53 protein-coding genes and 1 tRNA gene are annotated in these 54,887 nt (G+C 67.4%); 32 read left to right on the top strand and 22 right to left on the bottom strand.

Translation table 11 applies throughout. From position 1 onward, the window contains the following. Window positions 1-142: 142 nt before the first annotated feature. Entirely contained in the window at window positions 143-814 is a 672-nt protein-coding gene (locus tag MMB92_RS01500; protein ID WP_034202698.1) for an O-methyltransferase, read from the top strand. A gap of 36 nt (window positions 815-850) precedes the next feature. On the opposite strand, the gene MMB92_RS01495 is transcribed toward MMB92_RS01500, so the two are convergent. The 6 genes from MMB92_RS01495 to MMB92_RS01470 all read right to left on the bottom strand — a co-directional run bounded on the left by MMB92_RS01495 (window position 851) and on the right by MMB92_RS01470 (window position 7,246). Then, entirely contained in the window at window positions 851-2,146 is a 1,296-nt protein-coding gene (locus MMB92_RS01495; RefSeq protein ID WP_226245101.1) for a nitrite reductase, read from the bottom strand. Window positions 2,147-2,208: 62 nt separating this feature from the next. Then, window positions 2,209-3,357 carry a DUF1176 domain-containing protein gene (locus tag MMB92_RS01490; RefSeq protein ID WP_171984159.1) on the bottom strand — a complete coding sequence of 383 codons (1,149 nt, stop codon included), beginning with the start codon at window positions 3,355-3,357 and terminating at the stop codon, window positions 2,209-2,211. 258 nt (window positions 3,358-3,615) lie between these two features. After that, entirely contained in the window at window positions 3,616-4,431 is an 816-nt protein-coding gene (locus MMB92_RS01485) for a nucleotidyltransferase domain-containing protein (RefSeq protein WP_069353013.1), read from the bottom strand. Between the two features lie 55 nt (window positions 4,432-4,486). Beyond that, window positions 4,487-5,716: an RtcB family protein gene (locus MMB92_RS01480; RefSeq protein WP_034203389.1), complete on the bottom strand. Its 1,230-nt coding sequence runs from the start codon at window positions 5,714-5,716 to the stop codon at window positions 4,487-4,489. A 61-nt stretch (window positions 5,717-5,777) separates the two neighbouring features. Beyond that, a complete protein-coding gene (locus MMB92_RS01475) occupies window positions 5,778-6,917 on the bottom strand; it encodes a slipin family protein (protein WP_006496077.1) in 1,140 nt (379 codons plus the stop codon). 256 nt (window positions 6,918-7,173) lie between these two features. Next, window positions 7,174-7,246, bottom strand: a tRNA-Phe gene (locus MMB92_RS01470). A 338-nt stretch (window positions 7,247-7,584) separates the two neighbouring features. Between MMB92_RS01470 and rtcR the strand changes: the two genes are divergently transcribed. Continuing rightward, window positions 7,585-9,201 (top strand): RNA repair transcriptional activator RtcR, encoded by a 1,617-nt coding sequence (rtcR, locus tag MMB92_RS01465; RefSeq protein WP_277562472.1) that lies wholly within the window; start codon window positions 7,585-7,587, stop codon window positions 9,199-9,201. Next, window positions 9,198-9,818 carry an SUKH-3 domain-containing protein gene (locus tag MMB92_RS01460; RefSeq protein ID WP_226245104.1) on the top strand — a complete coding sequence of 207 codons (621 nt, stop codon included), beginning with the start codon at window positions 9,198-9,200 and terminating at the stop codon, window positions 9,816-9,818. The genes rtcR and MMB92_RS01460 overlap by 4 nt, the downstream gene beginning before the upstream one ends. A 12-nt stretch (window positions 9,819-9,830) precedes the next feature. Here MMB92_RS01460 and MMB92_RS01455 read toward each other — a convergent pair whose 3' ends face one another. Then, window positions 9,831-10,427, bottom strand: coding sequence for a nuclear transport factor 2 family protein (locus tag MMB92_RS01455; RefSeq protein WP_226245105.1), 597 nt, complete (start codon window positions 10,425-10,427; stop codon window positions 9,831-9,833). A 128-nt stretch (window positions 10,428-10,555) separates the two neighbouring features. Between MMB92_RS01455 and MMB92_RS01450 the strand changes: the two genes are divergently transcribed. Further along, window positions 10,556-11,098: a MarR family winged helix-turn-helix transcriptional regulator gene (locus tag MMB92_RS01450; RefSeq protein ID WP_006490479.1), complete on the top strand. Its 543-nt coding sequence runs from the start codon at window positions 10,556-10,558 to the stop codon at window positions 11,096-11,098. Between the two features lie 19 nt (window positions 11,099-11,117). Here MMB92_RS01450 and MMB92_RS01445 read toward each other — a convergent pair whose 3' ends face one another. Beyond that, entirely contained in the window at window positions 11,118-12,329 is a 1,212-nt protein-coding gene (locus MMB92_RS01445; protein ID WP_212249496.1) for an IscS subfamily cysteine desulfurase, read from the bottom strand. A 254-nt stretch (window positions 12,330-12,583) separates the two neighbouring features. On the opposite strand from MMB92_RS01445, the gene MMB92_RS01440 reads away from it, so the two are divergent. From MMB92_RS01440 to MMB92_RS01425, 4 genes are all read left to right on the top strand, one after another. Further along, on the top strand, window positions 12,584-13,135 hold the full coding sequence (locus MMB92_RS01440; RefSeq protein WP_226245106.1) for a flavin reductase family protein: 552 nt from the start codon (window positions 12,584-12,586) through the stop codon (window positions 13,133-13,135). 36 nt (window positions 13,136-13,171) lie between these two features. After that, on the top strand, window positions 13,172-14,650 hold the full coding sequence (locus MMB92_RS01435; RefSeq protein ID WP_226245107.1) for a 4-hydroxyphenylacetate 3-hydroxylase N-terminal domain-containing protein: 1,479 nt from the start codon (window positions 13,172-13,174) through the stop codon (window positions 14,648-14,650). A 50-nt stretch (window positions 14,651-14,700) separates the two neighbouring features. Next, window positions 14,701-15,087: a hypothetical protein gene (locus MMB92_RS01430; protein WP_006490483.1), complete on the top strand. Its 387-nt coding sequence runs from the start codon at window positions 14,701-14,703 to the stop codon at window positions 15,085-15,087. A 65-nt stretch (window positions 15,088-15,152) separates the two neighbouring features. Further along, window positions 15,153-15,842: a DUF2848 domain-containing protein gene (locus tag MMB92_RS01425; protein ID WP_062910018.1), complete on the top strand. Its 690-nt coding sequence runs from the start codon at window positions 15,153-15,155 to the stop codon at window positions 15,840-15,842. Between the two features lie 24 nt (window positions 15,843-15,866). Here the strand turns inward: MMB92_RS01425 and MMB92_RS01420 are convergent, their stop codons facing one another. Beyond that, a complete protein-coding gene (locus MMB92_RS01420; RefSeq protein ID WP_226245108.1) occupies window positions 15,867-16,619 on the bottom strand; it encodes a class I SAM-dependent methyltransferase in 753 nt (250 codons plus the stop codon). Between the two features lie 13 nt (window positions 16,620-16,632). Then, window positions 16,633-17,259: a LysE family translocator gene (locus MMB92_RS01415; protein WP_226245109.1), complete on the bottom strand. Its 627-nt coding sequence runs from the start codon at window positions 17,257-17,259 to the stop codon at window positions 16,633-16,635. Window positions 17,260-17,425: 166 nt separating this feature from the next. On the opposite strand from MMB92_RS01415, the gene MMB92_RS01410 reads away from it, so the two are divergent. From MMB92_RS01410 to MMB92_RS01400, 3 genes are all read left to right on the top strand, one after another. Continuing rightward, a complete protein-coding gene (locus MMB92_RS01410) occupies window positions 17,426-18,226 on the top strand; it encodes a helix-turn-helix transcriptional regulator (RefSeq protein WP_006490459.1) in 801 nt (266 codons plus the stop codon). A gap of 120 nt (window positions 18,227-18,346) precedes the next feature. Further along, the gene (locus MMB92_RS01405) at window positions 18,347-18,766 is read left to right on the top strand and encodes an ATP--cob(I)alamin adenosyltransferase (RefSeq protein WP_048988933.1); all 420 of its coding nucleotides are present in this window, start codon (window positions 18,347-18,349) and stop codon (window positions 18,764-18,766) included. Window positions 18,767-18,866: 100 nt separating this feature from the next. Then, the gene (locus MMB92_RS01400; protein ID WP_058902808.1) at window positions 18,867-19,868 is read left to right on the top strand and encodes a LysR family transcriptional regulator; all 1,002 of its coding nucleotides are present in this window, start codon (window positions 18,867-18,869) and stop codon (window positions 19,866-19,868) included. 201 nt (window positions 19,869-20,069) lie between these two features. Here the strand turns inward: MMB92_RS01400 and MMB92_RS01395 are convergent, their stop codons facing one another. After that, window positions 20,070-20,990 (bottom strand): LysR substrate-binding domain-containing protein, encoded by a 921-nt coding sequence (locus tag MMB92_RS01395; RefSeq protein ID WP_069357765.1) that lies wholly within the window; start codon window positions 20,988-20,990, stop codon window positions 20,070-20,072. A gap of 108 nt (window positions 20,991-21,098) precedes the next feature. Between MMB92_RS01395 and MMB92_RS01390 the strand changes: the two genes are divergently transcribed. After that, window positions 21,099-22,181 carry a tartrate dehydrogenase gene (locus tag MMB92_RS01390; RefSeq protein ID WP_226245110.1) on the top strand — a complete coding sequence of 361 codons (1,083 nt, stop codon included), beginning with the start codon at window positions 21,099-21,101 and terminating at the stop codon, window positions 22,179-22,181. A gap of 176 nt (window positions 22,182-22,357) precedes the next feature. Then, window positions 22,358-23,668, top strand: a complete 1,311-nt coding sequence (locus MMB92_RS01385; protein ID WP_226245111.1) for an MFS transporter — start codon at window positions 22,358-22,360, stop codon at window positions 23,666-23,668. Between the two features lie 149 nt (window positions 23,669-23,817). On the opposite strand, the gene MMB92_RS01380 is transcribed toward MMB92_RS01385, so the two are convergent. The 4 genes from MMB92_RS01380 to MMB92_RS01365 all read right to left on the bottom strand — a co-directional run bounded on the left by MMB92_RS01380 (window position 23,818) and on the right by MMB92_RS01365 (window position 28,955). Then, complete coding sequence (locus tag MMB92_RS01380; RefSeq protein ID WP_226245112.1) at window positions 23,818-24,315, bottom strand: AAA family ATPase; 498 nt, start codon at window positions 24,313-24,315, stop codon at window positions 23,818-23,820. 217 nt (window positions 24,316-24,532) lie between these two features. Continuing rightward, on the bottom strand, window positions 24,533-25,870 hold the full coding sequence (gene argG / locus MMB92_RS01375; RefSeq protein ID WP_006496064.1) for an argininosuccinate synthase: 1,338 nt from the start codon (window positions 25,868-25,870) through the stop codon (window positions 24,533-24,535). 319 nt (window positions 25,871-26,189) lie between these two features. Then, a complete protein-coding gene (locus tag MMB92_RS01370) occupies window positions 26,190-27,260 on the bottom strand; it encodes an FUSC family protein (RefSeq protein ID WP_012493157.1) in 1,071 nt (356 codons plus the stop codon). A gap of 162 nt (window positions 27,261-27,422) precedes the next feature. After that, window positions 27,423-28,955, bottom strand: a complete 1,533-nt coding sequence (locus MMB92_RS01365; protein WP_062885350.1) for a sensor domain-containing diguanylate cyclase — start codon at window positions 28,953-28,955, stop codon at window positions 27,423-27,425. On the opposite strand from MMB92_RS01365, the gene MMB92_RS01360 reads away from it, so the two are divergent. From MMB92_RS01360 to MMB92_RS01340, 5 genes are all read left to right on the top strand, one after another. Next, window positions 28,946-29,134 (top strand): hypothetical protein, encoded by a 189-nt coding sequence (locus MMB92_RS01360; protein WP_185716426.1) that lies wholly within the window; start codon window positions 28,946-28,948, stop codon window positions 29,132-29,134. The genes MMB92_RS01365 and MMB92_RS01360 overlap by 10 nt on opposite strands. A 405-nt stretch (window positions 29,135-29,539) precedes the next feature. Beyond that, on the top strand, window positions 29,540-31,075 hold the full coding sequence (locus tag MMB92_RS01355; RefSeq protein ID WP_006496062.1) for an amino acid permease: 1,536 nt from the start codon (window positions 29,540-29,542) through the stop codon (window positions 31,073-31,075). 262 nt (window positions 31,076-31,337) lie between these two features. After that, window positions 31,338-31,583 carry a DUF3717 domain-containing protein gene (locus MMB92_RS01350; protein WP_006482527.1) on the top strand — a complete coding sequence of 82 codons (246 nt, stop codon included), beginning with the start codon at window positions 31,338-31,340 and terminating at the stop codon, window positions 31,581-31,583. A 264-nt stretch (window positions 31,584-31,847) separates the two neighbouring features. After that, entirely contained in the window at window positions 31,848-32,765 is a 918-nt protein-coding gene (locus tag MMB92_RS01345) for a LysR family transcriptional regulator (protein ID WP_006482538.1), read from the top strand. 109 nt (window positions 32,766-32,874) lie between these two features. Next, window positions 32,875-33,684, top strand: a complete 810-nt coding sequence (locus MMB92_RS01340) for an alpha/beta hydrolase (protein ID WP_226245113.1) — start codon at window positions 32,875-32,877, stop codon at window positions 33,682-33,684. 40 nt (window positions 33,685-33,724) lie between these two features. On the opposite strand, the gene MMB92_RS01335 is transcribed toward MMB92_RS01340, so the two are convergent. Together MMB92_RS01335 and MMB92_RS01330 are read right to left on the bottom strand one after the other, a co-directional pair. Then, window positions 33,725-34,078 (bottom strand): hypothetical protein, encoded by a 354-nt coding sequence (locus MMB92_RS01335; RefSeq protein WP_006482519.1) that lies wholly within the window; start codon window positions 34,076-34,078, stop codon window positions 33,725-33,727. Window positions 34,079-34,262: 184 nt separating this feature from the next. Next, window positions 34,263-34,883 carry a TetR/AcrR family transcriptional regulator gene (locus tag MMB92_RS01330; protein WP_226245114.1) on the bottom strand — a complete coding sequence of 207 codons (621 nt, stop codon included), beginning with the start codon at window positions 34,881-34,883 and terminating at the stop codon, window positions 34,263-34,265. Window positions 34,884-34,977: 94 nt separating this feature from the next. Between MMB92_RS01330 and MMB92_RS01325 the strand changes: the two genes are divergently transcribed. After that, the gene (locus MMB92_RS01325) at window positions 34,978-36,219 is read left to right on the top strand and encodes a glycosyltransferase (protein ID WP_226245115.1); all 1,242 of its coding nucleotides are present in this window, start codon (window positions 34,978-34,980) and stop codon (window positions 36,217-36,219) included. A gap of 15 nt (window positions 36,220-36,234) precedes the next feature. Here the strand turns inward: MMB92_RS01325 and hutC are convergent, their stop codons facing one another. The 3 genes from hutC to MMB92_RS01310 all read right to left on the bottom strand — a co-directional run bounded on the left by hutC (window position 36,235) and on the right by MMB92_RS01310 (window position 38,691). Then, window positions 36,235-36,930 carry a histidine utilization repressor gene (hutC, locus tag MMB92_RS01320; protein ID WP_006482530.1) on the bottom strand — a complete coding sequence of 232 codons (696 nt, stop codon included), beginning with the start codon at window positions 36,928-36,930 and terminating at the stop codon, window positions 36,235-36,237. Window positions 36,931-37,112: 182 nt separating this feature from the next. After that, window positions 37,113-38,240 (bottom strand): porin, encoded by a 1,128-nt coding sequence (locus MMB92_RS01315; protein WP_163125956.1) that lies wholly within the window; start codon window positions 38,238-38,240, stop codon window positions 37,113-37,115. Window positions 38,241-38,376: 136 nt separating this feature from the next. Then, entirely contained in the window at window positions 38,377-38,691 is a 315-nt protein-coding gene (locus MMB92_RS01310; RefSeq protein WP_006496057.1) for a hypothetical protein, read from the bottom strand. Between the two features lie 525 nt (window positions 38,692-39,216). Between MMB92_RS01310 and MMB92_RS01305 the strand changes: the two genes are divergently transcribed. The 4 genes from MMB92_RS01305 (at window position 39,217) to MMB92_RS01290 (ending at window position 42,364) form a co-directional block, all read left to right on the top strand. Beyond that, a complete protein-coding gene (locus MMB92_RS01305; protein WP_006482536.1) occupies window positions 39,217-39,990 on the top strand; it encodes an ABC transporter substrate-binding protein in 774 nt (257 codons plus the stop codon). Window positions 39,991-40,163: 173 nt separating this feature from the next. Further along, a complete protein-coding gene (locus MMB92_RS01300; protein ID WP_006482533.1) occupies window positions 40,164-40,853 on the top strand; it encodes an ABC transporter permease in 690 nt (229 codons plus the stop codon). Next, window positions 40,850-41,563 carry an ABC transporter permease gene (locus MMB92_RS01295; protein ID WP_006482521.1) on the top strand — a complete coding sequence of 238 codons (714 nt, stop codon included), beginning with the start codon at window positions 40,850-40,852 and terminating at the stop codon, window positions 41,561-41,563. The genes MMB92_RS01300 and MMB92_RS01295 overlap by 4 nt, the downstream gene beginning before the upstream one ends. Before the next feature lie 33 nt (window positions 41,564-41,596). After that, the gene (locus MMB92_RS01290; protein WP_006482526.1) at window positions 41,597-42,364 is read left to right on the top strand and encodes an ATP-binding cassette domain-containing protein; all 768 of its coding nucleotides are present in this window, start codon (window positions 41,597-41,599) and stop codon (window positions 42,362-42,364) included. 77 nt (window positions 42,365-42,441) lie between these two features. On the opposite strand, the gene MMB92_RS01285 is transcribed toward MMB92_RS01290, so the two are convergent. Both MMB92_RS01285 and MMB92_RS01280 read right to left on the bottom strand, forming a co-directional pair. Then, a complete protein-coding gene (locus tag MMB92_RS01285; protein ID WP_226245116.1) occupies window positions 42,442-44,760 on the bottom strand; it encodes a PA14 domain-containing protein in 2,319 nt (772 codons plus the stop codon). 379 nt (window positions 44,761-45,139) lie between these two features. After that, window positions 45,140-46,180 carry a LacI family DNA-binding transcriptional regulator gene (locus tag MMB92_RS01280; RefSeq protein ID WP_006496055.1) on the bottom strand — a complete coding sequence of 347 codons (1,041 nt, stop codon included), beginning with the start codon at window positions 46,178-46,180 and terminating at the stop codon, window positions 45,140-45,142. Window positions 46,181-46,493: 313 nt separating this feature from the next. On the opposite strand from MMB92_RS01280, the gene MMB92_RS01275 reads away from it, so the two are divergent. The 9 genes from MMB92_RS01275 to MMB92_RS01235 form a co-directional block, all read left to right on the top strand. Then, window positions 46,494-47,411, top strand: coding sequence for an aldose 1-epimerase (locus MMB92_RS01275; RefSeq protein WP_059722512.1), 918 nt, complete (start codon window positions 46,494-46,496; stop codon window positions 47,409-47,411). Between the two features lie 133 nt (window positions 47,412-47,544). Next, a complete protein-coding gene (locus MMB92_RS01270; RefSeq protein ID WP_080465556.1) occupies window positions 47,545-48,573 on the top strand; it encodes an ABC transporter substrate-binding protein in 1,029 nt (342 codons plus the stop codon). A gap of 80 nt (window positions 48,574-48,653) precedes the next feature. Continuing rightward, complete coding sequence (locus MMB92_RS01265; RefSeq protein ID WP_006493773.1) at window positions 48,654-50,210, top strand: sugar ABC transporter ATP-binding protein; 1,557 nt, start codon at window positions 48,654-48,656, stop codon at window positions 50,208-50,210. 33 nt (window positions 50,211-50,243) lie between these two features. After that, window positions 50,244-51,221 carry an ABC transporter permease gene (locus MMB92_RS01260; protein WP_006488625.1) on the top strand — a complete coding sequence of 326 codons (978 nt, stop codon included), beginning with the start codon at window positions 50,244-50,246 and terminating at the stop codon, window positions 51,219-51,221. A 16-nt stretch (window positions 51,222-51,237) separates the two neighbouring features. Continuing rightward, the gene (locus tag MMB92_RS01255) at window positions 51,238-52,218 is read left to right on the top strand and encodes an ABC transporter permease (RefSeq protein WP_226245117.1); all 981 of its coding nucleotides are present in this window, start codon (window positions 51,238-51,240) and stop codon (window positions 52,216-52,218) included. 79 nt (window positions 52,219-52,297) lie between these two features. Beyond that, window positions 52,298-52,732 carry a cupin domain-containing protein gene (locus tag MMB92_RS01250; protein WP_006488629.1) on the top strand — a complete coding sequence of 145 codons (435 nt, stop codon included), beginning with the start codon at window positions 52,298-52,300 and terminating at the stop codon, window positions 52,730-52,732. Window positions 52,733-52,852: 120 nt separating this feature from the next. Then, on the top strand, window positions 52,853-53,878 hold the full coding sequence (locus MMB92_RS01245; RefSeq protein WP_226245118.1) for an IS110-like element ISBcen1 family transposase: 1,026 nt from the start codon (window positions 52,853-52,855) through the stop codon (window positions 53,876-53,878). Between the two features lie 505 nt (window positions 53,879-54,383). Continuing rightward, complete coding sequence (locus MMB92_RS01240) at window positions 54,384-54,521, top strand: HHHH-motif protein (protein WP_166677911.1); 138 nt, start codon at window positions 54,384-54,386, stop codon at window positions 54,519-54,521. Window positions 54,522-54,583: 62 nt separating this feature from the next. Further along, window positions 54,584-54,887 (top strand): hypothetical protein (locus MMB92_RS01235; protein WP_277562471.1); only part of this gene is annotated, 304 nt, incomplete at its 3' end.

The raw sequence follows: 54,887 nt of genomic DNA, 5'->3' as shown, positions 1-54,887 counted from the left end.
CCGTTTGTTGTTGTGAAGGTCGAGGGGTCCTGCCGTCCGGCGATTATAGGAGCACGTGCGCGGCTGCCCTTAGAACGAATGGTGGGTTGCTTATGGAGGCGCGGCGCATAGAATGCCCTTTTCCGCAGACGAAAGGTGCGAGATGGATCAGGATCGGTGGAACCAGGTGGATGCGTATTTCTCGGCGACGCTCGTGCCTTCCGACGCCGTACTCGACGCCGCGCTGGCGGCGAGCGACGCGGCCGGGCTGCCGGCGATCAACGTCGCGCCGAACCAGGGCAAGCTGTTGCAGCTGCTCGCGACGATCCGCGGCGCGCGGCGGATTCTCGAGGTCGGCACGCTCGGCGGCTACAGCACGATCTGGCTGGCGCGCGCGTTGCCGCCGGGCGGCGCGCTCGTGACGCTCGAGCTGAACCCCGCACACGCGAAGGTCGCGACGCAGAACATCGCGCGCGCCGGATTCGCGCAGGTCGTGTCGGTGGTGGTCGGCAGCGCGAAGGACAGTCTTGCGCGGCTCATCGACACGGGCGAGGCGCCGTTCGACTTCATCTTCATCGATGCGGACAAGGACAACAACGCCGTCTATCTCGATGCGGCGCTGAAGCTGTCGCGGCCCGGCACGGTGATCGTCGTCGACAACGTCGTGCGCAACGGGCGCGTGGTCGATCCGGACAATCGCGAGCCGGACGTGGCCGGCGTGCGCGCCGGGTTCGCGCGGCTCGCGGCCGAGCCGGCGCTCATGACGACCGCCGTGCAGACGGTCGGGCAGAAGGGCTGGGACGGGTTCTCGATCTCGATCGTGGGCGCCGCGTGAAGTGACGCCGGTGCGCCCTTGCGGGCGCGCCGCACACTAGTTCTCGTCGGGATTCGAGTCGCTGCACTGGTCGGGATCGTCGCGCAACAGGATGCGGCGGATGCGGCCGTTGTCGTAGAACGGCACGTCCGGGCAGAACTTCATGCCGGCGCGCGTCGACGTCCGTTTCCAGGCGACCCTTTCGGTACGCACGAGCGTCGGGGCGCCACCCGGCGCGCCCGGCTTCCAGATGTCGATATACACCCGCGACATCTGAGGCGAATCGCCCGCCTCGCAGTCCTTCAGCGCGCCCAGCGTCGAGCGCAGCCCGGTATCGGTCTGCTCGATGCGTTGCGGATACTCGATATGGCCGTTGCCGTAGCCGGGCACGATGTAGCAATAGCGACGCGTGTTTCCGTCGAGCACGGGCAGCAAGTAGCTGCTCGCCGAGTCGACCTCCTTCACGTCGTTGCCCTGCCAGCGGTAGGTCGTCACGCCGTGCTCGCAGCAGCTCGCGCGCCAGCTCGTCCAGACGATCCGGTGCACCGGATCGAAATCCGGCGACGTGATGTCTTGCAGTCCCTGCGGCGCATCGGCGAAGCGCCGCGTTGTCGGGTTGAAGATCCACGTCTGGTACGGGATGTTCGGACCGGCCCCCATCGATTGCGCGAGCATCAAGTCGGGCCAGCCATCGAAGTTCACGTCGGCGAAATCCGGCGTGAACAGGTTGCAGGTGCCCCGCGAATCGGTCTTTAGCGTCTGGACGAGGCGGCCGTGGTCGTACAGGCGGATTGCGGTGACTTCAGGCGCGTCGGTGCACGAACCGCCATCGTCCGGCAGATGGTCGGCGACGAGGCGGATGTCGTAGGGAAACGCTCTGCCGTCGTGCTTCTGCGCGAGCGAGACAGGGAAGGTGCGCTTGCCGTCCGGTGCGGTCCACGTGCCGGTTACCGCATCGTCGAGAGAAGCGACGCGCCACTTGCCCGTTACGCGATCGGCGTCGGCTTTCGCGCCGCTATCCCGTTCCGACAGCGTCGCACCGTGCGCGTCGAGCGTTCCCTTCAATGCGAGCCGATAGCGTTTGTCGGACGTGCATGGCGCGTAGCAGTACCAGCCCGATACCGTGTCGCCGACGCGCGACAACGAGACTTCGACGTGCCGGTTGCCGATCGTGCCGGCCCAGTCACGCGACCAGAACGGGATCTCGACCGACTCGTCGGCGTTTGCCGCGCGCACCGGCGTCGACGCGAATGCGGTGATGGCGATCAGCGCGAACGCAAGCGCGCTGCGCCGCTCGCGCGTACGCCGCGTCGCGGCCGCGTGGCGCGACGCGGCGATGAACGGGTGATGCATGGTTCGGCCCCTCGGTTCGTTATGGGTTATGTCTGCCGGCGTGTTTCGGTGCGATACGTGCGTCAGCGGCTTCCGCTCGCATCGGCCCGTCGATACAGGCGTGGCCACTGATCGTCGAACAAGCCGTTGCAAGTGCCGTGCGTGGCGATATCGCTGAGCACGAAGTGCCGGCCGTCGAAGATCCACGATGCGGTCGAGCCGCAATCGCCGGCACTGCGCAGTCTGACCTTGCTCGACAGCGTCGCGCTGGCGGGATCGTAGCCGGCGTCGGTCAGTTCGTTTGCGAACGACGCCGAATCGAGTCCCGCGTTCGCGTTCTCGCCGAAATTCATCGCCGTCGGCGAGTAGGGCGCGGTTCGCCGCACGCGATACCACAGGTCGGTGTGGTTATACAGGCTGCTGGTCTGGCACGGTATCGCGACCAGCGCTTCGTCGGCGGAGACCGCCACGGCAGTCGACGCCTTCCTGCGATCGTTCGCCGGCATTTCGTCTTCGACATCGGTCGCACATTGCTTCACGTCGCCGCCGAACTTCGCGAGCACCGCATCGACGAGCGGCCGTTGCTCCGCGGCCGACAGGTTTGCGACGGCCGGGGCCGGCGTGACGGCGGGGGGGAGTGCCGGTGCGACGGGCACCGCCGACGCCGGCCGGGTGCCCGGGCGCAGCAACGCCGTGACGGTGCCGACACGGCCCTGCGTGTCGTCGATCAACAGCAGCGCCGCACTCAATCCCGTCAACGGCGTGCGGGCGGTTTGGGCCGACGCCGGATCGCCGAAGCTCAGCAGTTGCGCATTGCGCGACGCGGTGAGCCATGCGGCGACCGTTGCCGGATCGTTGGTCCGGATCCGGAACGGGTGCGCGTCGTCATCGGCCGGTTTGCCGCCGAACGCATGCCATCGGGCCGCCATTGCATCGAACGGACGACCATCCACGCGTGCGCTGCGCAGGTCCAGCGGCGCCGACGCATAGATGTCGAGCGAGGCTGGCGCGTCCGGGCCGGCATCGCGCGTCACGCGCAGGATGAGGCGGGTGCGTGCATCATCGATATCGTCCGCGTGGCTTTCGGCAATGCAGCGGTTGCCGTTGTCGCAAACGACCGACCAGTTCTTGAAGTCGCGTTCGACCGGCGGCCGCGCGAGCGGGCGGGCCTCGGCAACGAACGGGGAAACGGCGAGGAGGGCGGCGATGGCGAGCGAAAGGCGGTGCGACATGACGGTTCGTATCGACTGTGGATGGACGGGCGGAAGATGTCGGATTGCAAGCGCATCGTCAGCAGGCGGGGCAGGTCGAAGGCTGCGGCGCATGCGGCGGCGCGCTGTGCCGAACGGCATCGAGTATACCGCCGCGATGGGTTGCGATCGTTGCGACGACACGTCGTACGCGGGCACGGTCGTTGCTCGCCTGCATCGATCGGACGAGCGCGGATGCAAAAATGGCGCGATCCCCGCAGGCATCGCGCCGTTCACTTTTCATCGGCCGTCGACCACGTCGCGCAGGAACGCGTCGAGCATCGCCACGTCGCCCCACGGCCGCTTGTATTCGCGATCGTGTTCGGCATCGGCGAGCATCGTCTCGACCAGCGCGTGGATCGCCGGCCGGCGCGGCCCGTATTCGCCTTCGTTCGCGCTCATCTTCAGCGCGAGCAGCGCATCGAGCTCCGCGCGCACCGTCGGCTCGTGCACGGTCCCGTCGACGAGATCGACGAAGCGCATCGGCGGCATGCCGAGCCCCATGTCGATCCAGCGCACCGCGAGCAGCGGACGCAGTACGTACAGGTACTTCTTGTAACGCACCGTGTCGCCTTGCAGATAGCCGCGAAAATTTTTCTTCGCCATCGCGAGGTAGTGATGACGCCCGCGTACCGGCGAGAAGAACGCCGATGCCAGCGATCTGAGCCGCGGCGCCCAGCGCGCATCTTCGCGATACACGACGGGCGAGTCGAGCCATTCGAGCAGCGTCGGATTCGAGCGTCGCAGCAGTTGCAACGCCTTGCGCAATTCCCAGCCGCTGACGTCGAGCTCGTCGTCGAGCGGCCGCTCGATCACGTCGCGTTGCGGTTCGACGCTCAAGTACCAGTCGCGCCGGTGGGCGTACACGAAGCGTACGTCGTAATCGCTGTCCGGCGAAGCGAATCCCCAGCCGCGGCTGCCCGATTCGCACGCGAACAGCACGCATACATCATGGCGGCGTTCGACTTCCGCGAGCTCCGCCATCACGCGTGCCCGCACCGCCGGGTCGATCGGATGCGCGCTGCGCACGGTCGTCATTGCGTTGTCGGTTTTCATCGTTGTCGTTTTCCTTTCGTTGTGCGCGGCCGCTGGCCCTCGGCCGCACACCGCGCTATCCCTTCACGCACACCACCTGGCGCAGCGTATGCACCACTTCGACGAGGCTGCGCTGGGCCGCCATCACCGCGTCGATGTCCTTGTAGGCCATCGGGATTTCGTCGACGACGCCCGCGTCCTTCCGGCATTCGACGCCCTGCGTCGCCTTCGCCTGATCGTCGGCAGTGAAGCGGCGCTTCGCTTCGGTACGGCTCATCGTCCGGCCCGCGCCGTGGCTGCACGAGCAGAAGCTTTCCGGGTTGCCGAGCCCGCGCACGATGAAGCTCTTCGCGCCCATCGAACCCGGAATGATCCCGAGCTGCCCCTTCTGCGCGGACACCGCGCCCTTGCGCGTGACGAGCACGTCTTCGCCGAAGTGGCGTTCGCGCTGCACGTAGTTGTGGTGGCAGTTCACCGCATGCGCGTCGACCGAGAACGGTGTGCCGATCACGCCGCGCGCCGCGCCGATCACCGCGTCCATCATCGCCTGCCGGTTGCGCCGCGCGTAGTCCTGCGCCCAGCCGACCGCCTCGACGTAATCGTCGAAGTGCTGGCTGCCTTCGGTGAAGTACGCGAGATTACGGTCGGGCAGGTTCGCAATGTGTTGTCGCATGTCGGCCTGCGCGAGTTCGATGAACAGGCTGCCGATCGCATTGCCGACGCCGCGTGAGCCGCTGTGCAGCATGAACCACACGCGGTCCGCCTCGTCGATGCACACTTCGATGAAGTGGTTGCCGGTGCCGAGCGTGCCGAGATGCGCGTAGTGGTTCGTCTTTGCCAGCTTCGGATACTTGTCGACGATGCGCTGAAAGCCCGGCTGCAGCGATTTCCACGCGTCGGTCACGGCGGCCGGCGTGCGATCGCCCCATGCGCCCGGGTCGCGCCGGCCCGGCGCGCGGCCGTGCGGCACCGCGCGTTCGATCGCGCTGCGCAGCCCGCCAAGCGAATCGGGCAGGTCGGCCGCCGTCAGCGTCGTGCGCGCGGCCATCATTCCGCAGCCGATGTCGACGCCGACCGCGGCCGGGATGATCGCGCCCTTCGTCGGAATCACGCTGCCGATCGTCGAGCCCTTGCCGAGGTGCACGTCCGGCATCACCGCGACGTGGCCGAAGATGAACGGCATCTGCGCGGTGTTGCGCAGTTGCGCGCGCGCTTCGTCCTCGACGGCGACGCCTTGCGTCCACATCTTCACCGGCTTGCCGTTCGCCAGTTCCATCACCTGATAATCCATGTCCATGTCGGTCATTTGCTTCACCTGATTCATTTCGGGACCGGCGCGACACATCTGCATCGCGCCGGAACCTGCATTACGTGCCCTTGATGCTGACGAGCCCGTTCAGCACCTGGTCGAGACCGCCGAACACCGAGATGCGGTCGATCCGTTCCGCGACGCGCTCGAGCGTTTCCAGCTCCTTGAGCCGCAGCGCGGTCGGGTTTTCTTCCATCACCTTCGCGGTGTTCAGCAGCGAACGCGTGGCCGCCGTTTCCTCGCGGCGGCGAATCACGTTCGCCTGCGCGGATTTCTCCGCTTCGACCACCTGCGCGAGGATCGTCTTCATGTCGCCCGGCAGCACGATATCCTTCACGCCGACGCTGCGCACGTCCACGCCCGAACCGTCGAGACGGGCGCGCACCTGCGCGATCACGACCTCGTCGAGCGACTGCTTGTCCTCCAGCAGCTCGTCGAGCGAGCGCGTGCCGACCGCCGAACGCAGCGCGAACTGCAACTCGCGGTACAGGTGTTCGACCGGCTTCTGCAACTGGCCGAACGCATGCAGCACGTCCGCATAGCGCCACGTCGCCGACAGGTTCAGCCGCAGCGCGACCTTGTCGCGCGTCAGGATTTCCTGCCCGCCGACCTCGATCGCCTGCAAGCGCAGATCGACCAGCTCGACCGCGACGTCGCGGTTGAAGCGCCAGAACGCCGACGCACCCGCGTCCAGCAGTCGCTCGATCTTGCCGTCGACCTTCAGCACGCCGACGTGGTACGCCGGCACCTGCGCCAGGAGCACGCCCGTCAGCCCCGCCACGCCGCGCGCACGCAGCGACGGTTGCGCGATGCGCTTCACCAGCGCCGCAGGCAGCATGCTGTCCTGCGCGAGGTCGATGCGCTCCAGCCGATGCGCGGTCAGGCCGCGCCAGTACAGCCGGCGCGTGCCGGGCGCCAGAATCTCGACGAGCACGTCGTCTTCGTAGCGCAGGCCGGCTTCGTCGTCGGCGAGATCCATCGCGACGAAATACCGCGCGAGCACGTCCGGTGCGTCGTGACGCAGGTAGTCGGCCAGCGCGTCGTCGGCGAGCGGCGCGTCGAGACGCGCGGTCTGCACCGACAGGCGCTTGAACGGATCGAAGGCCTTGAACACGCCCGGTTCCAGCACCTTCACGAAGTCGCCCTCGCTCATCAGCAGCGCGCGTTCGTTCTTTTTCACCACATGACGCTTCCACATATTTTTGTCCTTTTCTTCAATGGCCGCCGGGTAACGCGCATCGTGCGGATCGCGGGGCGACGCAATCGGGCGGGCGGCGCGCCGGCCGGCGTCGAAACGCATGGCGACGCCTGCTGCATTGCGTCGTCGTGCGCCTTCGCGCGGGCCGTGCGGCCGCCCGGCCGATCGCGCGGAACCGCAACCGGTCCGACGCGCGGCGGGCCTGTCGGCCCGCACCGGCGGGTACTGCCTTCATACGAGACCGTCCTTGCGGACAGCGTTCGAGCGGGATTCGAACCCGCCACCGGCCGGCTTTCGCCGGCTGCTCCACCTGGCTGAGCTTTCGAACAATGGGCGCCCCGGGATTCGAAACCGGGCGAGGCATCCTGGCGCGCGCCCCGTTGCCTTCGTCTGTCCATGGCGGCATGCGCTACCGCGACGAACGAGGTTCGGCGGCGGCGCACCAGCAGGGCTTGTCGAACCCTGGCTCGTGGGCCAGCGGGACATCCGGCGTCTTTTATTTAGCGAGGAGCGTGCCAGGGAGCGGCCGGCGCTTCTTGAAATCTCGCAACTCGTTGAAGTCAAAAGAGAATTGTCTGTTTTTCAGTGTCCGGCATCGACACTGTCGGCACCTCGCGGTCATGAATATCCGATACAATCAGATCGCTTCTTATCTCATGAGATAAACATGCGCAAAACCGTCGCGATCGGTTTTCTCGGCACGGTGCTCGACCAAGGCGGCCGCGCGCCGCGCCGTTACCGCAAATGGCGGCCGACGATTTCGCTGTGCGAGCAGCCCGACCTGCCGATCGACCGGCTCGAACTGCTGCATTCGCTGGACTACACGCGTCTCGCCAACCAGGTGCGGGACGATCTCGCGCGCGTGTCACCGCACACCGATGTGCGGCTCACGCCGGTCACGCTCCACGATCCGTGGGATTTCGAGGAGGTCTATGCGACGCTGCACGATTACGCACGCGCGTATCCGTTCGACCTCGAACACGAGGATTACCTGATCCACATCACGACCGGCACGCACGTCGCGCAGATCTGCTGGTTCCTGCTCGCGGAAGCGCGCTACCTGCCCGCGCGCCTCGTGCAGACGGGGCCGCCGCAGCGAACCGACGAAGGGCCGAGCGGGCCGGGCACGATCTCGGTGATCGATCTCGACCTGTCGCGCTACAACCGGATCGCGCAGCGCTTCACGCGCGAGCGCGACGAAACGGTGTCGTTCCTGAAGGCCGGCATCGCGACGCGCAACGCGCGCTTCAATGCGCTGATCGAGCAACTCGAGCGCGTGGCGGTGCGTTCGCGCGCGCCGATGCTGCTGGTCGGGCCGACGGGGGCCGGCAAGTCGTTTCTCGCGAAGCGCGTGTACGAGCTGAAGCGCGGCCGGCATCGGCTCGCGGGGCCGTTCATCGAGATCAACTGCGCGACGCTGCGCGGCGACGCGGCGATGTCGACGCTGTTCGGTCACGTGAAGGGCGCGTTCACAGGGGCGCAGTCGGCGCGCGCGGGGCTGCTGCGCGCGGCGGACGGCGGGCTGCTGTTTCTCGACGAGATCGGCGAACTCGGGCTCGACGAACAGGCGATGCTGCTGAAGGCGATCGAGGAGAAGCGCTTCCTGCCGGTCGGCGCGGACGTCGAGGCGACCAGCGATTTCGAACTGATCGCGGGCACGCACCGCGATCTGCGGCAGATGGTGGCGGCCGGCACGTTCCGCGAGGACCTCTATGCGCGGATCAACCTCTGGACCTATGAATTGCCGGGGCTGGCCGAGCGCCGCGAGGACATCGAGCCGAACCTCGAATTCGAGCTCGACCGGTTCGGTCGCGAGCAGGGCGAGCAGGTGCGGTTCAACGTCGAGGCGAAGCGGCGCTATCTCGCGTTCGCGGCCTCGCCGCGCGCGACGTGGGCCGGCAACTTCCGCGAGTTGTCGGCGTCGGTCACCCGGATGGCGACGCTGGCCGATGCGGGGCGCATTACCGAGGCGCTCGCCGAGCAGGAAGTCGAGCGGCTGACGCGCACGTGGTCGCCGCCGGGGGGCACGGGGGCATCCGATGCGTGCGTCGACGCGGTGTTCGGTGCGCGCGCGGCGGAACTCGACCTGTTCGACCGTGCGCAGCTCGAACGCGTGCTCGACGTGTGCCGCACGTCGGCGAGCCTGTCGGAAGCCGGGCGCACGCTGTTCGCGGTATCGCGGCAGAGCAAGAAGCGGCCGAACGACGCGGACCGGCTGCGCAAGTATCTCGCGCGGTTCGGGCTCGATTGGGACGGTGTGCGGCGCGCGCTCGACGGTGTGTGAGGGCGAGCGCGGCGCATGCTGTCCGCGCTGCGGAGAGTGTTCGCGCGTGTCGTATCGTATGCGGTAACTTCAGGAGCATTTTCGTGATCGAGATTCCGTTGACGGTCAGGCCGCTGTTTGTCGCGGCCGGGTGGCGCGGCCCTGCCGACGGCCGTCTATCGGCCCGCGACGGCGAACATCCGGGCGATATGATCCTGCGCGAATTCGGCACGTTGATCGTGGGGGCGGAGCCGGCCCGGCGCAGCGGGGAGACCTGCGCGCCGATGGGCATCGCGTTTCGCGCACTGGAGCGTCAGGATGAACAGATTGCCGCGTGGGAGCGGGCGCTCGACACGACGATGATCGGAATCGCCGAGGACGATCTCGGCTACGTCGAGTTTTATGTCGATGCGCAGGGCCGCGTATTCACGACGAATTGCGTGATGGACGGCGTCTATCTGGCGGGATTCACGTTCGGCGACGCGATCGAACGCGCGCTGCTCGGGCGGGTCGCGATTCCGCTGTTGCTCGACGAGCAGGCGTCGATCGCCTATTACGGCGCGCATCTGACGGGCGACGACCCGCGTGTCATGACCGCCGCGCAGCTGCTGGCTGAGGGATCGCGCGCGGCGCCGTGATGCAGCGGGGCGTCAGTCGATGGCCGACGCGGCCGCCTGCTCGAACGGCGCCAGGAATGCCCAATCCGGATGCGCCGCCGCGACGTCCGCGAGCCCGCGCGCGAACGCGTGCGCCGGCAGCCACGGATACCCGAACGCCGCCTGCAGCCGCGCGAGTTTCAACGACTGCGGATCGTCGATCGTATCCATCCGCGCGATATGAATGTGCAGCGCGGCAACCCGCGCAACGTCGTCGTTTGCGCCGTCGACGGCGAACTGCCAGCGGTACGTGCCATGTCCGATCCGCAGTGCGCCGTTGTCCTTCTGTCGCATCACGACGAGCCACGGCATGCGGCTGACGCTGTGCTCGTCGACGGGCGGCTGCGCGCAGACGTAGTAGGTCCGGCACTGCTCGAACCGCTCGCCGAATGCCTCGACCAGCGTATGCGCAATGGCCGTCACACCGGTCACGCGCGGCGGAAAGTCGATGTCGTCGCTGGCGAGCGAAAAGCTCAGCTCGGCATGGGCCGCGAAGCAGTCGGCGATCAGCGCGGCCTGGTTCAGGTCCTTCGCGCGCAGATAGCATTCGAGCAGCGCGCGAACCGTGGCGGGATGAAGCGGGAAGGGCATGCGCGAACCTCCTGATAGGGGAAATCGGGCCGCATGCGGGCGGCCGGGTTGGCCGAGGCCGCAGGTGCCTTTGCCGTATAATTTCGTTTCAAAGCTAAATTCGCATGACCGCACGGAGCGTCGACGTCATGGCCAAGCAGCAAGAGGAGTCCGTTCTGACCATTACCAACCCGGCCTGCCTGATCGACGGCACGGACACGGAATTCCGCCACCTGATCAACGGGCTGCTGCCGTTCGCGGCGCGCCTGCTGTCGGTGCGCGACGGTTTCGGCTCGTTGATCGGCCTCACCGGCATCCAGTATTCATTGCTCGTGTCGGTCGCCCATCTGTCGCACGACGACGTCGTGACCGTCAACCGCCTCGCCGATCATCTGCACCTGAGCGGCGCGTTCGTCACGATCGAGACCGGCAAGCTGAAGAAACTCGGCCTGATCGACAAACGCGCGGACCCCGACGACAAGCGCAAGATGCGGCTCACGGTCACGCCGGCCGGCTCGAAGCTGCTGAAAGCGCTCGCCGATACGCAGCAACGCATCAACAACGTGCTGTTCGAAGGCGTGACGAAAACCGAGTTCAAGGCGCTTTGCTCGGTGATCGACCGCCTCGTCACCAACGGCGATCGCGCGACGCTCGATCTCGCGCACATGATCGCGCGCCAGGAAAAAGGCTGACGCGCGCCGGCCGCCGCGCTCAGTGCGCGGCCCACTCGATCGTATCCAGGTCGACCCCTTCGAGATGCATGTCCCACAGCGGGCTCAATTCGCGCAGCTTGCCGACCGTGTCGCGCACCTGCGCGATCACGCTGTCGACCTCGGCTTCGGTCGTGAAGCGGCCGAGCGTGAAGCGGATCGAGCTGTGCGCGAGCTCGTCGCTGCGGCCGAGCGCGCGCAGCACATACGACGGCTCCAGCGACGCCGACGTGCACGCGGAGCCTGACGACACCGCGACGCCCTTGATCCCCATGATCAGCGATTCGCCTTCGACGAAATTGAAGCTGACGTTCAGGTTGTGCGGAATCCGGCGCGCGAGGTCGCCGTTCACGTAAACCTCGTCGAGCGTCGACAGGCCGGCCAGCAGCCGGTCGCGCAACGCGCCGACGCGGCGGCTTTCGTCCGCCATTTCTTCCTTCGCGAGCCGGAACGCTTCGCCCATCCCGACGATCTGGTGGGTCGGCAGCGTGCCGGAGCGCATCCCGCGTTCGTGGCCGCCGCCGTGCATCTGCGCTTCGAGGCGCACGCGCGGCTTGCGGCGCACGTACAGCGCGCCGATCCCCTTCGGGCCGTACACCTTGTGCGCGGTCACCGTCAGCAGGTCGACGTTCAGCGCATTCACGTCCACCGGAATCTTGCCGGCCGCCTGCACCGCATCGCAATGAAACACGATGCCGCGCGCGCGGCACAGCGCACCGATTTCGGCCACCGGCTGGATCACGCCCGTTTCGTTGTTCGCGAGCATCACCGACACCAGGATCGTGTCGGCGCGCAGCGCCTGCTGCAACGCATCGAGGTCGAGCAGGCCGTCTTCGCGCACGTCGAGGTACGTGACGTCGAAACCCTGGCGTTCGAGTTCACGACACGTATCGAGCACGGCCTTGTGCTCGGTCTTCACCGTCACGAGATGCTTGCCCTTGCCTTGATAGAAGTGCGCGGCGCCCTTGATCGCGAGGTTGTTGCCTTCGGTCGCGCCGGATGTCCACACGATTTCGCGCGGATCGGCGCCGAGCAGCGCGGCGACGTGCGCGCGCGCTTCCTCGACGGCGTGCTCGGCATCCCAGCCGTAGGCGTGGCTGCGTGAGGCGGGGTTGCCGAACTGCTCGTGCAGGAACGGCACCATCTTGGCGACCACGCGCGGATCGACCGGCGTCGTCGCGCTGTAGTCCATGTAGATCGGACGGGATTGCATCGAAAGGGGCTCCGGAAGGCGGCGTCTCGCATGGGTCGCGAGCGCCGGGGAATACGGTTGCCGCAGTGTACGTGGACATTCGTGCGCGCCGTGCAACATCCATCCCGCGAGTAGGGTTGTCTTTCAAACAAAGCTTTCAAGATCAGGGTTTACGACATCTTGAACTGGGGTTTGTGTTTACATTTAATAAAATCTAAATAACAAAGCTAATTAACGGTGCTTTGTTGATGCGGATTCCTCGGCGGAATCCGGCAATGCAACCCATGGAGGACGAGATGAGCGAGAACCATGCCGGAACCGGCGCGGATGCCGACGAGCAGCGGCGCTTCCGGGCCGCACTGTCGATGTTCGCGACGGGCGTCGCGGTGATTACCGCCCCGCGCAAGGAGGGGATGCCGATCGGTATCACGGTCGCGTCGTTCAATTCGGTGTCGCTGGACCCGCCGCTGATCCTGTTTTCGGTCGACCGTCGCAGCCTGAGCCTCGGCGAGCTGGCCGGCGCGGATGGCTACGCGGTCAACGTGCTCGACGAGACGCAGCAGCACCTGTCGAACTGCTTCGCGAAAGCGAACGGCGACAAGTGGGGCTGGCGCGGCGGCGCGGCCGGCGACGGTGGCGGCGGCGTGCTGCTACCCGATGCACTCGCGACGTTCGAATGCGAACCGTATGCGCAATACGACGGCGGCGACCACGTGATCTTCGTCGGCCGCGTGATGCGGCACCGCGCGCGCCCGGACGGGCGTCCGCTGATCTTCTTCGGCGGACGCTACCGCGCGCTCGACGGCGCGTACGCGTCGGCCATGTGAACGCAACCCACGATTCATTCCACCCAGGAGGGCATCATGATCAAGAACGGCACTCAGCACATCGCGTCGCTGCGCGACGGGCGGCAGGTCTACCTGAACGGCCAGCCGGTCGGCGACGTGACCGCGCACGCGGCATTCCGCAATTCGATCCGCAGCTACGCGAGCCTGTACGACTATCAGGCGGAGAACGAAAACGTCGAGAAGATGACGTTCGTGTCGCCCGACTCCGGCAATCGCGTCAGCCGGATCTGGCAACTGCCGACGTCCTATGACGAACTCGTCGAGCGCCGTGCCGCGCTGGAAGCGTGGTCGGAGCTGCATTACGGCTTCATGGGCCGCTCGCCCGACCACGTCGCGTCGTGCCTCTCCGGCATGTACATGGGCGCCGACGTGTTCGAGCAATACGACCCGGCGCGCGCCGGCGCGCTGCGCGACTACTACCGTTATGCACGCGACAACGACCTGTTTTTGACCTACGTGATCGTGAATCCGCAGGCGAACCAGTCGAAGACCGCGCACGAGCAGGAGGACAAGTACCTCGCGGTCGGCATCGTCGATCAGGATGCCGAAGGCATCACGGTGCGCGGCGCGAAGATGCTCGCGACCAGCGGGATCATGGCGAACGAGGTGTTCTGCAGCTGCATCCAGCCGCTGCGCGAAGGCGACGAGATGTATGCGCTGTCGTTCGCGGTGCCGATGAACGCGAAGGGCATGAAGATCATGTCGCGCAAGTCGTACGAGGAGCACGCGACGTCGGTGTTCGACAACCCGCTGTCGAGCCGCTTCGACGAGAACGACGCGGTGCTGTATTTCGACGACGTGAAGGTGCCGTGGGAGCGGATCTTCGTCGCCGGCAATACCGCGATGTGCGCGAAGCAGTTCCACGCGACACCCGCGCACGTGTACCAGAACTATCAATGCCAGGTGCGCCTGATGACGAAGCTGCGCTTTCTCGTCGGGCTCGGCCTGAAGATCTCCGAGGTCAACGGCACGAACGCGTTCCCGCAGGTGCGCGAGACGCTGGGCCAGCTCGCGGCCGAAGCATCGATGGTCGAGGCGTGGGTCTACGGAATGGAAGCGAAGGGCACGGTCGTCAACGGCTTCTACGTGCCCGACCGCAACATGCTGTACGGCTCGCAGGTCGTCACGCAGCAACTCTATTCGAAAGTGCTCAACACGTTGCGCGAGCTCGCCGGCGGCGGAATGATCATGCTGCCGTCCAGCGTGCGCGATTTCGAGAACCCCGACCTGCTGCGCATCATCGAGAAGACGCAGAAGTCGCCGGTGTGCTCGTCCGAGGATCGCGTGAAGTTCTTCAAGCTCGCGTGGGACGCGGTCGGTTCCGAATTCGCGTCGCGCCACAACCAGTACGAACTGTTCTATGCCGGCGCGTCGTTCGTCACGAAGGGCCATGCGTATCGCACGTACGACTGGCAGCGCGCGTCGCATCTGGTCGATTCGATGCTCGGCAGCTATTCGCTGAACCAGGAACGGTCGACGCCGCGCGCCGCCTGACCGCCCGCATCGAAACCCGCTTCACCCGCTATCGCAATCAGGAGAGACAGATGGCCATCAACAAGCTTCACGACGAATTCCACACGCTGGACATGCAGCGCGACTGGCGGTTGCCGGAGGGCTATGACCCGGCGTCCGGCGCGCAGGAGCTGATCCTGTCCGGCGCGCTCGACACCGAGCGCAAGCGCGGCAGCCGCACGCGCCTGCTGCGCCTGCCGGCGGGGCTGCATACACAGAAGCCGTTCGTGCACGACTACTGGGAAGAGGTGTTTCTGGTCGAAGGCGATTTGACCGTCGGCAACGACGAGCACGGCAACGGCGGCACGCCGTTCGAGGGCTACACGTATGCGGTGCGCCCGCCCGGCGCATGGCACGGCCCGTTCAAGTCGAACGGCGGCTGCGTGCTGCTGGAGATCCACTATTACGATCCGGCGTGAGCCCGGTCGATCAATGACAGACAGCGGGCCCGCGGGATCGCGCGGCCCGCGACGAGGAGCATTCGATGAAAACCATCACGTTCGCGATCGACGGTCGCGACGGCCGCACCGAGCGCGCGATCGCGATCGACACGCTCGTGATCGCGGGCTGGACCGGCCGCGATACGGTCGCCATGGAAAAGCATATCCGCGAACTGGAAGCACTCGGCGTCAGGCGCCCGGCGACGACGCCGGTGTTCTACCGCGTTGCCGCCGATCGCCTCGATCCGTCGCCGGCGATCCAGGTCGCGGGCGGGCAGAGCAGCGGCGAAGCGGAATTCGCGCTGGTGCGCGACGGCGGCGAGACCTTCGTCGGCATCGCGTCCGATCACACCGATCGCGAGGTCGAGACGTACGGCATCACCGTGTCGAAGCAGATGTGCGGCAAGCCGTGCGCGAACACGCTGTGGAAGCTCGACGACGTGGCCGGTCACTGGGATCGACTGGTGTTGCGCGCGTACGCGACGATCGACGGCGAGCGCGTGCTGTATCAAGAAGGCAACGTGACCGCGATGCGCGCGCCGGACGATCTGCTCGCGCAATTCGCGCGTCATGGCGGCCGCTTCGAGGACGGCACCGCGATGCTGTGCGGCACGCTCGCGGCGATCGGCGGCATCCGGCCGGCTGAGCGGTTCGAGGTCGAGCTGGAAGACCCGGTGCTGGGCCGCACGATCCGGCATGCGTACGCGGTGGACACGCTGCCCGTGGCGGGCTGACGCGGCGGCGGAACGCGCGCGCGCTCACGCGCGGCAGATCGCGATGATCTCCGCGCTGGTCGCTTCGTCGAACGGAGCGGGGTTCCAGTCGCCGCACCAGTCGGCCGCCGGGAATCCGGCTGCGATCACGCGCGCCTGCAGTTCAGGTTGCGCGATGAAACGCAGCCGGCTCGTATTCGTCAGCAGCGTGTCGTCGCGGCGGAAGCGGTAGTGCGTGTCGAACGTCACGACCGCGCCGTCGATCGCCCGCACCGCGTGATGGAGATCGACGATGCCGAATTCGTGTGACTCGATGCGGCGCGCCGACTGCGCGGGCGTCCATGCTCGCCACGGTTCGGTGCGCGGGTTGCGGGTATCGAACAGGAAGCGGCCGCCGTCGGCGAGCACGCGTCGCACGCCGCGCAGCGTCGCGTCGATGTCGTCGTCGGTCAGCAGGCACTGGAACGCGTGACCGGTCATCACGACCGCATCGAACGGCGCGCCCGGCGGCAGGCCGTCGAGCGCGCACGCGAACCAGCGTACGGCGTCGGCGCCCGGCTGGCGTCGCGCGTAATCGATCATCGCCCGCGCGGGATCGATCGCGACGACGTCGTGCCCGGCCGCCGCGAGCCGTCGCGCGAACGTGCCGGTGCCGCAGCCGAGATCGAGGACGCGTCGCCGGGTGGCGCCGATCGCGGCGGCGTAGAACGCGAAGTCCCGATCGCCGGCGTTGAACAGGTCGTACACCGCGACGAGCCGCGGGTCGGTATAGAGCAGGTCCGCGCCGGCGGGCGTCATACGCTCATGCGCATCAGCGCTGCTGCACGGCCACGCGCAGCCCGAGCGCGATGAAGATCGAGCCGATGATCTTGCCCTGCCAGCGCGTGAGCCACGTGAGCCGCTTCACGATGCGGCCGAGCGGGCGGATCGAGCACGCGATCAGCGTCGTGTAGAGCGAGCTGAGCACGACGAAGATCAGCCCGAGCACCGCAAACTGCACGAACGTAGAGCCGCGTTCCGGATGCACGAACTGCGGCATGAACGCGAGAAAGAACAGCGCGGTTTTCGGATTCAGCACTTCGGCGGGAATCGCCTGCAGGTACGCCTTGAGCGGCGTGACGGGCGACACCTGCGGCAGCGACGGATCGGACGGTTTCTCCAGCAGCGCGCGCACGCCGAGATAGATCAGGTACGCGGCGCCGATCAGCTTCACGACGTTGAACGCGAGCGCCGACGTCATCAGCAGCGCGGACAGCCCGACGGCCGCGAACAGCGTATGCACGAAGTCGCCGCTCGCGACGCCCAGGCCGGTCAGGATGCCGGTCTTGCGGCCGCCCTGCACGGTGCGGCTCAGCACGAGCAGCACGGCGGGGCCGGGGATCAGGAACAGGCCCAGAACGACGGCCGTGAAGGTGGTCAGCGTGGTCAGGTCGAACATGGCGGCTCCGGCAGGTTCGCGCAGCGGCGGGGGATCGGCGCATTGTATTCGGTTCGGCGCGCGGGTGCAGGCGCTTCCTCGAACGGCGCGGCTGCGGCCGCGCCTTTCTGGTATAAGCACGACAGGACGCGCCGGCGTCCGGCCTTTTTTCACGACCCGTCGTTCCATGCGCGACCTTCCACCGACCACCGATCCCGCCGCGGACGCCGACGTCTATCACGTGCCGCGTCCGCTCGTCGTGTTCGGCGGCTCGGTCGTCGAGCCCGAATGGCGGCTGGAGCGGCACAGCCATCGCCAGGCGCAGCTGCTCTACACGCTGACGGGCGTCGTCTATTGCGAGATCGACGGCGGCGTGTGGACCGCGCCGCCGCAATGCACGGTCTGGATTCCCGGCGATGTCCCGCACGCGGCGCGCGGCTCGGCCGGCGCGACCTTCTACGCGGTGCTGGTCGAACCCGACGCGGCGCTCGACCTGCCCACGCGCTGCTGCACGCTGGGCGTGTCGCCGCTGCTGCGCGAACTGCTGCTGAAGGCGGCCAGCTTCCCGAATCTGTACGACGTCGACGGGCCGCAAGGGCGGCTGGTGGCGACGCTGCTCGACGAACTCGTCGCGGCGCCGGTCGAGGACCTGTACCTGCCGATGCCGGCCGACCGCCGGCTGCGCAAGCTGATCGACCATCTGCTCGACGACCCGGCCGACAAGTCGCCGCTGCCCGAGCTCGCGCGGCGTGCGGGCATCAGCGAGCGCAGCCTGACGCGGCTCGCGACGAGGGAGCTCGGCATGAGCTTGGGCGACTGGCGCCGACGGCTGCACGTCGCGCTGTCGCTGCGGATGCTGACGACCGGCCGCCGCGTGCACCAGATCGCGATCGATCTCGGCTACGAAAGCGCGAGCAGCTTCGTCACGATGTTCCGCAAGGCGACCGGCAAGCCGCCGACGCAATTCCTGACCGACCGGCAACGCTGAACCGCCGGGCTGCGCGCCCGCGCACGGTTGGCCGGATTGAAAAAGCAGTTGGCCGGGATGAGAAATGACGCATCAGGTCTCGATCCATAAAATGAGAATCGTTCTCATCTGGAGGCCAACATGCAAATCGTCACGACTGAATTCCCGTTTGTCTGGCTGCGTTACAGCGGCTCGATCCACACCGATCCCGCCCGCCTGCTTGCCGAACTCGACGCGCTGCTGGCGCGCCGCGAACGCTTCGTTCTTCTGACCGACGATGCGCCGTCCGGCGACGATCGGGCCGACAACGATCACGAGATGCGCAAGCAGCTCGCGAAGTGGAGCAAGGCCAACCGCGCGCTGTCGCGCGAATGGATTCCCGGGATGATCGCGATCGAGCCCAATGCGGCGCGGCGCGTGGCGCTCAATGCCTTTTCGGGTGCCTTCGAGAAGGTCTGGGGGTATCCGCTGAACGCGGCGGCGAGCCGCGACGACGCGCTGGCGCTCGCGCAACGGCTGCTCGCCGAACCGGCGCCCGGCGTCGCGGCGGCGAACGCCTGACCCGACGGCCGCGCCGGCGCGCGGCTTGCGTCGACATCGACACGCACGCACGGTGCGCGAACGCGCGCCGCGGCAGAGTGCAACCATGCAGAGGTGTCCGGTGGACAATCCGATCCGCGCGATGCGCATCTTCACGCGCATCGTCGAAATGAACAGTTTTACGCGCGCGGCGCAGGCGCTCGGCATTTCGCGCGCCACCGCCACGCGCACCGTGCAGGAGCTCGAAGCGGCGCTCGGCATGCCGCTGCTGGTGCGCACGACGCGCGCGCTGCGGCCGACGCCCGAAGGCGACGCGTATTACCGGCGCTGCGTCAGCATCACGGCGGACGTCGACGAGCTCGAAGCGAGCATCCGCGGCGCCGCGCTGCATCCGAGCGGGCCGCTGCGCGTCGAATTGCCGGCGTCGGTGGCGGGCGCGATCGTGTTGCCGGCGCTCGGCGAATTTCATACCCGGCATCCCGATCTGGAGCTGATGCTCGCCGTGGCCGGGCGCGCGGGCGACCGCATCGGCGACGCGATCGATTGCAGCGTCCGGCTCGGTGCGCTGCCCGATTCGTCGCTCGTCGCGCGCCGGCTCGGCGCGCTCGAGCGCGTGACCTGCGCGAGCCCCGCGTATCTCGACCGCTTCGGCGTGCCGCGCACACCCGACGATCTGGGCGCGCATCGTGCGATTTGCGGATCGCACGTGTTCGGCCAGCGTCCGGCGGAGCTCGAGTTCATGGTGGACGACGCGGTGCGCAAGGTGCGGCTCGACGGCATCGTCAGCGTGGACGACGAGCAGGCGTATCTCGCCTGCGGCGTGCACGGCCTCGGACTGATCCAGCCGACGCGCGTCGCCGCGCAGCCGCTGATCGAGGCGGGACGGCTGCGGGAGGTGCTGCCGTGTTGGCAACCCGATGCGCTCGCCGTGTCGGTCGTCTACGTGAAGCGCCCGCATGTGTCGCCCGGCGTGCGCGCGTTCGTCGACTGGATCGCGGAGCGTTTCGTGCAGGCCGGGAAGGAACACACAGGGCTGGCGGCGGCGGGGGCGGTAGGGTGGCGGCCGGCGCAGGATGCCGCCGCTACCTGCGACCGCTACAGCGGACTGGTCGCGGCAGCCTGACGGCGGGATGCCGACGGCAAGTCCTCAAATGGTTGCGAGGCGTAACGCGCGGGCCATCCGGTACGTATCGGATGATGTCGATAGTTGGGCGACGCAGCACGAAACTCGCCGGAATATGGCCCGCGTAGGCCAGGTGAACGTCCGTGCAGCGATACGCCGCGACCCGAAACCGTACGCTGCCACGGGTAGGGAACCGCCGCCCTAGATCGCCGTCAGCCGACCCAATTCTTCCGCCAGAAAATCGACGAACGCGCGAATCCGCGTGGACATCTGGTGCCGCTGCGCATACACCGCATAGATGTCGGCGCTCGGCGTTTCATGATCCGGCAGCACGACGACCAGCCGCCCGTCGGCGAGATAGTCGCGCAGATCCCATTCCGCGCGCATCAGGATGCCGTGCCCGTCGAGTGCCCACTTCACCGCGATCTCGCCGTCGTTTGTCGTCAGGTTACCGTTGATCCGCACGGCTTCCGTGTGGCGGGCCGCGCCGCGTCCGCTCGTCAGGCGCCACACGCCGTAACCTTCGTCGCCTTGCCGGATGCCGATGCAGTTGTGCCGCGTCAGGTCGTGCGGCGTGCCGGGCGTCCCGTGCCGCGCGAGATACGCGGGCGCCGCGCACAGCAGCCGGCGGTTCGGCGCGAGCCGCCGCGCGACGACGCGCGTGTCGGGCGGTTCGCCGAAGCGGATGCACACGTCGAACGCGTCGTCGGTGAGCGGTGGCGGCATCACCGACAGCTGCAACTGCACCGACACCTCCGGATAGCGCGCGACGAAGCGCGAGATCGCCGGGCCGACGTGGCTGCGCCCGAACCCGAGCGTCGCATTCACGCGCAGCAGGCCTTTCGGCCGCTGTTTCGCGCTGCCGAGCAGTTCGCCGAGTTCGTCCATCTGGTCGAGGATCCGGCGTGCGTATTCGAGGTACACGTCGCCTTCGGGCGTCAGCATCATTCGCCGCGTCGTGCGATTGACGAGCGTCACGCCCGCGCGCCGCTCCATCTGCGTGAGCCGCTTGCTGACGGCCGCCGCGGTCAGCCCGAGTTCGCGCGCGGCCGCGCTCAGGCTGCCCGACGCGGCCAGCGTCGAGAAGAAGCCGAGATCGGCCGGCTGGACGGTATCCGCCATGACGGGATTCGTGAATTGAAGTTAAAGATGCTTTGAGTATAGCTCCGGTTTCTACACTCCCGGTTCGGTAAAGTGCGTTCACGCTCACGATCAATCGAGGATGTCCGCATGAAGACCTACCGTATCGCAACGATTCCCGGCGACGGCATCGGCAAGGAAGTGGTGCCGGCTGGCAAGCAGGTGCTGGAGGCGCTGGCCCGCGGCAGCGACCGCTTCGCGTTCGAGTTCGAGGATTTCGACTGGGGCGCCGATTACTACCGCCGGCATGGCGCGATGATGCCGGCCGACGGTCTCGATGCGCTGCGCGGCATGGACGCGATCCTGTTCGGCTCCGCGGGCGACCCGGACGTGCCCGATCACGTGACGCTGTGGGGGCTGCGCCTGAAGATCTGCCAGGGCTTCGACCAGTACGCGAACGTGCGTCCGACGCGCATCCTGCCGGGCATCGACGCGCCGCTGAAGCGCTGCGGGCCGGACGACCTGAACTGGGTGATCGTGCGCGAGAACTCCGAAGGCGAATACGCGGGCGTCGGCGGCCGCGTGCACCAGGGCCATCCGATCGAGGCCGCGACCGATGTGTCGATCCTCACGCGCGCCGGCGTCGAACGCATCATGCGTTTCGCATTCCGGCTCGCGCAGTCGCGCCCACGCAAGCTGCTGACCGTCATCACGAAGAGCAACGCGCAGCGGCATGCGATGGTGATGTGGGACGAGATCGCGAAGCAGATCGCACCGGAGTTTCCCGACGTGACGTGGGACAAGGAACTCGTCGATGCGGCAACCGCGCGCATGGTCAACCGCCCGGCGTCGCTCGACACGATCGTCGCGACCAACCTGCACGCGGACATCCTCAGCGATCTTGCCGCCGCGCTCGCGGGCAGCCTCGGCATCGCGCCGACCGGCAACATCGATCCCGAGCGCCGCTATCCGTCGATGTTCGAGCCAATCCACGGCTCCGCATTCGACATCATGGGCAAGGGGCTCGCGAATCCGGTCGGCACGTTCTGGTCGGTCGTGATGCTGCTCGAGCATCTCGGCGAGACGGAAGCGGCTGCGCGTGTGATGCACGCGATCGAGGCCGTGACGGCCGACCCGTCGCTGCATACGCGCGACCTCGGCGGCCGCGCGACGACCGCGCAGGTGACGGCGGCCGTCTGCGAGCGCGTCGCGAACGCGGCGGTGGCGGCCTGACGGCGGCGCGGCGCGGCCGGCACGCGCATGTGCGCATGCCAGCCGCGCGCCGCCCGTTCGCTTCACTCGGCATTTTTTCTGCCCGCGACTCGCGCATCCGACGCGAGCCGGGCGCCGGCCGGCGCTCGCGGTCCATCGACCGACGGCGCGCGGTCCGACCTCGAAGGAGGAGACACATGCAAGCGGATCTGGAAACCCGCGTCGCGCGGAAACTGATGTGGCGCATCATTCCGTTCGTGATGCTGCTTTACTTCGTCAGCTTTCTCGATCGCGTCAACGTCGGCTTTGCCGCGATGACGATGAACCAGGCGATCGGCCTGTCGCCGACCGCGTTCGGGTTCGGCGGCGGCCTGTTCTTCATCGGCTACTTCCTGTTCGAAGTGCCGTCCAACCTGATTCTCCACCGCGTCGGCGCGCGCATCTGGATCGCGCGCGTGATGATCACGTGGGGCATCGTGTCGGCCGTGTCCGCGTTCGCGGCCGGGCCGACCAGCTTCTACGTGCTGCGTTTCCTGCTCGGCATGGCCGAAGCCGGTTTCTTCCCCGGCATCATCCTGTACCTGAGCCTGTGGTTCCCCGCGAAGCAGCGCGCGGTGGCCGCCGCGTGGTTCATGGCGGCCGCGCCGATCTCGACCGCGATCGGCTCGCCGCTGTCGGGCGCGATCATGCAGATGCCGCCGATGTTCGGCCTCGCCGACTGGCAGATGCTGTACATCGTCGAAGCGCTGCCGGCGGTCGTGCTCGGCTTCGTCGTGCTGAAGCGCCTGACCGATGCGCCGTCGCAGGCCGCGTGGCTGCGCGCCGACGAGCGCGACTGGCTGATCGCGAAGCTGAAAGCGGAAGCGGACGCGCGCCACACGCACGTCGGGCACACGGCCGGTGCGTGGCAGGCTCTGCGCGATCCGCGCGTGCTCGCGCTCGCGCTGATCTACTTCGGCACGTCGGCGGGGCTCTATACGCTCGGGCTGTGGGCGCCGCTGATGGTCAAGCAGTTCGGCTTCACCGCGTTGCAGACGGGCCTGCTGACCGGTATCCCCAGCATCGCCGCCGTGGTCGCGATGATCGTGTGGGCGCGACATTCGGATCGCACCGGCGAGCGCACCTGGCACGTCGTGATTCCGTGTGTGCTGGCGTGCATCGGGTTCGTGTTCGCGGGGCAGGCGAATACGGCGCTGCTGACCGTGCTCGCGCTGGTCGTCGTCAACATCGGGATCAGTGCGGCGAAGGCGCCGCTGTGGGCGATGCCCAGTGCGTTCCTGTCGGGGGCCGGCGCGGCCGCGGGGATCGCGATGATCAATTCGATCGGCAATCTCGGCGGATTCGTCGGGCCGTTCGCGATCGGTTGGCTCAAGCATGCGACGGGCGGATATGCGGCGGGGTTGTACGTGGTGGCCGGCACGCTCGCGGTGTCGGCGGTCGTCACGCTGATGCTGAGCCGCAAAGAGGCGCGGGAAGCGGCCGTGCCGGGCGTGCGGCATCACTCGTGAGCGCCGCAATGTGCGCGCGGCAGGGCAGCCCGACGGGCGCGTGACGTATCCGTCCGGCTTCGTGCGCGGTGGCGCGCGATCGGCTGGCGGGAACGTCAGCGTCAGCGCATGTTCACCTGCGGGCCGGAAGGCGCATGCGGACGCAGTCGCTACGAGGCCGTCGCCGCGACCTGCCGCGCGATGCGCGCCGCACACGCGTCGGGCGTCGCCGCGGACGTATCCAGCACCATCTCGCTGAACGGCCGCGCCGCATAGCCCTCGCGATACATCTCCGCGATCCGGTTGCGCTCCCAGTCGGTCAACGCGCGCGCGCCGCGATTCGACGCCGCGACCGCTTCGGGCGGCGCGAGCGTGACGACGAACAGGCGCGCATCACGCGCCTCGCAGGCCGCGCGCAGCCGTTCGAATTCCGCTTCGCCGATCGGATAGGCGATGACCAGATGGCGTTCGCGCGCGTTCGCGATCTGCGTGACGAGACGTCCGAGCGCAATCGCCCACTGCACGTCGAACGGTGCGTCTTCGGGCGCATCGTGATCGTCGCCGTCGATGAAGCGCGCGTCGGGCAGCACGCGTGCGAGCGCGAGGCCGATCGTCGTCTTGCCGCTGTTGATCGGGCCGTTCAGGTGGATGACGGTAAGGGGGGCCATGAGTCGACGCAGAAAATCGGACGACTCGCAGCTTGCCATGACTGGCGCGGCGGCGCAGTGCCGTTGGTGCGTCACGCGGCGGGATGCGAATACGAAGGGAAAGCGGACAGGCGGGGAGCGGGGAAGCGGCAGGCTGCGTGCGCAACGATGCGCCACACGGCAGCCTGCCCGACCGTGCCGCATGCAAGCGATGCGGCACGGCGTCGAACGCAGCGACTTACTTGTCGCCGTCGCCCTTGATCTGCGGCAGCGCCGACGCTTCGCCCGGCGTCAGCAGCCCGACTTGCGAATACACGCGCAGCTTGTCGCGCGTATCGGTGATGTCGAGGTTGCGCATCGTCAGCTGGCCGATCCGGTCGCGCGGCGAGAACGTCGACGCCACCTTCTCCATCGACAGCCGTTCCGGCTGGTACGTGAGGTTCGGCGACTTCGTGCTCAGGATCGAGTAGTCGTTGCCGCGGCGCAGTTCGATCTTCACTTCGCCGGTGATCGCGCGGGCGACCCAGCGTTGCGCGGTCTCGCGCAGCATGATCGCCTGCGGGTCGAACCAGCGGCCCTGGTACAGCAGGCGGCCGAGGCGGCGGCCGTTCTCGCGGTACTGCTCGATCGTGTCCTCGTTGTGGATGCCGGTGACGAGACGCTCGTACGCGATGTACAGCAGCGCGAGGCCCGGAGCTTCGTAGATGCCGCGGCTCTTCGCCTCGATGATCCGGTTCTCGATCTGGTCGCTCATGCCGAGGCCGTGACGGCCGCCGATGCGGTTCGCTTCGAGCAGCAGCTCGACCTGATCCTTGAACTCGACGCCGTTCAGCGCGACCGGCTGGCCGGCTTCGAAGCGCACCGTCACTTCCTCGGCGGCGATCTTCACGTCGTCGCGCCAGAACGCGACGCCCATGATCGGGTTCACGATCTTGATGCCGCTTTCGAGGCTTTCCAGATCCTTCGCCTCGTGCGTCGCGCCGAGCAGGTTCGAGTCGGTCGAATACGCCTTCTCGGCCGACATCTTGTACGCGAAGCCGGCCTGGTTCATGAATTCGGACATTTCGGCGCGGCCGCCGAGTTCGTCGATGAACGTCTGGTCGAGCCACGGCTTGTAGATCTTCAGATCCGGGTTCACGAGCAGGCCGTAGCGGTAGAAGCGCTCGATGTCGTTGCCCTTGTACGTGCTGCCGTCGCCCCAGATGTTGACGCCGTCTTCCTTCATCGCGGCGACGAGCATCGTGCCCGTCACGGCGCGGCCGATCGGCGTCGTGTTGAAGTACGTGACGCCGGCGGTCGTGATGTGGAACGCGCCGCTTTGCAGCGCCGCGATGCCTTCGGCGACGAGCTGCGCGCGGCAGTCGATCAGGCGGGCGCCGGCTGCGCCGTATTCGATCGCGCGTTTCGGGATCGCGTCGTAATCGTCTTCGTCGGGCTGGCCGAGGTTCGCCGTGTATGCGTACGGGACGGCGCCCTTCAGTTTCATCCAGTGCAGCGCGGCGCTGGTGTCCAGGCCGCCGGAGAAGGCGATACCGACCTTCTGGCCGGTCGGGAGGCTTTCGAGAATCGTGCTCATAGGAATTACCGTGGATTGAAGCCGGTGGGATCGTATTTCGCGGAATATGCGAGTATCGGCTGTCCGGGAAGTTGGGGCAAGGGCTGATTTTGGTGCGGAACCGTCGTCGCGCCTGTCGCGGCGGGCCTGACGGGCGGTTAACCGGGTGGAGAACGCCGTGCGGGGCGGCGTTGCATCGCCGCCGAAAACGCGCGCGGACGAACCGGCCGCGGGCCGGATTTCCGGGGCCGGATCGGTGGCCGGCCGTGCCCAGCGTCGCCGGCGCGCCGCGTCGATGTGCCGAAAGGCATATGAAAGAAAGGCGCGTGAAGCGGGCGCCTCAGATATTCCACGACCGCGCGGTATCGAGCAGCCGCTCGCGCAACTGGTCGACTTCGCCGGCCAGCTTGGCCGTGATCGACACGTAGCCGGACAACGGCGGCGGCGGCGCGTCGTGCGGCGGGTCGGCCGGCCGGCGGCGCGGCGCCAGCCGGCTCGGCGTGCCGAACTTGAGCGCGCGGCTCGCTCCGACCAGCGTGTCGCGGATGCGCCGGTTCACGCCCTTCATCTCGACGCGCATGTATTCGCGGGCCGCCACGTCGTCACGCGCCGGCAGCGCGCTCGACAGGATCTCCAGATAACCGATGCACAGGCGCAGGCTGCGCTGGATCGCCTCGAGCTGCGCCATCGACGTCTCGCACTCCTTCGACACCGACGGCATCAGCGAGCGCAACTGCACGAGCAGCGCGCTCAGCGCGGCCATTTCCTTCAGGTGCGCGTCGTCGCTCACGTGGCGGTCGCCCGCGAGCCGCGCATGCACGGCCGCGCACGCGCGCAGCGCGTCGGCGAGCTTGTAGCGCCACGAGTAGGTCGCATAGAGCGGCAGCGCGAACGAGAACGCCAGCGCGATCGCGATGCCGACCAGCACGTTCACCGCGCGCCACAGGCCGTCGACGATCTCGTTGTCGCCGTGCCCGGCGACGATCACCATCGTGATCGCCGACAGCAGCGCGATGTAGCCGGCCTTGCCGATCGCGTGATACGCGCAGATACCGCACCCCACGGCCATCAGCAGGTAGATCGCGAACGGCGCGTGCAGGAACGAGTAGAGGAGGATCAGCCCGAGCCCCGCCAGTGCGCCGATCGACGTGCCGAGCGCGCGCTCGGCTGCCTTCTTGCGGATGTTGCCGTGATGTTGCAGCCCGCCGACGACGATCAGCACGGTGATCGTCGACCATTCGCCGTGCGGCACGCGCAGGCCGGTGGACAGCGCGATCGACACGAGAATCGCGAGCGCGACGCGCGCCGCATGGATCAGCTTCGCGTGCCGGTAGCGGCGATACGGGTCGAGCAGCGGGCGGAGCGCGTGGCGCACGAGCGGCGGCAGTCGGGTCGGGAGCGGGGCGGTCATGACGGAGTCGAGGGGGCCGGGACGCGCACGGCGGCCCGCGCGGGCCGGCGCCGCGCCGCCTGCGCAGCTGACGTAACGCTAGCCGAACGCGCGCGGGCTGTCCACGGCGGCGCCGACGGGCCGGGCGACCGGCGGCCGCGTCAGGTCACGGCGCACCTCGCGTCACGCGTCGGCCGCGCTCGACAGTGCGTCCAGCACGCGGTTGCGGCCGCCGGACTTCGCGCGGTACAGCGCCTCGTCGGCGCGCCGCAGCAGCGTCGCGGCGTTCATCCGGCCGTCGGCGGCGGTGGCCGTGCCGATGCTGGCCGTGACGCGCCCGTACGGGCTTTTCACGTGTTCGATCCCGAGCCCCGCGATCGCGCGCCGGATGCCCTCGGCGACGGTCGCCGCGCCCGGCGCGTCGGTGTCGGGCAGCGTAACGACGAATTCCTCGCCGCCGTAGCGCGCGACGTGATCGCTGTCGCGGCGCAGGCAGCGCGACAGCGATTGCGCGACCTGGCGCAGCACGTCGTCGCCGGCCGGGTGGCCGTAGTAGTCGTTGAACGCCTTGAAGTGATCGACGTCGACGAACAGCACGGACAACGGGCGGCCGCTGCGCGACGCGCGCTGGGCTTCCTTCGCGAGCACCGCATCGAACGTGCCGCGGTTGTCGAGGCCCGTCAGCGAATCGGTGTGCGCGAGCCGGTACAGCTTCGATTCCGCGTCCTGCCGGCGCTTCAGCTCGCGCGACAGCGCGAGCGAGCCCCACGCGATGAATGCCGTAAACAGGCTCATCAGCACGACGGTCCACACCGCGCGGTGCTGCCACGACGCATAGATGTCGATCTCGGCGGGCGCGACGTCGACGATCAGCGGCAGCCCGGCGAGATGCTTGTAAACATAGACGCGCCGCACGCCGTCGATGGCGCCGACCCCGCTCAGCTCGCCGTCGCGGCTGCGCTGCGCGTCGATGAACAGCGGCGAGTCGTGCAGGTCGAGGCCGACCACCCGCGTGTCGTACGGCAGGCGCGACACGAGCGTGCCGTTGTCCTCGACGATCGCCGCGCTGCCGTGCCGGCCGACCGCGAGACCGTCGAGCAGCGCGCGGAAGTAGTCGATGCTGAGCGTGCCGACGACGATCCCGGCGAACGTGCCGTCGGGCCGGTTGATCCGGCGGCTCAGCGCGATCGTCAGCGCGCCGCCGCGCAGCCGCGACGCGTACGGCCGGCTGATGTAGAGGCCGGGGACGAGCCGGTCGCGGTGCACGGCGAAATAGTCGCGGTCGGCGAAATTGCCTTGCCGCGCGGGCGATGCGCTCGAATCGATCGCGATATTGCCGTGCGCATCCATCACGAAAATGGAGCCGAGATAGGCGCCGGTGGCCGCGCGGTCGAACAGCAGCCGGTGGCGCTGGCGCGGCGGCAATGTCATCAGTTCCGGATCGGCCACGCCGTCGACGACGTTTTGTAATGACAAATCGTAGAGTTCGATATTGCGCGCGATATCGCGTTCGATCAGCAGCATCAGGTTGCGCGCATTTTCGACCGCATGGTCATACGCGTCGCGGCGCGCCTCGATTAATAGCGACGTGGAAAGTCCCCAACTGAACATCAGCAGGACGATGCCCGCCACGAGTACGCCGCGGGGCGACAGAATGCGTGCCACGACCGACGCGGTATGGCGGCGCAGCGTGGCGGGCAGCGGGAATGACTTCATCCTCGGGGGTGGCGGGCGGCGGCTGGTCGCGTCGTTGGCGGTTCCGCGCGGATTATTTCGAATTAAGCGTCATTATCCCGCGAATTCCTGAATTTCGCGTGCGCATGCAAAACATGCATGCGGATACGGCGATTCGAAACGGTTACGCATCATTACCGCATGGCGCGCGGGCGATTTGATTTGAATCAATGACCAGTGTCGGGCTTTTTGTCTGATTAATGGTGTATTGATCGGTCGATTTTGCGTATTGCCGCGGTATTTGGCGGATCGGGACAGGATTAGGTCGCGACCGGGAAAAACGAATATCGAATGACCCGTTCGTAATCGGGGTCTTTGCAACGACGTGCGACCGTGGCCGCGCCGACGCGGCCAACCCGTTGATTCCGCGAAATCTCCGGCGGGGCGGCGGGCGGGGCGACCTCAGCTGTCCCCGTATCGAATCAGGTAGAATCCGCGCTTCGCCGCAGGCGCCCGCCGCGCAACGCGTATCGGGGCCGCATCGAATGCATCGCAGGACGCGCGCCGCGCTCCGATTCCGCATGCGCCGGCTACGGATGCCGGCCCGCTCAACGTTCGTCTCGTTTATGTCCGCAATTCCGAATTCCGACCAACCCGGTTCGCCCGCGAACCCACCCAAGCTTCATCGCGCGCTGAAGGCGCGCCACCTGACGATGATCGCCATCGGCGGCTCGATCGGCACGGGCCTGTTCGTCGCGTCCGGCGCGTCGATCTCGCAGGCCGGCCCCGGCGGCGCGATGGTCGCGTACATGCTGATCGGCCTGATGGTCTACTTCCTGATGACGAGCCTCGGCGAGATGGCCGCGTTCATGCCGGTGTCGGGCTCGTTCGCGACCTACGGCGCGAAATACGTCGATGAAGGCTTCGGCTTCGCGCTCGGCTGGAACTACTGGTACAACTGGGCGGTGACGATCGCGGTGGAGCTCGTCGCCGCGCAGCTCGTGATGCACTACTGGTTTCCGGACGTGCCGGGCGTGTGGTGGAGCGCGGCGTTCCTCGGCGTGATGTTCCTGCTCAATGCGCTCACCGTGCGCGGTTTCGGCGAAGCCGAATACTGGTTCGCGCTGATCAAGGTCGTCACCGTGGTCGCGTTCATCGGCGTCGGGCTGCTGATGATCTTCGGCATTCTGAAGGGCGCGCCGGCCAACGGCTGGGGCAACCTGACGATCGGCGACGCACCGTTCGCGGGCGGCCTGCCGGCGCTGATGGGCGTCGCGATGATCGCGGGCTTCTCGTTCCAGGGCACCGAGCTGATCGGCGTCGCGGCCGGCGAATCGGAAAACCCGCGTACGACGATCCCGCGCGCGGTGCGCCAGGTGTTCTGGCGCATCCTGCTGTTCTACGTGTTCGCGATCTTCGTGATCGGCGTGCTGATTCCGTATACCGACCCGAACCTGCTGAAGACGGACGTGACCGACATCGGCGTGAGTCCGTTCACGCTCGTGTTCCGTCACGCGGGCCTGGCCTTCGCGGCGGGCGTGATGAACGCGGTGATCCTGACGGCCGTGCTGTCGGCCGGCAACTCGGGCATGTACGCGTCCACGCGGATGCTCTACAACCTCGCGACCGAAGGCCGCGCGCCGAAGGTGTTCGCGAAGCTGTCGCCGGGCGGCGTGCCGCGCAACGCGCTGTACGCGACCACCGCCGTCGGCGCGCTGTGCTTCTTCACGTCGCTGTACGGCGACAAGACCGTGTACCTGTGGCTGCTGAACACCTCCGGGATGACGGGCTTCATCGCGTGGCTCGGCATCGCGGTCAGCCACTACCGGTTCCGCAAGGGCTACGTGAAGCAGGGGTATGCGCTCGACCAGTTGCCGTACCAGTCGAAGTGGTTCCCGTTCGGCCCGCTGTTCGCGTTCGTGCTGTGCCTCGTGATCGCGCTCGGCCAGGATTACCAGGCGTTCCTCGCGAACCGGATCGACTGGGCCGGCGTGGCCGCGACCTATGTCGGCATTCCGCTGTTCGTCGTCGTGTGGCTCGGCTTCCGGTTCCTGAAGAAGAGCCGGTTCGTGCGCTACGAGGACATGGAGATCGCGCCGTGGATCGCCGCGAATCGCGGCGCGCAGCGGCAGCCGGTGGCGAACCGCGAAACCGCGGGCTGATGCCGGCGCGGCAGGCGGCCGCGCGACGGTCGACGAAACGGGAAGCCGCGCGCTTCCCGTTTTTTTTGCCCGGCTTTTGCCTGCACGGGGTCAAAGCCGGTTATATTGCCCGACCCTACCGGGCCACGGCCCGGCCGGCGCGACAGGCGCGGCGCGGATCGGCATCCGGCGCGCGCCGCGCGGCGGCCGGCGAGCGGCCCGGCGTTTTCATCGCTCCCGCCGGGCCGGCACGGCCCGCGGAGCGCGCAACCCAGAGGAATCCATGAGCGCATCACCCGCCGAGCGGAAGGCCGGACCCGTTTCCATCGTGCGAATCGAAGCCGCGATCAACGCGTGGCGCGAAGTGTACCCGCCGGCGCCGGACGGCGAGGACGGCTACGCGCTCGACGCCGGCAGCAACTGCCTGGCCGAGCTGTACGGCACGATGATCTGCTATCAGTTGCCGGACGTGCCGCTCGACTCGCTGAGCCACGAGCAGCGCGATGCGCTGTACGCGACCGAGGGGTGATGCGGTCGACACGATGCCGCCGTGCGGCGTCGGTGAACGAACGGGAAGCCTCGCGGCTTCCCGTTTTGCTTTGCGCAGCCCCGCGCGTCGTCGCCAGCACGACGCTGCTTGCGCCGGGACCGGCGCCGGCTGAGGTATCGTGACGGGATCGGGAAGCAGGCGATCGAGGAGGCCGGTACGGATAGCCGGCGAGGGTGAGCGGTGCGGGCGCTATTCGCGCGGTGCCGGGTGAGCGTCCGTTGCCTGTCCCGGGAGGATTCGAACATGGAGTTGAGACATCTCCGCTACTTCGTCGCGGTGGCCGAAGAGCGGAATTTCACGCGGGCGGCGGAACGGCTGCATATCGCGCAACCGCCGCTGAGCCGGCAGATCCAGCAGCTCGAGGAGGCGCTCGGCGTGCCGCTGTTCGAGCGCAACGCGCGGCCGCTGAAGCTGACCGATGCCGGACGCTTCTTCTATTCGCACGCGGTGCAACTGCTCGCGCAGACGACCGAACTCGAATCGATGACGAAGCGGGTCGGCAAGATCGAGCGCAGCATGTCGGTCGGTTTCGTCGGCTCGACGCTGTACGGGATGCTGCCGAAGATCATCCGGCGCTTTCGCAGCGAATATCCGGCCGTCGAGCTGAGCCTGCACGAGATGTCGACGATGGACCAGATCAAGGCGCTCAAGGAAGGGCGCATCGACGTCGGGTTCGGACGCATCCGCCATGAGGACCCGAGCGTGCGGCGCGTCGTGCTGCGCGAGGAGCGGATGATCGTCGCGCTGCCGGTCGGCCATGTGCTCGACAGCGCGAAACCGGTGCTGTCGCTGCACGATCTCGTCAACGACACGCTGATCATCTTTCCGAAGGCGCCGCGCCCGAGCTACGCGGACCAGGTGCTTGCGGCCTTTCACGATCGGGCGCTGCAACCGCGTCGGATCTACGAGACGCGCGAGTTGCAGATCGCGCTCGGCCTCGTCGCGATGGGCGAGGGCGTGTCGGTCGTGCCGCACAGCGTGTACGGGCTCAAGCGCGACGACATCAGCTACAAGCCGCTCGACGATCCGAACCTCGTGTCGCCGATCATCATGAGCATGCGCGCGCTCGACGAATCGGAGGACATCCGCGCGATGCAGGCGCTGATCTACCGGCTGTACGACGAGGCGCGGATGGAATATCTGCCGCCGCAGCCCGAATGAGCGCGCGGGCCGTAGGGGCTTGCTTGACGCTGCGCGCGCCGGCGGGCCACCATGCGCGGATTCGATGCGGCCGCCGACGCGCGGCCGCCCTCATGCAGACGATCGACACATGACCGATATCCTGACCGAGGAGACGACCGTCGAGACGCCGCAAGGGCGTCTCTTTGCGAAACGCTGGCGTGCGGGGTCGGCGCAGCCTGCGGCGCCTGGGCCGGCCGCGCCGATCGTGCTGCTGCACGATTCGCTCGGCTGCGTCGACCTGTGGCGCGACTTCCCCGCGCAGCTCGCCCGCGCGACGCAGCGCGACGTGATCGCGTACGACCGTCTCGGTTTCGGCCGTTCCGATCGGCATCCGGGCATGCTCGGCACGACGTTCGTGCGCGACGAAGCCGACCGTGCGTTCGCCGCGGTACTCGAACGGCTCGGCGTCGACGCGTTCGTCGCGTTCGGGCACAGCGTCGGCGGCGGGATGGCGGTCGGCTGTGCGGCCGCGTACCCTGAGCGGTGTCGTGCGCTCGTGACCGTCGCCGCGCAGGCGTTCGTCGAGGATCGCACGCTGGCCGGCATTCGCGACGCGGGGCGGCAGTTCGACGAGCCGGGTCAACTCGACCGGCTCGCGCGCTATCACGGCGACAAGGCCGAATGGGTGCTGCGCGCGTGGGTCGACACGTGGCTGTCGCCGGCGTTTCGCGACTGGAATCTCGACGACGACCTGCCGCGCGTGCAGTGCGCGACGCTCGCGATTCACGGCGAAGACGACGAATACGGGTCGGACGTGCATCCGAAGCGGATCGCCGCGCGCGTCGCGGGGCCGTCGTCGTTCCTGTTGCTTGCGCGCTGCGGACACCTGCCGCACCGCGAGCGGACCGACGACGTGCTGGCCGCCGTCGCGACGTGCCTGCGCGACGCGCTCGCCTGAGCGCGCTCGTCCTCGCCGGCGGGCGCCTGCCCGCCGGTGGTCAGAACGAAAGCTGGATCGCGAGATCGATCGCCAGCAGTACGATCGAAAGCCCGATGCCGAGAATCACGTTCGGCAAGCGGTGCTCGAAATCGCGATGATCCTTGCGCATCGCGGCGCCGAGCAGGAAGATCGCCTCGACGACGATCTGCAGCCCGACGAACAGCAGCATCAGCAGATACTCGTAGCCCATCTGCTTGAACGCGACGAATTGCATCCCGTGATCGCGGATCCACTGGCCGACGCGCAGCAGTTCGTAGACGAACAGCAACGCAGGGAACAGGTAACTGATGAAGTAGGTCGGCGCGGTGGCGTGCCGTAGTTCGAGGTGGAAGTGCTGATGCGTGGTAGCCATCACAACCCTCCTTGCAACGCATGATTGCGGTCGCGACGGCGGCGCGTGTCGCGTGCGAACGACGGGATTACCCGATGCGCAGTGCGCAGCCGTACGACATCAGCATACTGCCGCGCGGGAAATTTGGCATGCGAAGTGTGGGTTCGTTGTAACAATGTGTGTGCCACGCGACGCGTTGGCTGCGTCACCGTTTCGCTTCCGCGCCTTCGATGAACAGCTTCGCGACCGACTGAAACTCCCGTTTCAGCGACAGCCCCGGCACGGTCAGCCAGCGCAGCATCGCCGCGAGATACAGGTGATGGAACCAGGTCGCGAGCTGATCGGCCCGCAGCGCGGCGTTCAGTTCGCCGGCCTGCTGCCCGGCGGCGATCAGTTGCTGCCACACCCATGCGATGTCGCTGCCGTTCTCTCCCGCACGCGCCGGTTCGGCTGCGCCGACGCTCAGGAAGCGATGCCGCAGGTACGCGAGCAGGTACGCCGGATGGTGCTCGCACCAGGCGGCCGACGCGTCGAGCACGCAGCCGATGCGCGACGCAAAGGTCTTGCGCCGCGCGACGTCGTGTTGCAGATGCGCGAGATCGCGCGCGAGTTCGCCTTCGAGCCAGTGCGCGAGCACGGCTTCCTTCGTCGGAAAGTGGTTGTACAGCGTGCGTTTCGCGACATCGGCCTGCGCGGCGATCTGCTCCATCGTGACGGCATCGTAGCCGTGCGCATCGAACAGGCGCGCGCCGGTCGCGGCGAGATGCGCGAGCATCTGGATGCGTTTGCGCGCGCGGCGGCCCGGATCGTCGGTCGGAGTCGTCATGGCAGGGGATTGACTGAAAGTGTGCGGATTGCATTAGTATACGACGTGCACTTTTTTGAATCCAACCTTTTCCGCCGTGCACGAGGAGCCCCGCATGAAACTCGTCATCGCCACCTACGGCACCGAAGGCGACACGCGTCCGCTCGCGGCGCTCGGTCGCGCGCTGCTGGATGCCGGCCACGACGTCCGGCTGCTGGCCGACGCGGCGACGCTCGGCTCGGCCGCCGCGCTCGGCGTGCCGTCGGCGCCGCTGTCCGGCGATATCCGTCGCGCGATCGCGCCGGAAGGCGCGCTGGCCGATGCGGTGCGCGGGCGCGGCGGCTTCAACGATACGTCGAAGGCGCTCGCGGCGATCGCGAATGCGAACACGGCCGCATGGATGCAAGAAGTCGCGGACGCGTCGGCCGGGTGCGATGCGCTGCTCGTGTCGGGCCTCGCGTCGTTCGTCGGGCTGTCGGTCGCCGAGTATCGCCGCATACCGGCGATCGGCACGGGCATGATCCCGATCACGCCGACCGCCGAATTCGCGTCGCCGTTCCTGCCGCCGGGGAAGCTGCCGCGCTGGCTGAATCGCACGAGCCATCGGCTCGTGAATGCGCTGCTGTGGCACGCGTTCAGGAAGTCGACCAATGCGGCGCGCGCCAGCGTCTGCGGATTGCCGCCGCGCAAGCACGTGTGGACCGATCATCCGATGCTGTACGGCGTGTCGCCGGCGCTGCTGTCCAGTCCGGCCGACTGGCCGGCGAACGTGCACGCCTGCGGCCAGTGGCGGGTCGACGCGCGTGCGTGGACGCCGCCGCCCGAACTGTCGGCGTTTCTCGACGCGGGCGAGCCGCCCGTGTACATCGGGTTCGGCAGCATGGCCGGCTTCGATCGGGCGGCGCTGGCCGCCGCGCTGACGCAGGCGCTGGCCGGCCGGCGCGCGCTGTTCTATCCGGGCTGGAGCGGCATCGATGCGTCGCTGCTGCCGGCGCACGTTCGCGTGATCGGCGACACGCCGCACGACTGGCTGTTCCCGCGCGTCGCGATGGCGATGCATCACGGCGGGTCGGGCACCACGCATTCGGCGGCGCGGGCCGGCATTCCGTCGGTGGTCGTGCCGTTCGCGGGCGATCAGTTCTTCTGGGCGAACCGGCTGCAACGGCTCGGTGTCGCCGATGCGCCGGTCGCGGGGCGGCGCGTGGAGGCGGCCGCGCTGGCACGGGCGATCGCGTTTGCCGAACGCGGCGAGACGAAGGCGCGTGCGGCGGCGCTCGGCACGCGCATCGCGCAGGAGGAGGGATTGCAGCGGGCCGTCAGTGCGATCGAACGATGGGCGCGACCGCGCGCGAGGTAAGCGCGCGCCGCGGCATCAGAAATGCCCGGTGAAACGGTAGCGGCTGCCCGGGTGCCACAGATTCGCGATCGACGCGACCAGCCCCTGCGACCACGTGCGCCGATGCAGCAGCAGGCACGGCTCGCGATCGTCCATCGTCAGGTGGCGGCGCGTTTCGGCATCGGGCATCGCGGCCTCGATCCGGTATTCGACGCGCTGCAGCGGCGCGACGCGCGTCAGGTACTGGTTCGGCGTCGTCGTCGTGAAGTCCTGCAACGCGTATTCGGGCGCGCAGGCCGGATTGACCCAGCGTTCCTCGAGTTGCACGGGCGTGTCGTTCTCGAAATGCAGCACGCGCGAATGGAAGATCGGGCTGCCGGTGTCGAGCCGCAGTTCGTCGGCGAGCTTCGCATCGGCGACGGCCGCGCCGACCTGCAGCACCTGCGCGCGATAGCCGTGGCCGCGCGCGGCGACTTCGTCGGAGATGCTGCGGATCGCGACCAGCGTCGATTCGTATTTCGGTGACGCGACATACGTGCCGGAGCCGCGCGTGCGCGTGAGCACCTGTTCGGCCGTCAGCTCGCGCAGCGCGCGGTTGACGGTCATCCGCGCGACGTTGAATTCGCGCGCGAGCTCGTTCTCCGACGGCACCTGGTCGCCTTCCGCCCATTCGCCGGCATGAATGCGCGCGAGGATGAAGTCCTTGATTTCCTGATAGATCGGTGTGGTCATGGGATCACGATTTCTGGGTCGGCGGCGGGCCGCCGCCGAATGCCGATCCGGCGCGCGCCCGGCGCCGAGTGTACCGGTTTCGCGGGCGCGCCGGCCCGGATTCCCCGAATGATCCCTGTTCGGCCGGCGCGCGTCCATGCGGGATTGCACAGAGCGGCCGGCCTGCGACGGCTCGCTTGCGGTCAGAACCGATGCCGGATGCCGACCGTCGCGACCACCTGCGTGCGGGTCGACGAAGCCGCGACGCCCGTGACGTTCGCGAACCCGAGCGTCGCGCCCGACGGCACGCCGAACTGGTGCTGATACACGGTTTCCGCATACACGTCGGTGCGCTTGCTCAGCGCGTAGTCGGCCATCAGCGTCACCTGGTGCCACTTCGGCCGGTGGCTGCCGGTGGCGTCGTCGTAACGGCCGTCGGTGAACGTATAGGCACCCGCGAACGAGACCGCCGGCGTCAGCGCATAGCGCGCGTTGATCTCGTAGTTGTCGAAGCGCAGCGCGTTCAGCGCGCCGGGCAGCGACGACGCGGCCGTTTCGTCGAACATCGCGTGCGTCCACATCGCGCCGATCGTCAGCCGGTCGAACGCATAGCTGCCGCCGGCGCCCATCACGCGCTGCCGGACGGCCGGGAAGTTCGGCGCGTCGTTGGTCGACAGTGCGCCGCCGGCCGTCAGCCCGCCGCGATTGAGCTGCAGGTACGCGGCGCCGACGCTGACCGGCCCGTTCGCATACGACACGCCGGCGCTGTATGCGCGGTTGTTCGCGAAGCCGCCGGCCGCGTTGCCGAACCCGTACAGGCCGCCGAACTGCCAGCCCGCGAGTGTCGGACTCGTGTATTTCACCGCGTTGTCGATGTAGAACGAATCGTCGAGGTTGTCGTTGTCGAACGGATGCGACGCGAGGTTGTTGCCGTCGCCGTTGTTCGCCATCGCGAGCGGGCCGAGATAGTCGACCACGGCGTCGTACTGGCGGCCGAGCGTCAGCGCGCCGTATCGATCGCTCTGCAGGCCGACGTACGCGCGGCGACCGAACAGCGTGTTTCGATAGGACTGCGTGCCGTTGTTCAGGTTGAAGCCGCTTTCGAGCCGGAACAGCGCATGCAGGCCGCCGCCGAGATCCTCGTTGCCGCTCAGCCCGAAGACCGTATTCGACAGCAGGCCGCTGCCTTGCTGCCACGCGCTTTTGCCCGACTGGTTGTTCGTATAGGCGATACCGGCATCCAGCATCCCGTAGAGCGTGACGCTGCTTTGCGCATGCGCGACGGCGCCGAAGCATGCGAGCGAGAGGGTACCGACGACTGCTTTTTTCATTGCGTGTGTTTCCTGGAAAGGCCCGTTGCGACGGGAACGGCGATCCGCCGCGCGGATCCGTGCGGACCCGTGCGTGCGAATCGATGAAAAAGGGGGCGTGCGTGACGCGTGTCACGCGCGGCGGGGACGAACGCCGCTAGTGCTGCAACAGGCGGATCGCGCCGAACTCGGCGGCCGGCAGCAGGCGCAGGATCGACAGGATCGCGGGCGACGCCTGTGACCGTGCGACTTCGAGTTCGATGCACGCGCGCCCGGTGCGGCGGTCGAGCGCGGCCGTGTAGCAGTTCAGTGCGGCGCCGACGGCCTGATGCAAGCGACGCCGCACGACCGCGAGGTTGTCCGATTCGACGCGGATCGACAGCAGCACGAGTGTGTCCGCGGGAGCGCGACGCCGCGAGCGAGCGGGCGGCAGATGGCGTGAAGCAGTGGATTCGGTTCTGGTCGGTTTCATGGGCTCATCCCCGGTCGCGGCGCGCGCTGCACGGCGGAGATCTCGTTCTCGACATGGCGCCCATTCTAGAAATCGCCGCGGCGAGACGGTGTATAGACTCGCCGCGCGTCTGCAAAGGATGCGTAAACGCGCTGCGCTGGCGACCGAAGGCGGAAAGGGCAGGATGAGCCGGCGGCGGCCACGCCGTCGTTGGACGAACGTCAGGCCGGTTCGGAAAACACGGTGCGGCGGCCGACAAAGTCTAGACAGGTGCCGGGCCCTGCCCGGCTGCCGCCGTACGCCGCAAGAAAGCCTCCATTCAGCCCCGCGTAATCCATAATTAATTGAAAATTAAGGAAAATCCTGTCGACGCTCCTAATCCGCCGACAATTAGAGATAAACACGGATTGCTGACCCTATCCTGGAAAAGGCAAAGTTGTATGTACAACTTGGAACATCGCCGGAACACGCGATTACCCGGTTGGAAGGATTCACGGCGGGCAGCCCGACCGGAATCCGCCCCAGTCCGCCTCTGACAGGAACGCCATGAAGAAACTCGCGCTCAGTATTGCCCTCGCCTGCCTCGCGGTCGGTGCCCACGCCAAGGATTGGTCAACGATCCGTTTCGGCGTCGACGCCAGCTACCCGCCGTTCGAATCGAAGGATGCAAGCGGCAAGGTCGTCGGCTTCGACGTCGACCTCGGCAACGAGATCTGCGCCCGCCTGAAGGCGAAATGCGTGTGGATCGAGAACGATTTCGACGGGATGATCCCGGCGCTGAAGGCGAAGAAGTTCGACGGCGTGCTGTCGTCGATGTCGATGACGCCGGCGCGCGCCGAGCAGATCGCGTTCTCCGACAAGCTGTTCAACACGCCGACGCGCCTCGTCGCGAAGAAGGGCGCGAACCTGCAGCCGACGGCCGAATCGCTGAAGGGCAAGTCGGTCGGCGTCGAGCAGGGCACCATCCAGGAAACCTACGCGAAGGCGTACTGGGCGCCGAAGGGCGTGCAGGTCGTGCCTTACCAGAACCAGGACGGCGTGTACCAGGACCTGATGTCGGGCCGCCTCGACGCGGCGCTGCAGGACGCGGTGCAGGCCGACATCGGCTTCCTGAAGACGCCGCGCGGTGCGAACTTCCAGTTCGCCGGCGGCGACATCGACGATCCGAAGACGCTCGGCAACGGCGCCGGCATCGGCCTGCGCAAGGACGACGCCGACCTGAAGGCGAAGATCGACCACGCGATCGCCGACATCATCAAGGACGGCACCTACAAGAAGCTCGAGAAGAAGTACTTCGCGTTCGACGTCTACGGCGGCTGACCGCGCGGGCGGCGCGCATCGATGGCGGCGCGCCGCCTGCGTTGCCGGATGCCGCACCGTGCGCGGGCCGCGTCCGGCTTGATGAGCAGGCTGCATCACGTCGTGCGCAGAACTCGTTTGCTGCGCGCTTAATGGCTATTGACAATCCAGCCACCTCGTTCTGGGTTCCTCATATGATCTTCCAAGGATTTGGCCCGCTGCTGTGGGCCGGCACGGTCGAGACCGTGAAGCTCGCGGTGCTGTCGCTCGCCGCGTCGCTGATACTGGGCCTCGCGGGCGCGGCCGCGAAACTGTCGGCCAACCGCGTGCTCAAGTCGGTCGGCACGTTCTATACGACGCTGATCCGCGCGGTGCCCGATCTCGTGCTGATGCTGCTGCTGTTCTACGGGATCCAGATCCTGCTGAACGACGTGACCGACCTGCTCGGCTGGGACCAGATCGACATCGACCCGTTCGTGGCTGGCGTCGTGACGCTCGGCTTCATCTACGGCGCGTACTTCACCGAGACGTTCCGCGGCGCGTTCCTCGCGGTGCCGCGCGGCCAGCTCGAAGCCGGCTTCGCGTACGGGATGAGCGGCTGGCGCGTGTTTCACCGCATCCTGTTCCCGCAGATGATGCGCTTCGCGCTGCCGGGCATCGGCAACAACTGGCAGGTGCTCGTGAAGGCGACCGCGCTCGTGTCGATCATCGGCCTCGCCGACGTCGTCAAGGCGTCGCAGGACGCCGGCAAGAGCACGCTCGATTTCTTCTTCTTCACGCTGGCTGCGGGCGCGATCTACCTCGCGATCACGACGGTGTCGAACGTCGTGCTGCATCACCTCGAGAAGCGTTATTCCGTCGGTGTCCGGAGGCTCGCACTGTGATCGAACTCGTCAGCCAGTACTGGCAAAACTATCTCTATTCCGACGGCTACCGCTTCAGCGGCCTCGCGATCACGCTGTGGCTGCTGGTCGTGTCGATCGCGTTCGGTTTCGCGCTCGCCGTGCCGCTCGCGATCGCGCGGGCGTCGTCGAACCGCTGGATCTCGGGCCCCGTGTGGCTCTATACGTACGTGTTCCGCGGCACGCCGCTCTACGTGCAGCTGCTGATGTGCTACACGGGCATCTACAGCCTGCAGGTCGTGCACGACCACGTGCTGCTCGACACGTTCTTCCGCAACGCGATGAACTGCACGCTGCTCGCATTCGTGCTGAACGAATGCGCGTATGCGACGGAGATCTTCGCGGGCGCGATCAAGGCGACGTCGTCCGGCGAGATCGAAGCCGGGATGGCCTACGGGATGTCGCGCTTCAAGCTCTATACGCGCATCATCCTGCCGTCCGCGCTGCGCCGCTCGCTGCCGAGCTACAGCAACGAAGTGATCCTGATGCTGCATGCGACGACGCTCGCGTTCACCGCGACCGTGCCCGACATCCTGAAGGTCACGCGCGACGTCAATTCGGCGACCTACATGTCGTTCCAGGCCTACGGCATCGCAGCCGTGCTGTACGCCGTCGTCGTGTTCGCGCTCATCTGGGCGTTCCGCAAGCTCGAGACGCGCTGGCTCGCGTACCTCGCGCCGCGCAGCCATTAACGCATCCGCAAGATCCGCAACGAAGGACCCAGCATGTACAAGCTTACCGTTGACAACCTGCACAAGAAATTCGGCGACAACGAGGTGTTGAAGGGCGTGTCGATGAAGGCGAAGGCCGGCGACGTGATCAGCATCATCGGCTCGAGCGGCTCCGGCAAGAGCACGTTCCTGCGCTGCATCAACTTCCTCGAACAGCCGTGCTCGGGGCAGATCACGATCGGCAGCGAGCCGATCCAGACCACGCGCGACCGCAACGGGTCGCTGCGCGTGGCCGACCAGAAGCAGTTGCAGCGGATGCGCACGAAGCTGTCGATGGTGTTCCAGCACTTCAACCTGTGGGCGCACATGACGGTGCTCGAGAACGTGATCGAGGCGCCGATGGCCGTGCTCGGGGTCGGCAAGGACGAAGCGATCGCGCGGGCGCGCAAGTATCTGGAGAAAGTCGGCCTCGCGCCGCGCGTCGAGGGCATGTATCCGTCGCATCTGTCGGGCGGCCAGCAGCAGCGCGTCGCGATCGCGCGCGCACTCGCGATGGAGCCGGAAGTGATGCTGTTCGACGAGCCGACGTCGGCGCTCGATCCGGAACTGGTGGGCGAAGTGCTGAAGGTGATGCAGAAGCTCGCCGAGGAAGGGCGCACGATGGTCGTCGTCACGCACGAGATGGGCTTCGCGCGCAACGTGTCGAACCACGTGATCTTCCTGCATCAGGGGAAGATCGAGGAGGAGGGCGATCCGCAGCAGATCCTCGTGAATCCGAAGAGCGAGCGGCTCGGGCAGTTTCTGTCGGGGCGGTTGAAGTAATAAACGCGTCTGCCGGTTGCATCGCAACGCCCGTGAAGCCGCGCAGGCTTCACGGGCGTTCACGCGAGTAACGCCAACTATTGCGCGAGCGCGTCCGTCAACGGCCGCTGCGCGACCTGGACGAGAGTGTCGCGGCCCGCACTCGGGCTCGACCATTGCAGATGCATGCTGGCCGGCCCGCTCGCATGCACGTACTCGACGCGGATCGGCACGTTCCGCTTCTGCGACAGGTGGATGCGGCCCTTCGCGGTCGCGAGTCCCGGCTGCTCCTTGTCGATCACCTTGCGGCCGTCGATCCACACGCGCGCGACGTTGTCGCTCGTCACGCTGAACGTGTAGTTGTCGGCCTTCGGAATGTCGAGCGCGCCGGTCCAGCGGATCGCATAGTTCGTCGCATTCATCCCCTTCGACGCATCGGGCGAATCGGTGCCGCGCTCGGTGTTCAGGTCGAAATCGACCAGCGGCGTGATCGACGAGAACACCGGCGTCGTGAACGTCGTGTCGTTGTAGTACGTCGCGTTCAGCACGCGCAGCCGCGAGCTGAACGCGCTCGCGAGCGCCTGCACCTCGGCCGTGCTCCACGGGTGACCGTCGGGGTAGAGCGTGCCCTGGAACGGCGTCGCCGGCTCGACGGTCGCCGGGGCGGACGCCGTCTGCCCCCAGTGGAAGCGCGTATTCGTGCGGCCGATCATCAACTCCCACACGAGGAAGCCCGTCTTGCCGCCGTAGGTGGATGCGATGCCGGCCATCGTCTGGCCTGCCTGGCCGCCCGGCCAGCCGCGCTGCAGCGTTTCCGAATTCAGGCTGTCGAGCAGGCTCGGCGGCAGCGAGTAGTCGGGCGTCGTCGCGTTGAGCGCGTACGGGTGGAACGCATGGAAGTCGGAGAAGTAATCGCCTTCCGGCTCCTGCACGTTCGGCGAATTGATCGGCTGCGTCGCGCCCGCGTTCAGGATCGCGATGCGCGCGTCGTTCATCATCAGCGCGCGCGTCGGCTGCAGCGCGCCGTTGCCGCTGCAGCCGGGCTCGTTCATCGGCTCCCAGTACAGGATGCGCGGGTCGTTGCGGTGCGCGGACACGAAATCGGCGATGTAGTGCTGCAGGTCCTGCTTGTAGGTGGTCGACGCGCTGGCCGCGATCGGCTGCAGGTACTGCTGCTCGACCGACTGCCCGGGCGACTGCACCCAGCGGCTGTTGTGCACGCCGAAGATCGGCGCGGGCTGCGGGCCGTACGCGGGATCGACGTGCCAGCAATCGTCGTAGAAGATCGGCGCGACCTTCAGCCCGTGGCGCGCGGCGATCTCAAGCAGGCTGTCGAACTTCGCGAGGAACGCGTCGCGATCGTTGACCCAGTTCAGGTAGTGCAGGTACACGGTGATCGTGTTCATCCCGTACGTCTGCGCGTAGTCGAGCTCGCGGTCGACGATCGCCGGATCGTAGTGCTGCCAGAAATCGATCGCGTTGACGGCATTCCACGGGTTGTACACGGCGCCCACCACGCGCGAGAAGTCGTAGGTTTTCGGCGCGACGTCCGGATGGCGGCTCACGGTCACGTTGCTGAACGCGACGCTCGCGCCGAAGCGGCGCAGCCCGAACGCGCCCGCGCGCAGCGCGGTCGTCAGGCCGCTCGTCGCGTCGTTGATGCTGATCACCTGCGCGCCGTCGACATACACGTCGATCGCGTTGTTGCGCGTGACGACCTTCAGGTGATGCGTGCTGCCCGGCACGACCGCGGGCGCCGGGTAGTCGATGAAGTCGGTCCAGTTGTTCTGCTCGCGGCCGACCTGCACCACGTGGCGCACCGCGTCGAGCCCGATGTAGTAGCCCGTCAGCGCATCGGTGCCGACCGACGGGTTCGTCACGTGCACGATGAAGCCCGCATTCGCGGTATTCGCGCCGGGCGCGGGCGCGCCGATCGTCACGTCCGCTTCGTACGACGCGTGGCCGTACGCCGGATGCTGCGCGTTGGTGACGAGCTTCGCGCCGTCCGTGCTCGTGCCGTCGATCCGGATCGTGTTCGTGCCGCCGCTCCTCCACGCCGGACCGTACGTATCGAAATCGGCGAGCGTCAGCGTTTGCGTGTCGGTCGCGACGGGCGGTGGCGGCGGCGCATACGGCGGCACGCCGCGCGACGACACGCGCAGCGCGGGCGTTGGCCCCGGCAGGCCGAGCGTGACCAGCTGGTTCGGGAAATGCGACGGGCCGCCGTGACCCATGTTCATGAAATCGCTGGATGCGGCGGCGTTGGCCGTGGCCGCACCGTCGCTGGACGCGGCATCGACGGACGCATGCGCGGCAAGCGCGGATGCCGACGGGGCGGACGAATCATCGCCGCCGCACGAGGCGAGCAAGACGAAGACCGCGAGCGCGGCGGGCTTGAGACGAGACGTGATAGTCATTCTGGACTCCGGATCAATTGGGAGAAGCGGACGACTGGTGACTCGATGCGATGAAGCGGTGCCCGGACGGCAAGCGTCGCGGCACGGTGCGCGTGTGATGTGCGGACGGCACGGAGCGGGCCGCGCGGCGGGTTCGCGCGCGGTCGCTTCCGGTCACCGTCTCGTCGTGTTGTTCTGTCGTGGCCCGGGGTTCTGCCCGATGCCGACGCAAGTATAGAAATGACGGAGAAATATTACTAATAATTTAGTGATGGTGTTTACCCTCGAATGGGCGGCAACACGGAGGGCAAGCGGGGGGCGACAGGGCGTGCAAGCACGCACGGGCGGCGAATGTGCCGCCCGCGTCGCAGGGGGGTGTCGGAAGGAGGAAGGGGCGCGCCTACGCGCTCGCCGATTGCGCGGCCGTCTCGACGGTCCGCACCGACCCGCGCTCGACGAGCGGCCCGTCGAGCTTGATCGCGCGGCGGCGCACGGGCATGCCGACCGCACGGTTCTGTTCTTCCTGCAGCAGGATCTCGACCGCCCAACGGCCCAGCTCGTAGTTCGGCAGCACGATCGTCGACAGCGGCGGGTGCGTATGCCGCGCGATTTCCTGGTCGTCGTAGCCGAGCACCGAGATGTCGTCGGGCACGCGCATGCCGAGATGCTTGACGGCCTCGATCGCGCCGATCGCCATCAGGTCGTTCGCGCAGAAGATCGCGGTGGGCGGGTTCGGCTCGCGCAGCAGCGACAGCGTCTGCTCGAAGCCGGTGTCGGAGCCCCAGTCGCCGTCGCGCACGAGTTCCGGCGCGAACGGGATGTCGGCCGTGGCCAGCGCGGTGCGATAGCCCTTCAGCCGGTCCTTCGCGGCGTCCTGCCACGGCTCGCCGTTGACGTAGCCGATGCGCCGGTGGCCCGCGCGCAGCAGGTATTCGGTCGCCGCATGGCCGCCCGCGACTTCGGCCGGCACGATCGACGACAGCCCGCTGTCCGTCGTGTAGCAGTTGAGCAGCACGGCCGGCACGCGCAGCAGCTCGGCCGGCAGCGCGACCTTGCGCGTATAGACGGTCGCATAGACGACGCCGAGCAGGTTCGGCATCGCGAGCACCGATTCGAGCACCTGGCGCTCGATGTCGACGTTGCCGTGCGTCGAGTACACGGCGAGCAGCTTGCCGTTGGCATACGCCGCGTCGCGCGCGCCGTCGATGTTGACGACCGGGTGCGGGCTCGTCGAGATTTCGTCGGCCAGATAGACGATCAGGTCGCGCTCGCCGCCGTGCGTCATCGTCACTTCGCGCGGCAGGAACCGGTAGCCGAGCTCGTGCGCGATCTTCAGCACTTTTTCGCGCGTGGCGTCCGAGAACTTGGTGCCCGCCGCGTTGTTCAGCACGAGGGAGACGGTGGATTGCGACACGCCGGCAAGCTTGGCGATGTCGGTCATCGTGGGGCGACGTTGAGTAGAGCGTTTCACGGTAGGAGCGCGGTCCGGCCTCGGCAGGGTGGGCAAATAAAGTCGGTGATGAACAGCGGGTCGGATCAATCTGACCCGACGGTAACATCGGCCATTCGGGCCGGCAATCAAGCTTTACGCGTGTTCCGCCGGATGCGTGGATGTCCGGATAATAATATCAACAAATATTATTGACCACGCGGGCGGCGCCGTGCCATCCTTGGCCGCACATGCCCGCGGCCGGATGCTGCATGCCGGCGACGGGGTCGTCAGCTTCATCCCGGGATGATCGATGCCGATGGGAATGCCCCGCCATACCGACCTGATCGAACTCGCCAGCGGGTCGACCCGCGTCCGCGTCGCGCCGCTGGCCGGCGGCTCGATCGCCGCGTACTACGACGAAGCGCCGGACGGCCCGCAGCACTGGTTTCGCCCGACCACCGACGCGGCGCTCGCGAGCGGCGATCCGCTGCGCTTCGCGAGCTTCCCGCTGTTTCCGTACTGCAACCGCATCCGCGACGCGAAGTTCGAATTCGACGGCCGCACGATCGACCTGTCCGGCCCGGACGATGCGTATCGTCACGCGCTGCACGGGCACGGCTGGCTGCGTCCGTGGCAGGTCGAGCAGCGCGACGAAACGCAGGTCGACCTGCGCTTCGAACATCGCCCCGACACGGGCCGCGCGGGCGACTGGCCGTTCCATTACGAGGCGCGCCAGTCGATCCGGCTCGACGGCCCCGTGCTGTCGATCACGCTGTCCGCGCGCAACCTCGGCGCACAGCCGATGCCGTTCGGCATGGGCCATCACCCGTATTACCTGCGCACGCCGCACACCGTCGTGAAGGCGCACGTCGACGCGATGTGGCATGCCGATGCGGACGTGCTGCCTACCCACGTCGGCGATCACCCGGCCGTCGCCGCGCTGCGCGGCGGGATGCCGGTCGATGCATTCGAACTCGACAACAATTTCGTCGGCTGGTCGCGCGAAGCCGCGGTGATCTGGCCGGAGCGCGGCCGGCAACTGGTGCTGCAGGCCGAGCAGCCGTTCGACCAGCTCGTCGTGTACGCGCCGTCGGGCGCCGACGCGCTGTGCGTCGAGCCCGTCACGAACACGACGGACAGCTTCAATGCAACGGAACCCGCGTCGCTCGTCGGCGGCTGCGTGCTGGCGCCGGGCGAGTCGCTGCAGGCGACGTTGCGGTGGACGCCGGGCCCCGCCTGACGGGTTCGGCGATACGGGATTATCCTGAGTCGGGCAGGCGATAATATCGAGTAATAATATTAATTCGTGACGCCGATGCCGTCCGCAGGCGACGGGGCGCGGGCCGATCACGCCATCACAACATTTGGAGACGATGATGCCGAGCCGTGCAAAGCTGCAACGTATCGTGGTGACGATGGGTGTGACGCTCGGATGCGTCGCGATCGCGCATGCGCAGGACAATGCGCAGAAGGTCGGTGCGAGTTCCGCGCAGACCTGCACGAATCCGAAGCCGGGCGGCGTGAAGCTGACCGATCTCGTCGTCGGCTTCTCGCAGTCCGAGAACGAACAGAACCCGTTCCGCGCGACCGAAACCGCGTCGGTACGCGCCGCCGCGAAGGCGGCCGGCGTCAAGCGCCTGCTGTATACGAATGCGAACGCGAACCAGGCGAAGCAGGTCGCGGATATCGAAAGCATGATCAACCAGGGCGCACAGGCGCTGATCGTCGCGCCGAACGATTCGACCGGCCTGCAGCCCGCGCTCGCGCAGGCGCGCGCAAAGGGCATTCCGGTCGTCACGATCGACCGCCAGACGGCCGGCACGCCGTGCCAGGATTTCATCACGTTCCTCGGCTCCGACTTCTTCCGGCAGGGGCAGCGCGCCGCGCAGGCGCTCGCCGATGCGACGGGCGGCAAAGCCGTGATCGCCGAGATCCAGGGCGGCTACGGCAATACCGTCGAGAGCCAGCGCACCGACGGCTTCGCCGACGGCCTGAAGAAATTCCCGAACATGAAGATCGTCGCGTCGCAAACCGCGAACTGGTCGGCCACCGAAGCGCAGAAGGTGATGGAGCAGGTATTGCTCGCGCATCCGGACGTGAACGCCATCTACGCGCAGGCCGACACGATGGCGCTCGGCGCGATGACCGCGTTGCGGCAGGCCGGCAAGCAGCGCGGCGTGACGGTCGTGTCGATCGACGGCACCAAGGACTTCGTCACCGCGATCGCGAACGGTTCGGCCGCGGCGAGCGTCGAGACGAACCCGCGCTTCGGCCCGCTCGCGTTCAAGTCGCTCGAAGCATGGTTCGCCGGCAAGCCGGTCGCGCAGAAGCAGATCATGGATGACGCGCTGTACGACAAGGCGAACGCGAAGCATTCGCTCGAAGCGAACCTCGTCTACTGATCGGCCGGCAAACGCTCGGCAATCGCTCAACCGCTGCTCAACCGCTGCTCAACCGCTCAACCGCGAACGCGAGGCGCGCGATGGACGCAACGCTTCCCGCCGGACCCGGCGCCGACTCGGGCGCCCACGGCCAACCCGTCGTGCTCGAAACGCACGGCGTCGGCAAGACGTTCGGCGTCGTGCGCGCGCTGAACGGCGTGTCGCTGTCGCTGCGCGCGGGCGAGGTGCACGGGCTGATGGGCGAGAACGGCGCCGGCAAGTCGACGCTGATCAAGATCCTCACCGGCTTTCACCAGCCCGATGCGGGCGAGATCCGCGTCGACGGCGTGCCCGTGTCGTTCGACAGCCCGCGTGCCGCGCAGCGCGCGGGCATCTGCGCGGTCTACCAGGAAATCAACCTGATTCCCGAACGCAGCGTGGCCGAGAACATCTTCCTCGGTCACGAGCCGCGTCGCTTCGGCCCGTGGATCGACCGCCGCGCGATGCGGGCGCGCACCCGCGAGATCGTCGAGCGTTACGGGCTCGACGTCGATCCGGCCGACAAGGTCGGCTCGCTCGGGCTCGGCCAGCAGCAGATGGTGTCGATCGCACGCGGCGTGTCGCTCGGCGCGCGCGTGCTGATTCTCGACGAGCCGACTTCCGCGTTGAGCGGTGCGGAAGTCGAGGTGCTGTTCGGCGTCGTCGAGCAGTTGCGCGCGACCGGCATCGCGATCGTGCTGGTGAGCCATCGGCTGTCGGAGTGCTACCGGATGTGCGACCGGCTCACCGTGCTGCGCGACGGCGCGGTGGTGCGCAGCGAGTCGCCGGACCGGCTGCCGCGCATGGCGCTGATTGCGGCGATGCTCGGCCGCGAAGTCGGTGCGCACGGCCCGCGCGAACAGGCGGAGACGGTGGCCGCCGACACGACGCGGGAGCCCGCGCTCGCCGTCGACGGGCTGCGCTGGGGCACGCGTTTGCGCGACGTGTCGTTCCGCGTCGCGCCGAAGGAGATCGTCGGGCTCGCGGGTTTGCTCGGCGCGGGCCGCACCGAAACGTTCAAGGCCGTATTCGGCGCGCAGCAGCCGGACGGCGGCGCGGTGCGCGTCGGCGGCAGGGCGCTCGACGGCGCCGACCCGGCGCGCGCGATTCGCGCGGGGCTCGCGTTCCTGTCCGAGGATCGCCGCTCGGAAGGCATTTTCTCGAAGCTGTCGGTGCGCGAGAACATCGTCGTGTGTGTGCTGCCGCGCATCGCCCGGTTCGGCTTCATCTCCGTGCGCAAGCAGGAGGCGCTCGTCGAGCGCTACATCCGCGAGCTGGGCATCAAGACGTCGCATGCGGGCGCGCCGATCTCGACGCTGTCCGGCGGCAACCAGCAGAAGGCGCTGATCGCGCGCTGCCTGTCGACCGAGCCGTCGGTGCTGCTGCTCGACGACCCGACGCGCGGCATCGACGTCGGCGCGAAGGCCGAAGTGCACGATCTCGTCAAACGGCTCGCCGACGACGGGCTCGCGGTGGTCGCGACGTCGTCGGAGATGGAAGAACTGCTCGAGCTGGCCGACCGGCTCGTGATCCTGCATGAAGGCGCGACGAGCGGCGAACTGCCGACGCGCGGCGCGAGCCCCGACGACGTGACCGCGCTGCTCGCGAACCAGACCTGACGCCCCGCACATCGACCCGAGGACGAGGACAGCGTGAATCTTGCCAACCTGATGAGCGAACCCGATGAAGCCCGCCGCCCGTCGCGCCGCTCGCTGTTCGCGCAGGCGCGCGACCACAGCGTGTATCTCGCGTTCGTCGCGCTCGCCGTCTTCAACCTGATCGTCACGCCCGGCTTCTCGAATCCGCTCGCCGCGCGCAGCCTGCTGTTCCAGGCCGCGCCGATCGTGCTGATCGCGCTCGGGCAGAACCTCGCGATCGCCACGCGCGGGATCGACCTGTCGGTCGGCTCGGTGATGGCGCTGTCCAGCGCGATCATCGCGGTGTGCCTGCCGTACGGCACCGGCGCGGCGTTCGCGGCGGCCATTGCGATCGGGCTCGCGGTCGGCCTGTTCAACGGCGGGCTCGTCGCGCGGCTCGGCATCGATCCGCTGATTTCCGGGCTCGCGTTGCTGGTCGCCGCGCGCGGGCTGGCGCAGGCGTTGCTCGGCGGCTCGCGCGTGAGCCTGCCGCCGTCCGATGCGTTCGACTTCGTCGGCATCGGCACGTGGTTCGGGCTGCCGGTCGTGATGCTGATCGCGCTCGTGTGCGCGGCCGTCGTGTTCTTCGTCGTACGCAACACGACCTTCGGGCGCTACACGATTCTCGTCGGCGCGAGCCGCGACGCCGCGCATCTGGCCGGCGTGCCGGTGCGGCGCACGCTGCTGGCGGTCTATGCGGCGAGCGGGGCGCTGGCCGGGCTGGCGGGCCTGTTCGCCACCGCGCGGCTCGGCGCAGGCGATCCGAACTATGTTGGCGTGAACTTCGAACTCGATGCGATCGCCGCGTCGGTGATCGGCGGCACGCCGCTGTCCGGCGGGCGCGTGTCGATCGTCGGCACCGTGTTCGGCGTGCTGCTCCTGCAACTGCTCGATGCCAGCTTCATCATGAACAACATCAGCTACACGTATGCGCAGATCCTGAAGGCCGCGTTCATCCTCGGCGCGTTGTACCTGCAACGCTCGGGAGCCTGACATGTCGACCGCGCCGATGACTCCGCACACCGCACAGGATGCCGGCCGCGCGCGTCGCGCGCAGTTCGTCCGGCTCGTGCAGGCGCGCGGTGCGATCGCGATCCTCGTGCTCGTGTGCCTGATCGCCGGCCGCGTGTTTCCGCATTTCCTGAGTGCGCCGAACCTGCTCGATATCGTCGCGGCCGCCGCGTTTGTCGCGCTGATCACGATCGGGCAGAGCTTCGTGATCATCCTCGGCGGGTTCGACCTGTCGGTCGGCTCGCTCGTCGGGCTCGGCACCGTGATCGCCGCGTATGCGGCGCCGTACGGCTGGGGCGCCGCGCTGGCCGCGCCGGTGTGCGTCGGGCTGATCGTCGGGCTCATGAACGGCTGGCTGATCGCCCGCGCGCGGATGGCGCCGTTCATCGTCACGCTCGCCGCATTGCTCGGCTTGAAAGGGCTGTCGCTCGTGCTCGCGAGCCAGGACATGCTGATCGCGAACCCCGGCTTCTTCGCGACGATCGCGAACGGCTCGCTGTTCGGCGTCGGCCATCTCGTATGGATCGTGCTCGTCGCGTATCTCGTCGCCGCGTTCGTGCTGAATCACACGCGCTACGGCGCGGGCGTGTTCGCGATCGGCGGCAACGAGGAGGCGGCGCGCATGCTCGGCGTGAACGTCGAGGGGCTCAAGGTCGTCACGTACGGGCTGAGCGGGGCGCTGGCGGGGCTGGCCGGCGCGCTGCTCGCGTCGCGGCTCGATTCGGGGCTGCCGGGCGCCGGCAACAGCTACGAGCTGCAATCGATCGCGGCGGCGGTGATCGGCGGCGTGCTGCTGACGGGCGGCGTCGGCACGCTGTTCGGCCCGCTCGCGGGCGTGCTGCTGCTCGGCGTGATCGAGAACGTGATCAACCAGGTCGGCACGTTGAGCCCGTACTACCAGAACCTCGCGAGCGGCGCGTTCCTGCTGCTCGCGGTGATCGCGCAGACGCTGCTGACCGGCAAGCGGCGCAAGCGCTGACGCGCACGGTGTCGTGCCGCCGCAAACTGGAACGCTTAATGCTTGTCTCGCGTGATCCTTTCGATGAAGGAGCACCGCGATGAGCACGCCGACCACCACCGCTTTTTCCCACGTGAAGCCGCAGGACACCGCCTTTCAAGGCGAGGGCCTGCGCGACTTCTTCCTGTACCGCGATCTCGGTATCGCCGCCGCGACGAACGGCAAGGTCGTCGCGCAACTCGTCAGGGCCAATCATGCACCGGAGGCGGGCACCGGCTGGCACCGTCACGAGGCCGAGTTCCATATCGTGATCATGCTGAAGGGCTGGGCGCGCTTCATGTACGGCGAACAGGAAACGCTGGTGGCGGCGGGCGACTGCGTGCACCAGGCGCCGGGGATCGTCCACTACCTGTTCGATTACTCGCCGGACATGGAGTACCTGGAGATCGTCGGGCCTGCCGACTTCAAATCGATCGATGTCGACGGGCCGTGCGCGGTGCCGGAGCCGACGCCGTGGGGCGAGGTCGGTGCGTAGCCGGTCGAGTGGGTGTGCGTTCTAGACGAACCGCCTGCATTCAGGCGGTTAATGAGATGGTCACCCCCACCCTACACGCGGGTTACGCTGTAGGGTGTTTTCTTTTCTGGAGAGGCCATCATGCATGACGTAACGCTGGTTGGGATCGATCTGGGCAAACATTCGTTTCATCTTCACGGGCAGGATCGGCACGGCAAAGCCGTGTTCCGCAAGAAGGTGAACCGCAAGCAGCTAATCGAGTTTTTCGCCAAGTTTCACCCCTGCACCGTGGTCATGGAGGCCTGCGCCGGAGCACATTACATGGCGCGCCAATTGGCGGGCTGGGGCCATCAGGTCAAACTGATCTCGCCACAGTTCGTGCGGCCCTTCGTCAAGAGTAACAAAAACGACTTCGTGGACGCCGAAGCGATCTGCGAGGCAGCCTCACGCCCATCTATGCGATTTGTGATGCCGAAGACGGAGTCGCAGCAGATTTTGTCAGCTTTGCACCGCGTGCGTGATTCTCTGGTGCGGGATCGAGTGAAGACGGCCAACCAATTACACGGGTTCCTGCTCGAATTCGGCATCAGCCTGCCAGTCGGGCAAGCCGTGATCAAGCGATTGCCGGCTGTGCTGGCCGAGCATGCGCTGCCGCCCCGGCTAGTGGCGATCCTCGAGCGCTTGCACGGCCATTTCAAGTACCTGAGTGAGCAGATCAGTGAGATTGACGCCGAGATGGCTCGGCAACTAGCCGACGATGAGCTGGGGCAATGCCTCTTGAGCATTCCTTGCGTTGGCCCGATTACGGCAAGCGTGCTGGCCGCGGAAATGGGCGACGGCAAGCAATACGGCTGCAGTCGCGACTTTGCCGCATCGGTCGGGCTCGTGCCACGCCAGTACAGCACGGGCGGCAAAAGCAATCTGCTGGGCATCAGCAAACGCGGGGACAAGAATATCCGGCGGCTACTGGTGCAGTGCGCCCGAGTCTACATGCAGCAACTGGAACGGCAAAGCGGCCGGCTTGCCGATTGGGTCCGGACCATGCTGGCGCGTCGGCACTCAAACGTTGTGGCTTGCGCGCTGGCAAATAAGCTGGCTCGTACGGCATGGGCACTTGTTACCAGCCGTACCACCTTCGATGCGCGGTCGGCAGGTATGCCGGCCTGATTAACCGACTTCGGCTTGTTGCTGTAAGAATCACCCACCTGGTTTTGCGAACGCTGAAATTTGATGACGTGAACGGCACACCGGCCTGACCGAGAACCTGTCATAAAAATTGGCTTCTGAAGCCGCGCGGTTTTTTAGGACGGTCAGGCGCGACTCTCATCGTGGCGCGGAGAGCAATCCCCACAACGACGCCGGATAGATTTAGGCAAGCCATACACGGCATCGAAGATCGGTGTTGCAAAAAAGGGGGTGACCATAGATTTTTATTGGTCGGCGCGATTTACGCGCACTGCTTTTCGCTTCGACACATTCCTTCGAATTCCAAACGATCGAGAAGCTGAAGAACCAGAAAGAAAAGAAAGACATTCGTCAGCTTCGATCGTCGACAGGCGATGCGATGTCAAAGATCGTCAATTGCCCGCAGGGGCGGTGCACGGCGTGTCGACGCCCGGCGTTAAGGAGGTACCAGCCGGATCACCGGCTGACTATCCGGGAGAGTTTCACCATGAACCGCATCGCGAAGATCCTGACGGCCACCGCACTGGCTTGCGCCGTGCTCGTGCCGGCACTGGCCGAAGCGCATTCGCACCGCGTGTGCCACTTCGATCATCACCATCACCGCGTGTGCCGCTGGGCGCGGTAACCGTCGCTGTCGCCGGGGATGTCCCGGACGCTTTCGTCATTCAGGCAAATCAGGAGAGGATCATGAAAAAAACGATGTTGATCGCCGCGCTGGTCGCCGGCATGGGTGTGTCGATCGGTGCGTTCGCGCAGGTTCCGGCCAGCGCGCCGGCCGGCACGACCGGGCTGTGCAAGGACGGCTCGTTCTACTCGGGCGTGTCGAAGAAGGGCGCATGTGCGGGCCACAAGGGCGTGAAGACGTGGTACGGCGCATCGGGCGCTGCCGCGGCGAGCGCACCGGCCGCGGCCCCGGCTACGGCGGCTTCCGCCGCGCCGGCATCGGGCGCCGCAGGCGCGAAGAGCGCCGCCACGACGGCCGCGGCGCCGG

Source organism: Burkholderia sp. IO2 (genome assembly GCF_029522185.1).
Lineage (GTDB): Bacteria > Pseudomonadota > Gammaproteobacteria > Burkholderiales > Burkholderiaceae > Burkholderia > Burkholderia cenocepacia.
This window is presented reverse-complemented; position numbering and strand designations above follow the sequence as displayed.

What these genes read in the sequence shown, in the direction of transcription:
- MMB92_RS01500 (WP_034202698.1), top strand. Translation starts at nt 143, where the DNA reads ATGGATCAGGATCGGTGGAACCAGGTGGATGCGTATTTCTCGGCGACG.
- MMB92_RS01495 (WP_226245101.1), bottom strand. Translation starts at nt 2,146, where the DNA reads ATGCATCACCCGTTCATCGCCGCGTCGCGCCACGCGGCCGCGACGCGG.
- MMB92_RS01490 (WP_171984159.1), bottom strand. Translation starts at nt 3,357, where the DNA reads ATGTCGCACCGCCTTTCGCTCGCCATCGCCGCCCTCCTCGCCGTTTCC.
- MMB92_RS01485 (WP_069353013.1), bottom strand. Translation starts at nt 4,431, where the DNA reads ATGAAAACCGACAACGCAATGACGACCGTGCGCAGCGCGCATCCGATC.
- MMB92_RS01480 (WP_034203389.1), bottom strand. Translation starts at nt 5,716, where the DNA reads ATGACCGACATGGACATGGATTATCAGGTGATGGAACTGGCGAACGGC.
- MMB92_RS01475 (WP_006496077.1), bottom strand. Translation starts at nt 6,917, where the DNA reads ATGTGGAAGCGTCATGTGGTGAAAAAGAACGAACGCGCGCTGCTGATG.
- rtcR (WP_277562472.1), top strand. Translation starts at nt 7,585, where the DNA reads ATGCGCAAAACCGTCGCGATCGGTTTTCTCGGCACGGTGCTCGACCAA.
- MMB92_RS01455 (WP_226245105.1), bottom strand. Translation starts at nt 10,427, where the DNA reads ATGCCCTTCCCGCTTCATCCCGCCACGGTTCGCGCGCTGCTCGAATGC.
- MMB92_RS01450 (WP_006490479.1), top strand. Translation starts at nt 10,556, where the DNA reads ATGGCCAAGCAGCAAGAGGAGTCCGTTCTGACCATTACCAACCCGGCC.
- MMB92_RS01445 (WP_212249496.1), bottom strand. Translation starts at nt 12,329, where the DNA reads ATGCAATCCCGTCCGATCTACATGGACTACAGCGCGACGACGCCGGTC.
- MMB92_RS01440 (WP_226245106.1), top strand. Translation starts at nt 12,584, where the DNA reads ATGCAACCCATGGAGGACGAGATGAGCGAGAACCATGCCGGAACCGGC.
- MMB92_RS01435 (WP_226245107.1), top strand. Translation starts at nt 13,172, where the DNA reads ATGATCAAGAACGGCACTCAGCACATCGCGTCGCTGCGCGACGGGCGG.
- MMB92_RS01430 (WP_006490483.1), top strand. Translation starts at nt 14,701, where the DNA reads ATGGCCATCAACAAGCTTCACGACGAATTCCACACGCTGGACATGCAG.
- MMB92_RS01425 (WP_062910018.1), top strand. Translation starts at nt 15,153, where the DNA reads ATGAAAACCATCACGTTCGCGATCGACGGTCGCGACGGCCGCACCGAG.
- MMB92_RS01420 (WP_226245108.1), bottom strand. Translation starts at nt 16,619, where the DNA reads ATGACGCCCGCCGGCGCGGACCTGCTCTATACCGACCCGCGGCTCGTC.
- MMB92_RS01415 (WP_226245109.1), bottom strand. Translation starts at nt 17,259, where the DNA reads ATGTTCGACCTGACCACGCTGACCACCTTCACGGCCGTCGTTCTGGGC.
- MMB92_RS01410 (WP_006490459.1), top strand. Translation starts at nt 17,426, where the DNA reads ATGCGCGACCTTCCACCGACCACCGATCCCGCCGCGGACGCCGACGTC.
- MMB92_RS01405 (WP_048988933.1), top strand. Translation starts at nt 18,347, where the DNA reads ATGCAAATCGTCACGACTGAATTCCCGTTTGTCTGGCTGCGTTACAGC.
- MMB92_RS01395 (WP_069357765.1), bottom strand. Translation starts at nt 20,990, where the DNA reads ATGGCGGATACCGTCCAGCCGGCCGATCTCGGCTTCTTCTCGACGCTG.
- MMB92_RS01390 (WP_226245110.1), top strand. Translation starts at nt 21,099, where the DNA reads ATGAAGACCTACCGTATCGCAACGATTCCCGGCGACGGCATCGGCAAG.
- MMB92_RS01385 (WP_226245111.1), top strand. Translation starts at nt 22,358, where the DNA reads ATGCAAGCGGATCTGGAAACCCGCGTCGCGCGGAAACTGATGTGGCGC.
- MMB92_RS01380 (WP_226245112.1), bottom strand. Translation starts at nt 24,315, where the DNA reads ATGGCCCCCCTTACCGTCATCCACCTGAACGGCCCGATCAACAGCGGC.
- argG (WP_006496064.1), bottom strand. Translation starts at nt 25,870, where the DNA reads ATGAGCACGATTCTCGAAAGCCTCCCGACCGGCCAGAAGGTCGGTATC.
- MMB92_RS01370 (WP_012493157.1), bottom strand. Translation starts at nt 27,260, where the DNA reads ATGACCGCCCCGCTCCCGACCCGACTGCCGCCGCTCGTGCGCCACGCG.
- MMB92_RS01360 (WP_185716426.1), top strand. Translation starts at nt 28,946, where the DNA reads ATGACTTCATCCTCGGGGGTGGCGGGCGGCGGCTGGTCGCGTCGTTGG.
- MMB92_RS01365 (WP_062885350.1), bottom strand. Translation starts at nt 28,955, where the DNA reads ATGAAGTCATTCCCGCTGCCCGCCACGCTGCGCCGCCATACCGCGTCG.
- MMB92_RS01355 (WP_006496062.1), top strand. Translation starts at nt 29,540, where the DNA reads ATGTCCGCAATTCCGAATTCCGACCAACCCGGTTCGCCCGCGAACCCA.
- MMB92_RS01350 (WP_006482527.1), top strand. Translation starts at nt 31,338, where the DNA reads ATGAGCGCATCACCCGCCGAGCGGAAGGCCGGACCCGTTTCCATCGTG.
- MMB92_RS01345 (WP_006482538.1), top strand. Translation starts at nt 31,848, where the DNA reads ATGGAGTTGAGACATCTCCGCTACTTCGTCGCGGTGGCCGAAGAGCGG.
- MMB92_RS01340 (WP_226245113.1), top strand. Translation starts at nt 32,875, where the DNA reads ATGACCGATATCCTGACCGAGGAGACGACCGTCGAGACGCCGCAAGGG.
- MMB92_RS01335 (WP_006482519.1), bottom strand. Translation starts at nt 34,078, where the DNA reads ATGGCTACCACGCATCAGCACTTCCACCTCGAACTACGGCACGCCACC.
- MMB92_RS01330 (WP_226245114.1), bottom strand. Translation starts at nt 34,883, where the DNA reads ATGACGACTCCGACCGACGATCCGGGCCGCCGCGCGCGCAAACGCATC.
- MMB92_RS01325 (WP_226245115.1), top strand. Translation starts at nt 34,978, where the DNA reads ATGAAACTCGTCATCGCCACCTACGGCACCGAAGGCGACACGCGTCCG.
- hutC (WP_006482530.1), bottom strand. Translation starts at nt 36,930, where the DNA reads ATGACCACACCGATCTATCAGGAAATCAAGGACTTCATCCTCGCGCGC.
- MMB92_RS01315 (WP_163125956.1), bottom strand. Translation starts at nt 38,240, where the DNA reads ATGAAAAAAGCAGTCGTCGGTACCCTCTCGCTCGCATGCTTCGGCGCC.
- MMB92_RS01310 (WP_006496057.1), bottom strand. Translation starts at nt 38,691, where the DNA reads ATGAAACCGACCAGAACCGAATCCACTGCTTCACGCCATCTGCCGCCC.
- MMB92_RS01305 (WP_006482536.1), top strand. Translation starts at nt 39,217, where the DNA reads ATGAAGAAACTCGCGCTCAGTATTGCCCTCGCCTGCCTCGCGGTCGGT.
- MMB92_RS01300 (WP_006482533.1), top strand. Translation starts at nt 40,164, where the DNA reads ATGATCTTCCAAGGATTTGGCCCGCTGCTGTGGGCCGGCACGGTCGAG.
- MMB92_RS01290 (WP_006482526.1), top strand. Translation starts at nt 41,597, where the DNA reads ATGTACAAGCTTACCGTTGACAACCTGCACAAGAAATTCGGCGACAAC.
- MMB92_RS01285 (WP_226245116.1), bottom strand. Translation starts at nt 44,760, where the DNA reads ATGACTATCACGTCTCGTCTCAAGCCCGCCGCGCTCGCGGTCTTCGTC.
- MMB92_RS01280 (WP_006496055.1), bottom strand. Translation starts at nt 46,180, where the DNA reads ATGACCGACATCGCCAAGCTTGCCGGCGTGTCGCAATCCACCGTCTCC.
- MMB92_RS01275 (WP_059722512.1), top strand. Translation starts at nt 46,494, where the DNA reads ATGCCCCGCCATACCGACCTGATCGAACTCGCCAGCGGGTCGACCCGC.
- MMB92_RS01270 (WP_080465556.1), top strand. Translation starts at nt 47,545, where the DNA reads ATGATGCCGAGCCGTGCAAAGCTGCAACGTATCGTGGTGACGATGGGT.
- MMB92_RS01265 (WP_006493773.1), top strand. Translation starts at nt 48,654, where the DNA reads ATGGACGCAACGCTTCCCGCCGGACCCGGCGCCGACTCGGGCGCCCAC.
- MMB92_RS01255 (WP_226245117.1), top strand. Translation starts at nt 51,238, where the DNA reads ATGACTCCGCACACCGCACAGGATGCCGGCCGCGCGCGTCGCGCGCAG.
- MMB92_RS01250 (WP_006488629.1), top strand. Translation starts at nt 52,298, where the DNA reads ATGAGCACGCCGACCACCACCGCTTTTTCCCACGTGAAGCCGCAGGAC.
- MMB92_RS01245 (WP_226245118.1), top strand. Translation starts at nt 52,853, where the DNA reads ATGCATGACGTAACGCTGGTTGGGATCGATCTGGGCAAACATTCGTTT.
- MMB92_RS01240 (WP_166677911.1), top strand. Translation starts at nt 54,384, where the DNA reads ATGAACCGCATCGCGAAGATCCTGACGGCCACCGCACTGGCTTGCGCC.